Raw genomic sequence first — 57671 nt, forward strand, 5'->3', positions numbered from 1 at the left:
GGGACTTTTTCCCATGCCGTTTCAGATTTCATTTTATTCTCAGTTTTGTCTTTGAGCTAAACTTAATGACATTGCCCTAGTGGTTCCCGTCTTTTTTGTCGTAAGGAATTGTATGACTGTACCCGCTGAAATATCGGTGATGAAGCTTGCAAACAAAATATTTTTGGAATTGGAAAAGGGGTGCCCATCACCCCCATATGAACTCCGCTTCTTTTGGTCAATGGAAGTAGTCTTAATACGTAATCGAACTATTAACTTAACTGAATAATGTTTAGTGTAGACCCCGGAGGAGACAGAACGGCTGCGCCAACAAGCCCGAATAATTGTAACTGTATTGTAGAACCAGCGGTAACGGTAACCATAAAGTCAGACTGCAGCTGACTGAGAGAAAGTACTGGAGATACTACACTCGCTGGAATTGCTGCACCGTTAAGTAAAACCCTAGATTGGATAGCAAGTGCAGCTGTCAGATTTATTTTGTATGAGATATAGTAACGACCTGCATTGGTCAGTGTGAAGGTGTCATTTGTCCCATTGACGGTTATACCTGTGCCAATATTTTGGTTATTCGGTAATGGAACGAGCGTACCACCCAATATTACAACAATCGTACCATTAGTGTTCTCAGCAAAAGCCGAGTTAGATGTTACAGATGTTCCGGTTGCACCTGTTGCTCCAGTAACTCCTGTACTTCCGGTACTTCCGGTTACGCCGACTCCCGTTGCTCCCGTTATACCTGTGGCTCCTGTTCCCCCAGTGGCGCCTGTTGCTCCGGTACTTCCCGTTATGCCGACTCCTGTTGCTCCCGTTATACCTGTGACTCCGGTTTCCCCCGTCGCACCAGTAACTCCAGTGACACCAGTAACTCCAGTACTTCCCGTTACGCCGACTCCCGTTGCTCCTGTTATACCTGTGGCTCCTGTTCCTCCAGTCGCACCAGTAACTCCAGTACTTCCTGTTATGCCAGTCGCACCAGTTCCCCCGGTACTTCCCGTTACGCCCACTCCCGTGACTCCGGTTATACCTGTCGCTCCTGTTCCCCCAGTGACACCAGTTACTCCAGTACTTCCTGTTATGCCGACTCCCGTGACTCCGGTTATACCTGTCGCTCCGGTACTTCCCGTTACGCCGACTCCCGTTACTCCTGTTATGCCTGTGGCTCCGGTGCTCCCCGTTACGCTGATTCCCGTTGCTCCGGTTTCCCCCGTAACACCAGTTGCTCCGGTACTTCCCGTTACGCCTACTCCCGTGGCGCCCGTTATACCTGTTGCTCCGGTTTCACCAGTCGCACCAGTAACTCCAGTACTTCCCGTTACACCTGCTCCCGTTGCTCCTGTTATACCTGTTGCTCCGGTAATTCCCGTTATGCCGACTCCCGTTGCTCCTGTCACACCTGTTACGCTTACTCCCGTTGCGCCAGTCAATCCCGTTACGCCTGTTGCTCCTGTTTCCCCTGTAGCACCAGTACTACCTGTTACACTTACTCCTGTGGCTCCTGTTATCCCCGTCGCCCCAGTCAACCCTGCAACACCAGTCGCTCCTGTTTCACCAGTTGCCCCGGTTCCTCCGGTTACTCCTGTTACTCCTGTTACTCCTGTTACTCCTGTTGATCCCGTTACGCTTAGTCCCGTGACTCCTGTAATTCCAGTCGCCCCAGTCAACCCTGTAACACCAGTCGCTCCTGTTTCACCAGTTGTCCCGGTTCCTCCGGTTACTCCTGTTGATCCCGTTACGCTTAGTCCCGTCGCTCCTGTAATTCCAGTCGTCCCGGTTAACCCTGTAACACCAGTCGCTCCTGTTTCACCAGTTGTCCCGGTTCCTCCAGTTACTCCTGTTGATCCCGTTACGCTTAGTCCCGTGGCTCCTGTAATTCCAGTCGTCCCGGTTAACCCTGTAACACCAGTCGCTCCTGTTTCACCAGTTGCCCCGGTTCCTCCAGTTACTCCTGTTGATCCCGTTACGCTTAGTCCCGTCGCTCCTGTAATACCCGTCGCCCCGGTTAACCCTGTAAGACCAGTCGTTCCTGTTTCACCAGTACTTCCCGTTACTCCAACTCCAGTTGCACCCGTCACACCTGTCGCTCCTGCTCCAGCGATCAACGTGTAATCTGGTGAAGTCCCCGGCGTTCCCGTTGGTGATGCTACATTTGCAATATACGTACTCCCATTGAACGTTACAACCTGACCCGCTGGATATGTCGGGGCTACAGCTGGATCGAATGGCACAATACCACTTAAACCTACACCTGTCGCTCCTGTTTCGCCGGATGCTCCGGTACTTCCTGTTACTCCAACACCAGTTGCACCAGTTGCACCCGTCACACCCGTTGCTCCTGCGCCCGCAAGCAATGTGTAATCCGGTGAAGTCCCCGGCGTTCCGGTTGGCGATGCCACATTTGCAATATACGTACTCCCATTGAACGTTACAACTTGACCCGCTGGATATGTCGGGGCTACAGCTGGATCGAATGGCACGATACCACTTAAACCTACGCCTGTCGCTCCTGTTACGCCGGATGCTCCGGTACTTCCTGTTACTCCAACACCAGTTGCACCGGTCACACCTGTCGCTCCTGCGCCCGCAAGCAATGTGTAATCCGGTGAAGTCCCCGGCGTTCCGGTTGGCGATGCCACATTTGCAATATACGTACTACCGTTAAACGTTACGACTTGACCTGTAGGATACGTCGGGGCTACGGCTGGATTGAATGGTACAATGCCACTTAAACCTACACCTGTCGCTCCCGTGACCCCTGATGCCCCTGTCACTCCGGTACTTCCCGTTACTCCAACTCCAGTTGCACCCGTCACACCAGTCGCTCCTGTTACGCCCGATGCTCCTGTTACTCCGGTACTTCCTGTTACTCCAACTCCAGTTGCTCCTGTCACACCCGTTGCTCCTGCGCCCGCAAGCAACGTGTAATCTGGTGAAGTCCCCGGCGTTCCCGTTGGTGATGCCACATTCGCAATATACGTACTACCGTTAAACGTTACAACCTGGCCGGCTGGATACGTCGGGGCTACGGCTGGATCAAATGGTACGATACCACTTAAACCTACGCCTGTCGCTCCCGTTACTCCTGATGCCCCTGTGACTCCGGTACTTCCTGTTACTCCAACTCCAGTTGCACCCGTCACACCAGTCGCTCCCGTTACTCCTGATGCCCCTGTGACTCCGGTACTTCCAGTTACTCCAACGCCAGTTGCACCGGTCACACCAGTCGCTCCTGTTACGCCCGATGCTCCTGTAGCTCCGGTACTTCCCGTTCCACCAATGCCGGTTGCTCCTGTCACTCCCGTTGCTCCTGCGCCCGCAAGCAATGTGTAATCCGGTGAAGTCCCCGGCGTTCCGGTCGGTGATGCCACATTTGCAATATACGTACTGCCGTTAAACGTTACGACTTGACCGGCTGGATACGTCGGGGCTACCGCTGGATCGAATGGCACGATACCACTTAAACCTACGCCTGTTGCTCCCGTTACACCTGATGCACCTGTGGCTCCTGTAGGTCCTGCACCTGAAAGCAATGTATAGTCTGGCGAAGTACCTGGCGTACCCATAGGAGAAGCCACAGTCGTTATATACGTGCTGCCATTAAAGGTAACGACCTGGCCGGCTGGGTATGTTGGAGCTACTGCAGGGTCAAACGGAACCGCACCATTGAGACCGATGCCCGTAGCTCCGGTCACACCTGTAACTCCTGATCCTGCTAACAGCGTATAATCTGGAGAACTTCCTGGCGTACCCGTTGGCGAAGCGACATTTGTAATATAAGTACTGCCACCAAACGTGACGATCTGTCCAGCTGGATATGTTGGTGCTAATGCGGGATCGAATGGCACGATGCCACTTAATCCTGCACCTGTGGCTCCAGTTGCACCAGTCGCCCCCGCAGCAGCGATTAATGTGTAATCCGATGAAGATCCTGGTGTTCCTAGAGGACCAGCTACACTCGTAATGTAAGTACTACCGTTATACGTAATGACTTGACCTGCTGGATAACCCGGGGCGAGCGCTGGATTAAATGCCACGGCTCCTGTCAAACCAGCTCCGGTTGCTCCCGTTACTCCAGTCGTTCCTCCCGACAGCAAAAGAGTGTAGTCTGGAGAACTTCCGGGTGTACCCAAAGGACCATTTACATTGGCAACATAAAGACTACCCTCGTAGCTTACTACTTGGCCTTGAGCATAAGTTGGTCCCAGTGCAGGATCAAATGCAGTAATATTGTTCAAACCCACACCTGGTGCTCCTGCCGGACCCTGTGCTCCCTGTGCTCCCTGTGGACCAACTGGGCCAACCGGTCCTACTGGTCCAAGTCCTCCCGGTGTGCCAGTAGCCCCTTTCACCCCAGGGACTCCTGGGACACCTGGTACCCCCGGGACTCCTGGCACTCCCTGTGGGCCGGCTGGTCCGGTAATCCCTCCAGTTCCAAGAGTTGTCGTCGCACGGCTTAGCGATATGGAGATCGATCGAATTAATCCCACAAGTTTATCTTTTTCTGCAGGAGGTACTTCCAGAAGCAGCGTCACACTTAACAAGTCATCCAGTAAGTTTTGCAAGTTACCTGCGAGATTAATAAGAGGAACAGGGACAACCTCTGAACCTGCAATAGTTAATTCCAATACGGCTTGTAATTCAGCCTTTACTCCGGCACGAAATCCGGATTGATTTACAAAAGTAAGTAACTGGCGTAATCCATTCTGTAATGACAGTATATTGGCTGAAGTCGGCTGACTAATTGCAGCAGGAATAGCCACAGCCAAAGAACGCAGTATGGATTCAAACTGCTCTAGTTCGCTTGTGGTTATTGGAATAAACGGAGAGCCTGCTCTAAAAGATCTGCCTTCCAGGAAAGCTTTAATATTGACCCTTTTTCGATCATCGGACATGCTTAACTCAATCCTCCTCTATCTTGCTTGCTTTTCAAGCTTATGTCACATAGGAAGGAAAATTATCTTGGACACTCTTTTTAGTCAAAAAAAGACCATTCTTGTTCCACGTTGAACAAGATTAAACGGTAGTCTTCAACAAAAAAACACCCTCCATAAGAGGGTGTTTCCGCACTTTTTGTATGAAATTCAGGCTATTTCGATGAATCCAAAGGAAATTGCAAAATAAACTCTGTTCCTTCGCCAAGCACACTATTGACGGTAATCATGCCTTGATGCGCATCAACAATATTTTTCACAATCGCTAAACCAAGCCCCGTACCTGCACTTTCTCCCCGAACACGAGCCTTGTCAGCTTTGTAGAATCGTTCGAAAATAAATGGCAAGTCAGATGAAGGGATACCTACACCCTGATCCTTCACAGAAACTCTGACAAATGGAGCACGAAGATAAGTGACCCGCTCTGCTGAGATCATTACATTTTTGCCAGTAGGTGTATGTCTGAACGCATTATCCAGCAAATTCGTAAATACTTGCTCAAGTCGATCCTCATCTGCCTGTTGAAGTTCAATTGTTGGCTGTTCGAACTCAAAGTGCAGTTGAATTCCCTGTTCTTTTGAACGCACCGAGAACTTCCGATATACACGTTCGAGTAGTTCTCCGAGGTCAACTTCCTTCATCACCATGTCCGTGTGTCCAGCTTCCATCCGCGCAAGATCAAGCAAGTCTTTAACCAGTCTGCCCATCCGTAGAGACTCATCATGAATGACTTGGATCAGTTCTTCGCTCTCTTCCGGTGAGGTTGCCATACCGTCCAAAAGGGCTTCACTGTAGCCTTGCATCATGGATAGCGGAGTTCGTATCTCATGAGATACGTTAGCCACGAAATCACGCCGCATTTTCTCCAGACGCACTTCTTCTGTTACATCTCTTAAAACAGCCACAGCCCCTCTGACAACACTGTCAGCGTACAACGGTGCCATCTGAACAGACCAGACACCTTGCTGTACGTGAACATTGGAGTTCTGGTCCCCGCCTTGCTCCATCACCATTCTGAACAAAGGAAGAAGGGGCTCAGGTACATCCCGCGAAGTCTTGTCAGACTGCTCGGATTCTTGTCCTTCGTCCATTTTCGCCCAATCGAGATCATACCATGCCTGCATGATCTTCTCTCCAGGCGGATTCGTCAGAATAACTTTGCCTTCACCATCGAATGTAACAACAGCATCAGTCATGCTGCGAAGCACACTCGCCAAATGTTCCTTCTCATGGTTAAGGTTTCGAATATTATCTTCCAGTTGGGCAGCCATATGATTAAATGTGTTGGCAAGTTCACCAATCTCATCACTCGTTACCAGGGAGAGACGTGTTCCGTAGTTCCCTTTGCGAATCGCATTGGCTGCCTGAATTAATTGCTGCATAGGCTGCGTTATTTTGGTGAATAGAAACAATGCAAAAAACGTGGTTAAACTGAATCCGATAATACAGATATAGGTGAACAACCGCTTAATATCTCTGGATTCGGATTCTGCAAAGTTCGTATCAATGTAGGGCAGCAAAAAGAGACCCAGCGCTATAAGTACACAACCCACAAGGCAGATAATAGTGATCCATAACTTCCCGACCAGTGATCTCCAGAAACTAAAACTACTTCGGTACTTCCAGTTTATAACCCACACCCCACACCGTCGTAATCATGGCCGCCGATTCAGGCGATACCTTGTTAAGTTTCTCGCGAAGACGCTTCACGTGCGTATCCACGGTACGAAGATCGCCAAAGAATTCGTAATTCCATACATCTTTGAGCAATTCTTCTCTGGAGAAAACTTTGTCGGGAGATGTTGCCAGGTAGTGCAGCAATTCATATTCTTTTGGTGTAAGACTAATCTCTTCGCCACCAGCGGTTACCCGGTGGGCATCATGCTCAATAACCAGATGCGGGAACACGATGTTGTTACTCGAATTGCTCTCCTTGGAGAGATAAGCTGTCGCGGAAGCTCGACGCAAAATCGCTTTGACACGATAAATCACTTCACGCGGGCTGAATGGTTTTACAACATAATCATCAGCGCCAACTTCGAAGCCTTGAACCCGGTTAATCTCTTCACCTTTTGCAGTGAGCATCAAAACCGGCGTTGATTTCACCTGACGAAGACGGGTACACACTTCAACTCCATCCATACCCGGCAACATCACATCAAGCAAAATCAGACCGTAGTCCCCTGCTGTTGCTTTACGCAGCGCAGTTTCCCCATCCTCAGCTTCATCGATTTCATAACCTTCTTTTTCAAGATACATTTTCAAAAGCCTGCGGATTCTCTCTTCGTCATCCACGACCAGTATTCGATTCTCATGTTCAGCCATGCCTCTCCAGCCCCTTTGCAATAACTCCTCATCACTTCTATTATGTTCGATCTGGCGAACAATATTTGAATACCCTTCAATAAAAAGGTACATTTGTGTTTCCCGCTTCTAAACTCAACCTTTGCAATACGAGTCTGTCCTAGTCAGCTCCAGCATAAGAATGTAATCCGGCAATGATCAGATTCACTCCAACCAGCGTAAACATAACCACCAGGAAGCCAAGAACTGCAAGCCATGCAGACTTCTGACCTTGCCAACCTCTGGATAAACGCAAATGCAGATACACACTATAATATAGCCATGTAATCAATGCCCACACCTCTTTGGGGTCCCAACCCCAAAAGCGACTCCAGGCAATCTGAGCCCAGATCATGGCAAAAATTAATGCTCCCAGCGTAAATATCGGAAAACCAATGGCAATCGCGCGATAACTTATCTCATCCAGATCATCAGCATCGATTCCATCCATCATTGGCTGTAACGCTTGTCCAAGTGGTCTGCGCACAAGAAGTCGTACAATTCCATACAGGATCAGACCTACAATAAGTGACCAAACCACCGTATTCAGCTTGCGCCCGGCATTTACCCCGTTCATCCAGGAAGGCGTCTCAAGTAAAGGTTTTTTCATGCCAAGAAACGGTGTCATGCTCTCCACTTCGCTATTATATGGTGCAAAAATCGGAGGCATGCGATAAATCACTTTCTCTATTGTACTATTTTCCTGTACCTCTGTGTCAATGCTGACCGTTTTCTGTACAAAAACCGCCTCGTAACCAGCTGTACGAAAGGCAAATACCGTTCCTATGAATCCGATGACTACAACGATCGTAACTAGGGTGAATTCAACCCATCCTCGTTGACGTCTTGAAGACTTGTCTTTACCACTGAAATCAACAGTACGGAGCAAATACATGAACCCTGCGGCAAAACCCACGGCGAAGAATGCTTCACCAAGCGCGGCCAACGTCACGTGAATTTTCAGCCAGATGGACTGAAGCGCCGGGATTAATGGCTGTACCTCCTGAGGAAATACAGCGGCATACGCCATAATAATAATGGTAAGTGGTAACGCAAACAAACCCAGTAATGACTTGCGGTATATGGCATATACAACAATAAATGCAACCATAATCATCATGGACAGAAAAGACATGAACTCATACATGTTACTAACCGGGATATGTCCTGCCCCAGCCCATCGGGTTACAAAAAATACGAAATGCGCCGCCAAGGCGACAGTCGAAGCGATGAAAGCTCTTTTACCCCAGCGATTCATATGGTCCAGAGGATCACGATTACTCCATTTTTTGCCCATGACCGCGACAGCATATAACAAGAATGCAGCACAATAGAGAAAGAAAGATACGATAAATGCGTCGCTGCTGAAATCCAATAATCTCATGCCTGATTCCCCCCGTTATCCAACGACTTCTCTTCCACTTCCAAATTCATCTGTTTCAAGACGGCCGCAACTTCACGCCTGAAGCCAAACCAGTTTTTGTTGGTATGTCCACCCAAGGTGAGCTGTTTATCATCAAAACGAATCCAGATGCGGCGATGATGCCAATAAAAACCCATGACCAGACCCAACATAACAATACCGGCTCCTACCCACACAAAAGGCATTGCCTTATCCACTCTTATATTGAGATAACTTACGGACTGAATAATATCGACCTTGTCCATGCTGTCTACTTCCAGCTGTAAAGGAATCTCAGCTCCAATCAACTGTTGGTTAATCGCATCTTGTTGAAACCGTTGTTTATCAATCTGCTTCGCAAAGTACAGATATTGTATCCCCTCTTCGGGCAGATCCGGTCCCTTGATGAGAAAGAGAAAAGCAGGTGCATTAGGTGAAGGCGATTTTGATTTGGGCTGACCATTCTCATCCAATCCAAAGTCCATAAACTTTTCTTTTACCGTGAGCTTATAAGGACCAGCTTCAAATGTTCTTTGGGTATCTACCATATCGATCTTAATTGGCCCATATACTTCACCCGTCTTTGTATTGACCAGATCAGGCGTTACGGACCGAATGGTGGGTGTTAGATCATAATCAAACTGATATGCTTTCAGACCGTTATAATTCAATGGATGATTCACGCGTACATCATGTCTGGCTACCTCAGCTAACTGAGGTTTCTTCGAGAGATCCGAACAATCTGCTGTACATTCATACAAAACAACTTTTGTTTCAAACAGTTTTGGAACGGTCTTATTCAGGTTACGGAATTGCTCGGGTACTTCGTCCTCACTGTAGAATTCAACATTAAACTGTTCATTTTGCAGATACATCGATGTATTCGGGATCTTTTTGATCTCCCCTTCAGGAAAAGCAACGTGCTCGTCCAGATTCAGACCAGGAAGTCCTCGTGCAAGTACCGCCAGCAAAAATATAATGAGTCCAATATGGATGACATATGGGCCCCAGCGACTGAATCGCTGTTTCTCTGCCAGTAATGCATCCCCCTGGGTGTGCACGCGGTATCCTTTCTTTTTCAACGGCGTAACCGCTTTCTTAATCCAGTCTTCTGGTACCTCTTCGATGGTACCTTGGTACACCAGACGCTGTCTTGTCAAAAATTGCGTATGCTTACGTATTCTCTGTTTATTCAGTGCTTTGTAGAGCGGTAGGACGCGATCCAGACTGCATATCACCAATGATGCCCCAATCAGCACCAGCAGTAGAATAAACCACCAGGATTCGTATGTATGGGATAAACCCAACAGATAATAGATATGACCCAATTGACCGTATGTTTCTTTGTAATACACGGAAGGATCAATATTCAAGAATGTACTTTCTTGCGGATAGATTGTACCAAGCATAGAACCTACAAGCGTAAAAACAATCATATAGACGGCAATTTTAACGGAAGAAAAAAAGTTCCATATGCGGTCAATGATATTAGGATTACTGCGCTGTGAACGGCGCGCCATGCCATCATAACGCATTTCCAGCACTTCATCCGATTTAGCTTCAGACTCCAGCAGCGGTTTCCCACATGCTTCACATAGCACTGTGCCTACCAGATTCTGGTGTCCGCACTCACATTTGGTATTTTGGAACACGAATAGACCTCCTGTCAGGGCTGCTTCGCCAGTTGCGAAATTTGAGCGTCAAGTGTGTCCAAATCAAGTTGCCCGATATGAATGGTAGAGATTTTACCCGTGTCGGATACAAAAAATGTCGTTGGCATCGGAGATATCCCAAAATCACGAACCGAGTTTTTGTCCCGGTCAAGCATGATTGGAAATGTAACCCCAACCTGCCGTACAAAATTATCAACGGTCATCTGGTCTTCTCCAACATTAATTCCGACAAATTGTACTCCCTGGTCCTTCCATTTGTCAGCTTGCGCCTGAAGTGCAGGCATTTCTTTAACACAAGGTTCACACCATGTGCCCCAGAAATTGATCACCATCGCTTTTCCTTTGTACTCATCAGACGTATGAACTTGACCATCCAGGCCCAGCAGTTCAAAAGAAGGAGACTTGTCCCCTTCCTTTGGCTTGCCATTCGAGCCGGATACCGATGTGGTAATCGCATATCCGCCCAACACCAGGATCAATAACAAAATGACGATTTGCACCGTTCTTCTTGATTTCCCCATGTGCTGCTCCCCTTTTAAGTGACTGTAGCATTCGCATCTTATTGGTCTAAGACAACTGTGAACATCCTATGAACAATTATAGCGAATTTCGTCACAAAACTGCGGCGGTTTTATGAAAATTATGTGTCCTCACATTACCTTTTTTTCATTTTTTTGGCTGGTTCTGATTGTGCGAGGGTAATCAGGTTGTTGACTTCCTCTTTGGTCAGATGACGTGTCAGACCACGTTTCAGGTTTTGTAGCAAAATACCACCAAACGAAATCCGTTTCAGACGGGTTACCGGATGGTTGATTGCCTCGAACATACGTCTAACCTGACGGTTACGTCCTTCATAGATCGTAATGGAAATGACCGACTCATTGGCCGCTGTATCCACATCTTTGTACTCTACCTCTGCAGGAGCAGTCATGCCGTCATCCAGCATAATGCCTGTCTTTAATTTCTCCAGAGCTGTACCATGCGGCACACCCTTAACCGTTGCATGATACGTTTTGGGTACGTGATGCTTCGGATGCGTCAGCAAATGTGCAAACTCACCATCATTGGTAAGGATCAATAAGCCCTCTGTGTCATAATCCAGACGACCCACAGGATATACGCGTTCCTTGACACCTTTCAGGTAGTCGGATACAATTTTCCGACCTTCCGGGTCAGATGCACTTGTGATTACGCCTTTTGGCTTGTTCAACATCAAGTACACTTTTTTCTCACTGCGGATTGGTTTTCCATTAACCGTAATCATATCCTCTTCGGGGTTCGCTTTTGTACCCAGTTCGGTTACGACCTCCCCGTTAACTTCTACTTTGCCGGACAGGATCAGTTCCTCGCTCTTGCGGCGGGATGCAATGCCTGCCTGTGCGATAATTTTTTGTAATCTTTCCATGTTTGTCATGTCACCTCACACTAATGATACCCATCAAACAGGGAAATCACAAGGATAATCCAAGGATTTTGTAAACTGGCGACACGAATATGCATTTTAGGCTACCTTCCCCTTTGAGATTGACGCAAAAAAAGCCTACCTTTACACGACCTGTTGAACACAGATGGCGTAAAGATAAGCCTTTTTCTCAAATCATTTAATTGGAAACTTTGCCGGCAACTGCAACCTGTTTTTTGGCAGGTGTGGTACTCTCTTTAATGAAAGTCTGCAATGTCTTGGAAGTAATATAATAGGTACGTCCACCGTACACAAATGTCATCATACCAATGACCCGGTTGTTCTGATCCAGAACAGGGCCACCTGAATTACCTTGAGCCATGGATTTCACAATACTGCCGATTCCCTTTTTACCTGGAACGTCCGAAGCTTGGGAACTAAACACTCTGCTTTTGGCTATCGTATTGAAGGTTGAAGGAAAATCTTCATCCAGGATGACAAGATCACCAGCAGGATTTTTGGGGAATCCAATGGTATAGACGACTTGGTTATCCCTTGCGTTTGTAAATGTGACCGGTTGGGCGTCTATCTCCTTGTCCAGCTTCAGTAGTGCCATGTCTGTCACCGGATCTGTCTTAATAATCTTTGCCTTTACAGGCTTACCCAAGGAACCAGGACTCGCAACAGTCAGTGTACCTTCATCACCATCAGACAGTTCAGCAAAACTCTGAACGACATGATAATTCGTGAGCACTTCATCCTTTGAGATCAATATTGAGGTACCAACATCATAATATACCATATCGGGTTCATCCTGCTTGACCAAACGTACATTCACGACTGGAAAAGAATCCGCTGTGACTGCCATTTGTGCACGCAGCTGTTTATCGAAGTAACCTGTAAAATGTATCGTCTGAACGGCTTGAGCTGCCGCCAGCCCCGTTGACCCTGCGAGCATTGCAATAGCAAGCACGCCTGACATTCCGACACGGAGCATTCGTTTCCAACTCTTCTGCATGTCTCACTCTCCTCCGCTATTATTCTAGCATATCTAATATATCGGAAGGAAAGGAGATATCTTTTAACCAAAAACGAGCAAACAAATGGCGAGCGCAGCAATAAAACCAACGACATCGGAAAACAACCCTACTTTGAGTGCATATCGACCGTTTCGTATACCTACAGCCCCAAAATAAACAGTCAGCACATATAACGTGGTGTCTGTACTCCCCTGAATCGTAGATGCCATACGTCCAATCATGGAATCAGGGCCATGGGTTTTGATCAGATCGGTTGTAAACGCCAGAGAGCCTGTCCCCGTTAAAGGACGCAGTATTCCGAGTGGCAACACTTCGCCTGGAACACCCATCCAGGACACCAGCGGAGCGAACAGGCTAATCACAAAATCCAGTGCACCCGAGGCACGAAATACGCTGATTGCGACCATCATGCCCACGAGATGCGGAATAATACTGATTGCAGTAGAGAAACCATCCTTGGCCCCATCAACAAAGGATTCGTAAACCGGGACCTTTTTGGTAAACGCATATAATGGAACAAACGCGATAATAACCGGGATGGCCCAGACGGAGATCCAGTTGATGAAGGTTAACAAAGGTGCTCATCCTTTCATACCGGGATTGCCACTTTTCTGTATGCGCGGCGGTTTGTGTAAAGCCCTGTTCCGATACCAGCGATCGGCGATTATAGCAGCAAGTGTAGCGATAATGGTAGCCATCAATGTTGTTCCCACAATCTCTGTAGCATTGGCAGAATGATAGTTTAAGCGGATGGCGATCAGCGTTGTCGGAATAATGGTAATACTGGCCGTATTCAGAGCCAGTAAGGTGCACATCGCAGGAGAAGCAGTTTGTTTGTCCGGATTAAGCTCCTGCAGCTGTTGCATCGCTTTGATTCCCATGGGAGTAGCTGCATTTCCTAGCCCCAGCAGATTGGCACTCATATTGGAGAGAATATAACCCATCGCCGGATGATTTTTGGGCACATCTGGGAACAGGAAGCCCACAACCGGGCCGAGCAGCTTGGCAATCCGGGCCAGGAGACCCGCATCTTCAGCCATTTTCATCATGCCCATCCAGAACACAAGCACACTAATCAGTCCAAAACAGACCGTGACTCCCGTTGCCGCCCCATCAAAAGCAGCTTGCGTGACCACTTCGATATTACCGTTGACGGCTGCAAAAGCAAATCCGATTAAAATCATGAGCAGCCAAATTAGATTAATCATGGATTATATCCTCCCTCCAATGGCGATTTAGCTAAGGAGATAACAGGTGGCTTAACACGGCACGCCATGCAGCTGCCCAGGAAGAGACATCACCGATTCCACCCAGCGTTGCATCTTCTGTCTTGGGTTCAGGAGGAATATAACTGCCTTTGCGATACACGGGAATTGAGCCCACAAGTTTGCCGTCAAGCTGCATATCAATGCGACCTGCCAATCCGAACGAAGGATCTGTCGATTGTTCCTTGCCTTCCGTTTCCGACTGTCCTCGATTTTCGTGTAGGATCAATTTCTTAGTCAATGAGCCTTGTTCACTTTTAGCCAGTGGGTACCAGAATCCCCGACCCGTAACGACATCTGTATTTTGCACAGGCTGTTCTTGCTTCGCGACCTCTACCAACGGGAAGTATTCAAAACCGAAATCTAGCATCCGAGCATGATCGTTCCAATCGTTTCCGTCGTTCAGCGTTACTGCGGCGAGCTGCTGTCCGTTACGTGTAGCGGAACTGACCAAACATCTGAAAGCTTTTTTTGTGTAGCCGGTTTTCACTCCATCCGCACCTTCATACATCCGCAACATTTTATTTTTATTGTGCCAAGAGTATTCCCAGCTTTCATTGGGGTTCGGTGCGGATTTGTCCTCCGTGGCTACGATGCGTTTGAACACCGGATTGTGCAATGCATATGCCGTTAATCGTGCCAAGTCGTTAGCTGTTGAATAGTGACCTTCTGCATCCAGTCCATGAGGGTTCATAAAATGAGAATGCGTCAGACCGATTTGCTCCGCCTTTTTGTTCATTAACAGGACAAAGCCTTCTTCCGATCCACCGACATGTTCTGCGATCGCAGAGGCTGCGTCATTGCCTGAACGGAGCATGAGCCCGTATAACATGTTTTCAAGCGTCATCTCTTCACCTAACTTGAGATAGAGAGAAGATCCTTCTTTGGCAAAAGCCGTGGGAGACACTTTCACTTTATCATCCAGCCTGCTGTGTTCGATCGCTACGATCGCTGTCATGATTTTGGTCAAGCTGGCAATTCGCAGTTCTTTATCCCCATCCTTGCTGTATAAGATCCTGCCTGATGTGACATCAATGAGAGCAGCGCTTTGCGCATGTGTAGACGGACCTTGAATCGTTGCCTGGGCTTGAGTTGCCCCTAATGAAGACAGCAAGAAGACAGGGATAAGCATGCATGCAATGACTTTCGTTATTTTTCGCATCAATTCATTCCTCCGGGTCACTTGGAATCTTGTACTATCTTATGTTCGGACAACTTGGAGTATGTCCCATAGGGCAAAAACAGCAAAAATCCCTCACGCTTGGATGCGGGAGGGACGTTATGTATGAGACATTATATAAGATATGAAGGGCTTAGACGACAATCAAGCCTGATCCTTTTTATCCAGCATTTTAGCTACTTTTCGCATAATTCTAGAGACTCTCATTTGGCTAATGTCTTCCATATCTGCGGTCTGGGTTTGATTAAACCCTTCAACACGATGCTTCAGTACAGTCACTTCTTTCTCACTAAGCTTGCGCTTGACCGAATCAATAACCGCATCAACGTATAACTTGTCCAGAATATCTTCTTCAATATTCTCCCCGCTATAGATGGTATCCATCAACGTCACGGATTGAGTTTGTTGATCATCAGCACCTACAGGCTCATCCAGGTATTTCACACCTTTACCCACTTGAAGTGCTTTATTGATCTTCTCTTCTTCCTCATCAAGCAACAATGCGATTTCATGTGCTGGTGGGAGGTAGCCCATATCGTGCTCAAGTCGATTGATTCGGTTAATTAATTCCGTAGCTGTGCGAGTTGGACGAATAATGCTTGCACTATCTCTCAGAAAACATCTGATTTCTCTGACAATCGCAGTAACACTAAACGAACTGAATTTTACGCCACGCCCCGTATCAAATGCTTTAACCGCTTTGATGAATCCCAGACGACCCAGTTGAAGAATATCATCCTTCTCCACACAATGATTCTTAATAATCATTTCAGGTTTTCCAATATACTTATGAACAGAATGCCAAATCAAGTTCTCATTGACCAAAATACAATCCCCGAGGAAATGCTCATCGAGCTTACAACGTTCAATATTTTCTACTTCATCCATTGTGTAGTGCTTCTTATTTACCTGCAAATTCGTGCTAATATGTTCTGGAAATTTTCCCATTTGGATCTCCCTATGTAAAATTGATAAACGATCTTATAGTATTCAAATTCTATTGTTAAATGATGTTTATTGACCTTTTTTGATTATTCCAAGCATCTTGTTATGATGTTCCTTCACTTGATTGTAGTACCAGGGGCGAGCCTTTCTCTTATCTACATTGCCCTCCCCCTGATTGTACGCAATGGTTGCTGTACGAAGATTTCCATCGTACTTATCCATAAGATATTCCAAGTATATAATGCTTGTCCTGATATTCGTTTCAGGCTGATGTAGCTCCTGTTTGCTCACTCCAAACGATTTCGCTGTGCTAGGAAGAATCTGAAGTAAACCAATCGCTCCATGGGATGATACACTTACCTCTAACATCCGGCTCTCTTGCCACATCATAGCCAGAATCCAGACGGAATCGATATCCGTATCCTTCGAATATTGAACTACCCACCTCGCATACTTCAGCAGCTTTGCCCGGCTCACTGTTTTCTCATGGTGGAGTTCTATATACTGCTCAAGCATATCCGTCATTTGTATGTGCGCAGGAGCAACCGATTTAACTTGTTTCTGCTGTTTCTGTTGTTTTCCCTGCTTTTCTTGCTTCTCTTGTTTTTCTTGCTTCATTGGTTTTACTGGCTGTACCTGCTCTGCTTCCGTTGCTTGTTTTAATCTCTTGGAGATAACTACTTTTTCGTCGACGCGTTTGTAATTTTCTAATGCCGCTAGACTCCCGTATTGTGAAGCTAATACCACCGCAACAACAATACCTATTACTCTTGCTAAAGTGAGCAACAGATTCGCCCACCTCCTTACTGAAAGCCTCTATATTATAGAAGGAATAATCTCATACATAAGTTAGAATTGGTCTTGTTCACTTGGCTGATATACAATGATTGCTGCAAATTCCAACGTGTTACTGGATGGATCAACAGTGGAGATAAACTCCAGTCCGGTAACGAACGTGTGTGGTTTGGATAACATCCATGCGTTGATTAATTCTTCCACACCTTTAGCGCTAGCGGACACAAACGTTTTTACAGCTAAATCCGAGGCGTAGTTTAACACCTTCATTGCTCTTCACCCGATGAGTCTTGTTCCTCTTCCTTTTTCTCTTCAATGAGTTGATTAAACTCCTCTTCGGTCAGTTCATGAATCTCCAATTCGTAAGCACTTGTCAGAATGTACCCCATACCATCCGTTAAATGAACGTTATAAAATGTTTGTAGTTCTTCATGGAAGGTACCCTCTTCGTAGTTGAATCCAATAACAGCTTTTTCGTAACCAGCTACACGACCAGCAAACCATACGTTCGCTTTTGTTGTTGCGCCAGTTGGCGTCTGGATTTCATGCATATTGGTCGGCGCGTGGATATACTTTCCAATCATACTGGCTACGATTTCTTCCGTTAATTTATCATCTTTTGCTTTGATCATATGTGTCATTGAATTATTCCTCCATTAGTTAAAGTCTCGCGAATATGCTTGCCCTTACATTCTCTATACGTGTTATCGGAGCGGCAGTTAAATTGGAGCAGCAGATGAAGGATTGGTTCCGCTGCTTAGGACCATATAGTTCGTCCGCATATGGTGTACAGCCACGTCCAGATCAGCCACTCGTTTGGAGACAAAATCTTCGATGACAGGCTCCAATGGCCTGAACCCTACAGCCAAGATCGGTTTTTTATGTATATACGCATGATGCATGATCACAATATCAGTAGAGGTCAAATGATCCATTTCCAGATTAACCAAGACAGCATCAGCCTGTACCACTACTTTCTCAATGATCAAGGCATACTCCCTGTTGCTTAAATCAGAAGCTGTCGAAGAATCATGACTTGCCCAAGCGATATCCGAATACCCCTCTAGACGTTCCACAGAAAATCCTAAAACCACCACACTAAGCATCCTTGTTCCGCCTTTCTTTCTGTACTAATCTCTCTATACGACATAAAAAAGCACCCAGTTAAGGGTGCTCTCTCTGTTCTATGTAGGTTACTGAATCTATCTTCATCAAACTTAGGCTATTAATTGCCACTTATGACTACAATACTTCGTATTTCTCACGAATCGCTTTCCATAACTGGGATATACGTGCCTTGGACACACCTAGCATTCCTGCAATCTCTACAAATTCATACCCCGAAGTCCGAAGCTTAAAGATTTGTTTCTCACGTTCGTTCAGCCTCATATTTTCCATAATGTCTGTTACAAACTCAAAATTCTCATAAGCAAACCCAGCATGACCAAGCGCTAGTGCGATATCTGAGCCTTCCGATTCATCGCCACCCCCCTGATCTGTACACATGATCTGTACAGCGTTAACCACACTCAGATTTTTCTCAGACATGCACTTGCGGTACATGTCCTTAATTTTATTTTCGATAAGATGATCAACAAACGTCGACATTTTGGCCTTTTCTGCATCATACTTGTCCAGGGAATTAACTAATTTGATCATAATCTCCTGGGTCACATCTTCTTTCTCCATCCCGGCAAACGTTTTACCTCTAAGCTTGTGACGACACTTCTCCTGAGCTTTGTTCAGGAACATGTCTATATCCCCAATCTCAAATAAATCATCAAAACCCATAGCAGTTGTAGCAGACATTATTCATTTCCCCCATTAACTATTTAATTATCAGTAATCGTATTCTTTTTTCACAATCTATTCGCTATCCAGCATGATCTTACTCTGCATTCCCGCTTTTGCTCCCGAAATCTCATATACCATATGTAGTCTTGTTACACACAATTGAAGCTAATAAGCCTAATTACATACAAACGATCAAGAAATCTCCCTTTGATCCGCCTCCCCATTCCCATCCTATTACATTCAGAATAACAAATACGAACTAGTGTTCGCAACATTTATTTATTTCGTTCGCTTATCTGCCTTTTACTGACTATATACGAAGTATACGGTGAAAGGTAAAGCAGCATTTTTTACAAACAAAAAGACCAACACAGAGCGCACCACTGGAAAATACCAAAATGGTGGAATGTGTCGGTCTTGGTCTGACATCTATTTCGTCCCAATTACCGAAGATATGGCCTTCAAGTTCTTTAACAAGGTTATAGGCTTCGTCAAGATTATTAATCTATTCGATCGCCATAAGGGTAGTATAAGGAAATATGTAGGATATTGTCAACAACAAAATTAGTTCCTAAGAACCTGTCCAGTATTCAAACGTTAGTTAATAGATCTTAAGGCATGTTAATCTCATCATTTTTCAGCAGCACTTCAACATCCTTGTTCATCTTGAAGACTGTAATCTGCTCTGCAAAATCATGACCAAAAAATGTTGTTTCGATGTCTTCGATCTTCAGACCCATGTTGATATAGGAGAAAACGGGGTTGAAATCTTCTCTCATCATATGTGCTAGCTTCATCTTGTATTCGGCGAAAATTTGACTTGAGTGTGATTGCATATGTTCCAGCATGAATGCTTCAGGCTTGGTGAATTTTGCTGTAAACTTTAAGATGATAAAATGATTCATGATAGAGACTCTGGTATCTACCGGCCCGCGCTCAGTAAAATCTTTTCTTATTCTGGATGCCAACTTTGCGAGCTCTCTTTCCAAGTCTTTTATCTCAATGTCCCATCCCTCCTTGCCAATCATCCTGACCCCTTCTACTGCCCCTGAACATATGAATTCAACCTAGTTTAATCAAAACTGCTTGTACAAGACAAGTTTCAATGGATGCATTAAATCAAGTCACTATCAACTTTTCATGAAAAAGGAATAGACCCCAGAACTAGGCTTGGGGTATATCACTTTATTAACTATATTTTATAATTATTCAAATAAACTAACACTTGGTGCTGAAAAGCTAACATTAGTTAGCTTTTACGCTTAATTTATCATTTCATTGGTAAGCTCTATTTTGAGCAGGCTAAACGCAACCAGATTCAAAACGACATTGGCACCATAGTCTTTTTCGATCAAATCAAATGCTTCTTCCGTAGCTCCAACCAGATCCTCCTTATCCGATGTCATCTCCGTAGTGACAATTTCCTCATCATTCAGTGCAAAGGTCAGCCTGTACAGCATCTGTATTCCCCTCCTTAGAGGTCAATTCAATATTTCGCACATCGGTAAGATCAATGATATGAACCACATCGTCTGTATCTTCCAACGTGATCGATTTCCCCTCGTTCTTGTGTTTGGTGAATAGTCGGCGATATTCTTGCTTAACCTCATCCCCAGTTAACGGGATTTCGCGTACGACCTTATCCGAATCTTTCTCTTTCTGTTGTAATCTAGGATTATCTTCTATCCAGTTCACCGTTTTTTTCTTCCCACTTCCCTTGAAATAGAAATGAGCAGTAAGTTCAATATTCATCGTATACTACCTCCCGGAATAATTACGTTCTCATACTACTTTCTCTATACGTCTTGACCAGTTAAATGTTAATGCTAATCTTCAATGCAGATATGGGATACACAAACTATTTCGTTGTTAAAAGAAAAAAAGGACAGCATATGCTATCCTTCCGTATTAGTATTTCTTAACCGCTATACGATTGCCGTATGAGTCATATATATATTGGAAGTTAGTTTGAACAGGTGTTGTTCCCAACCTGGTGATGGACTTGGCCACCAATCTTCCCTCATCATCATACTGATAGATGACATCAACCAAAGTAGGAAGCTGCACGAAGTCTAGACCATCATATCGATATATCTCACCAATCGAAATGACCAAGAAGGAATCATCCTGTGCATAACCTTCTGGAGAAGCCGGCATGGTAAGTACAGGTTCTCTAACAAGCTGCTCGGTGTAGTTGTCTGTAACGACTTGTCGAATAACTCTTCCCTGATTGTCAAAAGCAAAATATGTAACCACATCCGTATAATCTACCAAATCGCTGATCGATTCCCACGGATCAATGACATTCAGGCGTTTTCGTTCACCCCAAGTCATGCTCACATGGGTTTCTCCATCGCTGATCATATCGGCACTGTGTGTGTCAGGATGTGTGTAATGATTGGCCTCAAGCTCGATGTTGGACAACTTTTCACGTTCGTTCAGAGTCATGATAACGTTATGACTTCCATCTGTTAACATATCAGCACTGTGTGTATCAGGATGGCTATAGATCACCGTTTTGGCACCATTAAGATTAATCACTCCATTCTCAGGATGGTTCGAAACTCGATCACCACCCACCTTTACATATTTCCCACCGATGTATGTATAGGTCGTTGATTCATTTTGATTGCTTGAGTCTTGGCGTACCAAATACAATCTTCCTGCTTCACCTACGGTTGGAAGTTCTGTTTTGAGTCTGACCGAGACCACGTTCCCTACTGACACTGCGTCCAATCTGCTATCAAGTGAGGCATAAGAATCCCTGGCTTGTTTAACTTCACGTTCTACTTTGGCAGCTTTGCTGTATGAAACAATATCCATGTGGTGGTCCTCCTCTCACCTTGTAGTCAAACCAACGACCTCAATATCGAAGTTGGCCACATCTGTACCCAGATTTTTTAACGACAAGTGAAGTGTTGAAGTCCCATCTACGTCCTCATATGGCAAATCGATCATATCGTAAATCCCTTCCATAAAATTTCCCGTCGAGTATTGGGCATTGTTGAAATAGAGAACCTCTGGATGTGGACCCGCACTGTTCAAAACATGAACTTCCACATTCGTCTCTCTGGACGGAATGACCCTAATCGTTTTGATCATGAATCGAGGATGTTCCATGGGAATATCAATCATTGCCTTCGCCCCACCGCCAACATACTCTACTCTTTGGGCAAACGATACCGGCAATAGCACTTTTCTCATCTCCTCCATCAGTTTCCATGTCCTGTTCAAGAGCCTTCCCTCCTTCTAGGAATATGTGTATCCGGATACCGTCGTGGACGAAGATGACTATCAGATGTGTTGCCACTTCCGCTGTAGGACCAATCCCCCCACGTTTTCCCCACTAACCCAGCCTGCTGGACAGGAATCTTGACCTTAATACACCAATCGAGCCCCGCATAATTTTGTTTCACTTTGAGGCCTCTTATGGTATCACGAATTAAACCTACTCCACTGGACTGGGTCAAAAATTTATGCTTGAGTATCATATTTTTTTCATCAGGAACTCCCACTCTGGTTCGTGGCCCATAAATATATTTATCCGTAACGTATCCAATCAATTGATCATTATGGTTGTCCAGCATCCTCCATGTACCCCAACGGTAGATGTCAATTAATTCAGCCGTAGTGGATAACGTTCCTAATAAATAGACTATTTCCTTACCTTCAATGGTTAACGGAACAGCATCAAGATCGTATCCAATGCCATGGAGAACTGCCGCCTTACTCTGGGTATAGAGAGAACCGCTCTCGGCGGTCCCTACAACTTTCCCTTGAAGTATAGTCATGTCCATCACCACCTTAATTCATCAGGACAGCAACCGTAGCGCCTGATAAGAAGCTCTGTCCACCAATCGACAGCGAGTATACCTTATATGTTTTAGTGCCCACTTTGATCTCATCTCCATGGGAAACTCCGGCAGAAGGTACCGCATAAATATCAATAAGTTCGCCTCTAGGGCCTTCCACACCATTACACATAATAACTGGAGCAAGATGATAAAGAGACCCCCACCCTGGATTAACAGGAAGCATGGCAGAGTAAGCATCATAAATGTTATTCACCATCTGTTTATCTTTATCACGCAACGTCCGGATACCGTTATCCCCGTTGTAGCTGAGGCCAACACTCAAACTCGAGGAATCCGTCTCTGTGGCATACCTGTTCAGAATTCCGAAGTAACCCAGATTGGATATACCGGTAACCGAGTTCACATCCCCCTGCAAATAAATAATAATACGGTTTGGTTGTACTGAAACTTGGTAATCGATTAATAGATTCGTATCAACGGCACTTGTATGACATAGGAAGTCCTTATTCACTTCGGCTCTGCCCAAAGGAATACTACCATCTGTTGCCATCACATCTTCAGCCACACTCACGGTCAATTTGTTTCCCGTAGTTCCCTTCGTGTTTCCAACCTCAAGTCTAAAAAACAGTTTATCTGAACCTGTTGTGCCCACCGATTTCAGCACGATTACACTCGCTGTCTCGTAAAAAATGGACCAGGGAGATCCCGCAATCGTTTTAAAGCCTTGAACAATATTTGCGAATAATTCATTCATCTTAACTTTGCCTGTGAAATTAGCCATTCCTCATAAACACCTCCTATATTTGGAAAAGTAACGCTCTTTGTCCACCACCAAGCAGTCTGGCACCATGGAAGAACTTCGGCCTTGAATACACAGGAGCTAGGTTCGAATTGTAGTAATAACGTCCATAGTCTGTATTCGGATAATCCTGATCTACGACATGAAAGACGTAATACTTGCCATCATTGCCAAGATCGAGGATCGATCCGTCCGGGTGCTGCGCACTGTTTTTAAATACAATGGAACGCATACCCTTGAATTCACCCCTAGCTCCTTCAGATGGATGATAGACCATGAAAGGCGTAACATAGTATCTTGAACCTACACCTGGAGAAGGGATGGACTCTGTCCCAAAATTGTACAGTGCGTACTCCGTTCCATTCCGTGAAGTCATAACGACACCTCTCGGCGTATCATATTGATCTGATGTGTTGTTATCCGAAGCAGATAAAGGCATATGTGGGAAAACGCCATAAAATTTATTGGCAATCGCCGGGTCTTCTTGCTCTAATGGCTCGCATTTACCTAGGAATATTCGTACTGGGTAAGCTCGTTCCGGGTAGTTCAGACTCTCTCCATGGATAAACAGAATATCCTCATTCGTTATTACAGACCACTTATAGTTCACATTGTACTGCACGTTATGACACAAGAATGGCGTTTCCGTCATGAATTTATCCGTGTCCACTGGCGAATTTACGAATAGATCTGGTGATGCCAAATTGCTTCCCAGGTTCTTCAGTCCCCAGCGAATGTTGACTCCCCTGGCGTGTGCAATCACACACATGGTAAATCGCATGGATGTATTTTTTTTATTGGTAAGCAGCGCATTTCCCCAGTTGGCATAAGTCGTTTCGGCCGTATGTATGGTATCCCAGTAAGGATCGAGTGCATCTTTCAATGTGTTAACAAGCGTTGAAGTAAATAAGCTTAGCGTACTGGTAAACTCGTGTCTGCGAATCATGGTCATGCACTACACCTCCTTCTCGATCTCGAATAGCAACACCCGTTGTCCGCCACCGAGAAGTAACGCTGAATCGAAGAAGTAGGGTTGACCATTGTAGTAAGCTCCATTAGTTGCAAAAAATCCCTGATGAGTTGCCGGATGCTGCTGAACATTCACATGGAATACATAATAGCGCTCATCCCCCAGGTCAAGAATTGAACCATCCGGGTACATACTCGAATTTCTTAGTACGGCAGTACGTATACCGAAGAACTCTCCCCTTACTCCTTCCGTTCCATGCCAGACATAAAAAGGAGAGATAAAGTACCTTCCACCTAAACCCGGAGAAGGAACTTGAGAACTCGTTGAGAAATGATATAACGCATTACTTGTACCATTTCTTGATGTCCTCACGTAGCCTCTGCCTGTATTATGCTTCAATTCAACACCAGCAATATTCATCCCAACTGGATAATGACCAAAAATTCCCACAAAGTCATTTGCCACAAGTGGATCTTCTTCCTCAAAAGGCTTCATTCTGCCAAGATATAATCTAACAGGATAGGCTGCATCGCCAATGTAATTTTGTGCCTCACCAAATAAATAGATGTAATTAAAATTAGTGAATAGAGTCCACTTCCAGTAAACATTAGGAGCATTAGATAAATTTGAATACGCTTCGTTAATACAAGTATTCAGAGGAATTTCGGTTACAGCTCCTACATTGGTATAAAGATCAGGTTTCACAATCGAACCATTATTTCTCAAACCTGTTCTAAGCATATAACTCCTAGTGCAATCTCTGCTGTAATTGGGTGTATAAAACCTAGAAACATTCATACTAATTGTGAAGAACATACTTGGATCTTTTATATTTTGAGCCGTAAGAGTGCCCAGATTTGCATCACTCCTACTAGGATGAGTCCAACTCCTTGGAATTGAATATTCATTAGATGGTTCATAAGTCCAGTTCCAATGTATATCCCCATATAAATCTTGACTAACTGTTTTGTAAAGCTCTGCAATCAAATTAGAAGAATAAGAATAAAACTCATAGCGACGCAGGGCACCTAACAAAATATTTTCAGCCAACTATCCCACCTCCTTAAGCACCAAATCGGATTTTCATTTCGTGAAAGATGTTCTCTTTAAGTACGGTTAACAAGACTGTTTTCACCATGTCACTTCTCTCTGTTATGAAATTCTCTTGATAAGACTGCTCTTTGTCCCCAGCTCCATCCTCTGTCTCCACACCACTAGCAGCCTCATGAATTTCAGGTAGCCCTTTAAGTGAAGGCAGAAACTTATGAGCCACATTATCAAACAGAATATTGCTTTCAAAAGCAAAGATTAGAATTTCAATTTCCTCTGTACTGAATGGCTCTAAGTGATTGCCCACTAATTTATCCATGATGGTATGTAGTGCAAACTTCACATCCTGCACGGTCCTCGTCACGTCAAATCACAACCTTTCTAATTTTTACTTGTTTGATGTTACCGCTAGCATCATATTCAAATCCCTTCTGAACTCCTTGGCCATCATAGATCAAGGTCTCAGTCTTAACGGTACCGTCTGCATTGTAAGTAAACGATGTTTTCTTCAATAGCTGTGGAGTCAATTCTAATGAGAACACTTCTTCTGACTCAATGTCACCATTAGAGAAGTAGTTATATATGACATCCAGCTCAAGTGTACTTCCTTCAAGAAAGACAAGTCTCCTCCGGATGTCCGTGTCATCGAAGGTAGCACCTCCTTGAAGCACATAATACTCTGCACCATTGTTGATTTCGCGCAGTACTCTACCCGTAATGTCACGCTGATACTCAATGGACTTGATCTGTCCGTTACTCTCAGTAACCTCCTGTCGTTCCAGATTTCCATCCGGGCTATAGAAGTGCTCAATGGTGCGGTTGATCCCTCCATCAATCTTCTCCGTATGCACTTTTCCATCTGGATAATAGGTATATTCGGTTACCGAAGTGGTGTTAATAATTGACCCACGACCAATGACAGTTACTCGGGCTTCTTTGGGCACATCAAAAGTAAACCGTATAAGCGTATCATTATATTCAATGTAATCGTCTCCTGCATCCATGCGTATTCCATCCAGAAATACCTCTGCAGAATTTGAACCAATCACATATCTGGGCACTTGAAAATCTCTAGTCGTCGACAACCTGCTGTTAGGAGCAGAAGTGAAATGGAATACGGATTGATGCTCCATAGTGCCTCGACTCTCAGCGAGTTCAAGACGACTCTGCATGTTGTCGAGTCTGTCCTTGAGAGCATCATAGACGACTCCATTTTTGTCTTCTCTTGAAACCACAACTTCTTTAGCAGTTGCTTCTAATTGGGCTTCCATCGCTTTGATCGCCGTATGATGTGTAACAATTGTTGTGGTTTGCTCACCAACGGTTTTTTCCAGATCATCTACACGAATTCCCAATGCTGACATGTCATTTTCAACAGATCCCTTTGTTAAGAAATACCTGAAATCCAAAGCCGTGAGTGAAGTTGTTGGAGAAACTCCAACATCGAGTCCACCAATGATCATGGCATCCTTGGGCTCTTCTTGATCTGAACTGTAAGAGTACTGCCCATTTTCATGAAGAAAAATATAATATGTCGTATTTGCCACAATGTCTGGAATGCTGAATGTCTGGGTAAATTGATCTACAATAACCTTGTTGATACTGGCTCGTCCTGCATTAATCGTAACTTGGACACTGTTATTTGCATCTAGGTACGTGGGGTTGGTAACACTGAGATCCTGAATGGGTTGCTTCGCTACAACTTCAATCGCTTTCTCCAACGTGTCAAATCGATGATCTATGGATGCCTCTGCTCCACGTGCTTCTTTTATCTCCGTCTCCGCAAGACTCAATCTCTTCTCATGGTCATCCTGACTCTTGGAAATGGTATTGACATCTGCTCTTGCCGTCAGAATATCCTGCTGAACATCATCCAATCGTGAGCTGTTTGAAGTAACCTTAGTCTCGACATCGCCTAATCTCTGCTCATGATCTTTTACTGCATCTCGGCTATCGTGTGCAGATTCTTCTACGAGTGTGATTCGGTCACCTAGACTGAGCGCAGACCCTCTGGCTTCTTCCAACTCTGCAAGATAGGAATCAATCTCATCATGCGTACGGACCCCAATATCACTTAATTCCTTATGACTCTTGGCGGATGATCGATGAGACTGGTTAATTCTTACTGACATTTGACCACCTCCATTCATGCCTTACATGATCTATACGTAATTACTCCAATACGATTAAGTCATATGTATGTCGAATACATCTGTAGCGAAAATTTGACCTGGGAAGCATACCTGTCTTGAGATTCTTCCCTTTCCATTCGCAGCCAGAATGGATAGGACGCTCCTGGTAGAATGGTAAACGCGGTGATCGAGTAGCTGAAAGACCCAGGAATGCCTTCAACATCAGGCGCAATCTGCACTTTATCCGTCCCGTTTGTGAGCGCAAAGGTTACATTTTTAAAGTCTCCTGAAATCATGGGGTTCTTGGCAAACATTCGAACTTCTTGTGTAGCAGAACCACCTGCCGTTAAATAGCCTAGAAACCGATCCGTGTTGGGATAGAGAAGCACATCGAAATCTTCTCCTGTTTCAGGATTTGATTCTTTGTAATATAAATCTGGTGTAACCTCAAAATACATTAGGTCTCCCCTGTATAACTTTATAGAATCCATGGCCTGAAACCGATTTCCATCCGGAAGCCTAATCCCAAAATTGCCCTCAAACGGATATGAATATGGATCCATGTTAAAATGTACAACCGTTTCTTCAGATCGGCATACCCTGGACTCAAGCACAACACCATTCTGATCGATTAGATCAACCACAGTTCCTTTGGTTAGATTGTCTACGGTAATAGATGTTCCTTTGTTGATTCGAATATACTGAATATGCATGGGGTGATCCCCTTCACCCTTCAGATAAAGACCAATTTTAGGGACTCCCACCAGTTCTACAGAACCAATGATGTTCCAAATCACCCCATCATCCGACCAATACGCCGTATAATAGTTATAATCTCGAATCAAACGTATCCACGGGTAAGTCTTAAGCAAAGGCTTTGGCAAGGACATATCCAAAAACTCTTCAATCTCCATGTAGTTATGTTCATCTACAAACACGATAACTCCACCGTAACATCCCTCTGTATCGGGATTGTAACTGTTCTTCACATCCATGACGAATTGCTTCATATCTGTCAAAGGTTTATAGAACATATACAGCGGATCTTGACCATGTTTGAGCACCAGGCTGCCACTACCCGCTTCATAGCGAGTAGCATCGTTAGGGAGTACTTCCCATTTGGAATCCAGGTTGGAGCTTACGAACGCATCCTCATAAATCCTGCCTGACTCTTTCAACCTCACAACACCCATACAGAACCTCCTTTCTTTACGTGAATAGCCAGATACGTTTACCGATCACACACATCTTGGGCCTTGCTTTCCAAACTTCCAGCAAACATTTAATAAGCGCTTCAACACACTTATCTCCACCACCACCTTCGCAGTAAGGAATGACATAGACGTCATCACATATCCAGTTGGTCAGCTCCATCCAGTCCAGATTAGCATATTCGTAACTACGCGTACCCACTTCCTGAAGTGACGTGAACACCCATTTGAATTCATGTTTGCCTTTGGGCACTGGATGTGAAAATGTATAGTATCCACCCTCTTGGGTGAATGTTTTGATCAGCTCATCGTCAATGAAGAAATCGAGCTGACAATCAAATGGCTCAGGTACCCACACCCATCTTTCGTAGGCTTTGAAGTCATGCACCCGGAAGGTGGTTAGATATCGTTTTCCTGTCCAATCGCTGATTTGCCCCTTCTGATCTATTGTAATCTCCACCTTATACTTGCTATAAGGCTTGGGAGCCAGATCATTCAGTTCGAAGCCACGATACCCATCCCCGTAATACTTTTCATCCCATAACACTTTTCCATCCTCGCGGGTAATTTTTACGCGCATATTACTGTTATCGCAGCCGCCCATCCAGATTGGTTTGTTATTCCAAACTTCAAAGTGAGTCACCTCAGCCCAGGATGGATCTAATTTGCTAATATCGTCAAGTTGCATCGATCCGCCCCAGATCATCGCTCCATCTCCCGGGCAGCCCTGTTCAAATCGAATGCGAACCTCATAACTTTTCTTCTGATCTGATGTATTTTCTACCTCAATAGAAATGATTTGGTCATCTTCATTTGTGAATGGTCGAGTATCAATTACTTGGCCTTCTTCAAGAGTTTCGATGACAATTTTCGTTCCGGAACAAGCTCTACTTGTATTTTTATATAAACGAATTACATCGAGCCAGGCATGACTTCCACCATCTGGCGCAGTCGTAACTGGTCCGGGCGGATTCCATGAGTCTTCACTTGGATGTGGAGACTCTCCTTCTCCATACAGTAATCCCTGAGCGTCTCCGCAGAAAGCATCCCATGTCTCTAAAAAGCTACCTCCGCTGAGAGTGAATCCACCAGCATCCAATCCAGAAGCCGTAGTTTCACCCCTTTTTTTATGAAGGGTGTACTCAATTCGATAGGTATGACCAGGTGTTAAAGTTTTAAAGCTGTCTGTAAATTTTCTAGGCTCTCCGTTTAATAAATTATAAGTGGCACTTCCCGCTTGCATATCTAGTGTTAAATCCCATATTACTGCTTGTACTTTCGTTTCATAATCATAATCGGGATACCCAATCAAACTATTTTCATTTTTACTGTAAGGGTCTTCAGTATGTATCTGCAAATTACCAATAGTCGCATGATAGCGGACATTTTGCTTGTTTTGATCATTATCTGGATAGGTATCCGTAACTCCAATACTTACTGTATACCTACCTGGTCGGGGTACATTAATTACATCAGATTGATAGGATGCTGCCGATTTTTCCCAAAATTCATTGGTGAAACTGTCATAATCAACAGTGGTACTATTGTATCCTCTGTTGTTATTCTCTTCATGGATTAGCTTTTTTTGTTTTGACTGACCTTCAGGATAGAAATATACTCTAAGTTTAGCTCTTGGGTTCTTGTCTACAAGGTAACTAATAAATTTATAGTTAAGTCTGAATTTTCCTTCACAATGAAAAGAAATTTCTATTTTTTTCGTGTATTTACTATCAAAATCAGAATTATTATCTCCTGGCTCTGTACCTTTAACGTTTATAGAACAATAAGATGTTCCCAAAAATTTAGGATATCTTACTCCTGAACTTGGAATGATAGTTGGAATAATTTTTCTTAGACCTTGAACTTTTTTATTTTTCACCGGATAAACGGTAATTTGCTCATTGTATAAGATACTTCCAGTAGGTGGAGCTTTAAAATACCGTGTGACTGTCTTACCTTCATCCAGCACTTTAATACCCTGCATACCATTATCACTATAAATTAATCCATCGTTCTTCCATCCCCACTGGCTAGACTGTGCTGAGTTTCCGTCATATGGGACTTGCCCATATTGAATTTTGTGAGTTTGAGTACCTGCTGGAAAACAGCTTTGTCCAAAAGGATCGGTGACTACATCTCTTATTTGCTCATTTGCTGTACCATCTCCACCGGTATTTCCAGAGCCTCCGGAGCCTCCTGAACTTCTCGCACTAGGAGTATATGCCTTCCCATCCTGGTATATCCAGCGGAATATATGATTACCAGCAGGGAGGGGATACATACAATCTGTACCTTTATCACCGTTGGATTGACTTCCTGTCCATACGCTGATGCCATCTATTTGTAGTTCCAACTTCTCCCCCGTATCAAAGTCGCCACCATACTGCCAGCATATATATCCAGAGTTATTCATTGAAGCTGTAAATTCACAAATAAAATTTTGGTTATGTCCCTGCGCCCACATTACACCATCTCCAACCGGGATTGGATCAGGGGGATTGTCAGGGTTATATTGCGGAGGTTTGATATCTTTCCATTTCCAACCACCAATAAATTTCAAAGACGGTTTATACACATCCTTTTTATTAAATAATTCTCCAAATATTTCGATGTCTCTTGAAGTCCCTTTATCTGGGTCATAATTGGAATCCATTGCAGGATAGATTCGCATGTGCTCTTTAATTTTTAATTTGGCACCAGGATTGAGCTCTGCGCTGTATGTAATTGTATCTCCATTTGTTTGTGTAGATGCTCCAGCATCGGTTACATCCCATCCACGTGTCACATCAACATATGAACCTAGCGGTGACGTTGTACGGTATGTATTACCCGTGTTATTACCATAGGTGAACAAATGATTCTTCTGATACTTAAATGGCTCCTCTGTCAATCTATCTTGAATATGAAACTCTATGATGTTGTGTCCAGCCTCTAATGGAATACGCACTAGTTCCCTGGCACTTTGCATGGACGTATAATGTACTAACATTCCGTTAACTTTTACTTCAAAAGCTTCAGTAGGTCTAAGCAAATGCGCGTAACTGAATACAAACCACCCCTCATGATCTAATATCACCTCTGTCTGTGCTATCATATTCCCTTCCGTTGGTTCATCCAAACGTAAAATATCTTCTTTACGGATCCATCTCGGATTTCCCGACATTAACCATTGATATTTTCCAATTCCTTGTCCATAGTGAAACGGTTCCCAATGATCAATCTCTCGCGGAGGACAAGTTACTTCGAGCGAACCTCTCAAGTCCACGGTCGTATCCGGCCCTGCAACAATTTCATATTCGATTTTAGCCTGGTTAGTCTCCGTTTCTGAATATTCCCCATTCAGTCTCCACTCCACACCATGCACTGATGTAGCATAACTGCCATGATCTCCATCCCCGCGCTGAGTGCGTTCAAGCATTTTATCATCAAAAAACAACTGATAATCATGATCGGGATACGGCTCTTCATCCACCCCCATCTTGTAAGCAAATGAAACCGTTCCATCACATTCGTTATCCAGATCCATCGTCATGGTTTTCTTACGCAAATCATCCGTAATGAACTGTCCTTTAAAATGGGCCTGTGCCACACTTTGCGGTGATCTTACAACCCAGTTTCCATACTCATATACGTCTTCACCATCCAGATCGTAATCTTTCGGAGCAGGCGGCTTACGTGTATCCACAATCTCAACGACTTCAACATCCTTAATATAGATGCCATTGTTCTGCCATACTTCAGGTCTCATTTTGCGAATTAACCAGTCGAACTTGTACATCTGTCCTGGCTGCAACGTAAAAGCCGCTTCCTGCCATCCGCTATTCTCGCTCCATTCGCCCCCAACTTGCTGCCCATTAATATAGAACAGCATGCCATTACCGCGCTTGGCACTAGCCAGGTACTTGAACCTGATCTGTCCATAACGCTTCACACGCCAGTTAAATGTGATTTTGGATGAGTTGCCAATCTCCAGAAGCCCTAAATCCAGTTTTAAGATCATCTCTGATCCAGATTGTTCATTTCGGCCTACGGAGTGGACAGCTACCCATTCCTGATCCTCCGTCGATGATACATATCTGAAGAAATCAGGGAATTTATTCGAGAACGGGACGTCCTTTTTCATTGAAAAGAGTGGAATCTCATATACGGTTGCATCAAAATGATTAAAGTAATTCCCACTAAAATGATGGTAGTAGGGTGCCGGACAAACGGGCAATGATACACCATGATGACTACCGCCAGGCTTCTGAGCATTTTCAAGAATCTTGTGAATACAATCTTTAATCATCTGCAGTACTCGCTGATATTGTGTTTTATCTGGAGGCTGCTGCTGTTCTACCCACCATTCAATCCTGCGATACATATTCCACAGTGCTTCACGGCATCGTACACTCGCATACCACGACTTATCTTTCAGATATTGCTCAATGATTTGATCAATACTATTTTCCAGTGCATCCAATTGAACCGTCTGCCATCGTCCTATCTGACCGTAACCTGGATCACCCAGAATAGGATTATTTTCTTCACCATGCCGGTCCGTTTCACTCCTCGGTGCATTGGGACTCTGCGGTAAATACGCAGGGTTATTGGGGTTGCCGTAACTTTCGTCCGCAATCTTCGCTCTCATATTGGCGAACAATACACCTTTCTGTGACTTGGAGAACAAACCAAATGTATGACCCATACCAATCACCTCCCAATCTCTCTATACGACAAAAAGAGCACCGAGTTAATCGGTGCCCGTCAGATCATATTGCAATTTCGAATCTGTGTAGATCTGGAGTTTATTTTTCATGACCGACACGGACAATGTATACCATTTTTCCTTCTCCCACTTAAAGGGTTGCATCGGAGAACCCACTGCAGTTGGATTGCCAGCAACGATTTTATATAGCTGCATCGGCGTTCTCATATCCAGACTGTTATCGCTATCTCCTCCGTGAACCATAAACATCCAATAATTATTTTCATCGAAGTATTTGAAAATAATTCCTGCGCCATTCCCATCCGTACTTGCATCCACCTTGAAATCAATGGAGAACTTATACGTCTCAGCCAGGAAATTATTGCGGTACCATCCACTGATGTCCTTCGTATCTGCCTTAGAATAAAACTTTCCAAGCAATTGATCCCGATCCCAATCGCCTTGACCGAATTTAGTCCAATCGTCAGACTGGGATAATTCCAGCGCATCCATATCCTTGGAATACGGATAGTACACATTAAATGGATCATTCGGATCATAGTCCTCCGGCACACCCAAACCACCTTCCCAATCTTCAGGATCCATCCCTCGATCGAGCAGATCTTCCGAGTAATCGAATATGAGACCCTGTGCCATGGTGTCCATCATCGGAATGTAAGCATCAGCGGATTCCCGTTCAGCCACCGGATGATCATTCAGTGTGAAGCTCTCACGTGGTTCCATCTTGGCTTCGTGATACATTTCCATAAGATGAGCTGTTCTCTCGGGAAGAAACACGTGCAACTGTTCCAGATACTCTGCTCGTTTCTCAGGTCTTTCAGCGAAAATAAAACCTGTGATGACTTGAGAACAGCGTTCTTCAAATGAAGCCATGAGAGAATCAGGATCTTCAATTTCAGACAATCTGGCGTTTGCTGTTCCAGTCGGCCACTCTCTTTCTATGCTGGATTCACGTTCCTCAGTTATCCCTTTAAAAACATCTTCACTAAGATAACCCGGGTCTATTAACTTACTGCCAAAGCTCTGGTCGTCATTAACAACGTAACTTGTGTATGGCAGACTATTTCCGTAACTTAACTCGTCTCCTGAGAATGCAAACCTCTGAAGCGTGGTCCCGTATATCCCATCGAAATGCTCACCAGCTCGCTCACCCCCAACGCCACTTTCCATTTCATGTGAATGACCATATCGATCTATTTTCTCCGCTGCGAACTGCTCCCAATCCAGAGTCGTGCTTCTTAACAAGTTCATTCCAGAATCCAATTGATGGTTATACGCGTCATAAGAACTTCTGGAGCTCATGAACGAATTATCTTCAATATGAACGTCTCTCGTTTTAAGGTAAGCATATTCGCTTCGGATCAGGTCTAGCTGTTTATATTGGAAGCCAACCAGTTCCATGTCCAAAATGGATTCATTAAATTCCTTGTTTCCGTAGAACATGTCCTGATCTAGCGATCCATTTCGCAGTTTCACTACATCATTGATCGTCTCATGGGTATGCGCCCATCTTTCAGCTTTTACCCCCAAAAGGTTGTCATGAAGGAATGCTGACCTATCCTCTTTATTTAACTCAAGCGTTTGGATCAAATCAGCTTCATTACCGTTTTTAAACGCATGAATTTGCTCATCAATAGTGGAATCTTTGGCATTTTTCAGACCGTACATGTTCTCTTCCAAATATCCATATTGCGGTTTGTCGGCGAGCAGATTCTCTTCCATATTGCCGTACTGGGGTTTGTCCGCTGAGAGTACAATCTCTGTTGTTCCATACTTCAAGTTTGTTCCACCAACAATCTCAACTGGAACATCACCGTACTTCAGATTTGTTCCGCCAACAATCTCTACAGGTATATCTCCATAAGTGAGCCCCGTCCCACCCACAGATTCCACTGGAACATCTGCATATTTCAGATTTGTACCGCCTAGTGGTAACGTGAGGTCAAGGTAACCATTTTGCGGTTTATCCGCTATAAGTTGTTCTTCAAGATTAGCAATCTTTTCAATCGTGCTATCAGTTGTCTCATGAAGGTAAGCGTCATGAGTATGCTTGTATGCAAGAATCACATCATGATCCAGTGCTGAATCCTTTTTACTCTTTATCGAATCATAGATCAGTTCGACCAAGTCAGTATCTCCGATACCTTTACCACCGTACCAACCCTCACCATGCAATTCACTCAAGTGTAACTTGACAACTTCACTCTCAATTTCATGAACTGATGCCTCTTTCACGATTCTTGTAAAATGGTTATCTTCAAGCATGAGGGATAATCTGTTCATGTTATCCGAAATGATTTCAACGTTTAATTGTCCTTTGCGCATGATTGAATGAGCCGTCAGCATATCGTCAAGATTCGCAGATTTCATTACAGTAGTGGCTAGAGATATCTCATCTTGCACCGATCCATATCGATCTACCCTAATCGCTTCAGGAGTAATATTTACCAACGTGGATTCCCAAGCTTGCCGCATACCTTCGTTAAACTCGATATCCATCGCACCTTCTCTTGCCCACGATGAACCAAGCGTATATCCAATCTCAGCTACTCCATCTCGATATTTCGAGCTGCTTATGGAATAATCCTCGCTGAGCAGCGCAGATCTCCATTTCAAAGTCGCCAGTGAGTAATCTATATCAATAGCTGCCTGACGTGGTTCAATCATGCCAATAGAGTAGCTCTCATTCAAATACAACTGTCTGATCTTGGCTGTGCCTATGGAGTACTCACCACTGATTAAACCTTCTCTTATTGGATTAGTAGCCATAAGTTGTTGATCATACGAGTATCCCTCACGAGTCTTTGACGTTCCAATAGCATATTCGCTGTTCAAAAGCATCTGGCGTAAGTTCGTGCCACCCATGGTGTATTCATCATCAATTATTCCATATCGATACCGGGAAACCCCGCCCATATTAAATTCGGTATGAATCACACTCTCACGGTTCATGTTGGAACTCACGATATGATGGTCGAGAGCCATTCCGTCCCGTTTATATTTTGCGCCTATCCCGTACTCATCAAAGGTTTGTCCTCTGCGTTCAACTTGACTTCCTTCATACGCTGGGTCATCCGGGAATAATCCCCCTCCAGGATTCAGGTAACCTAATGAATCTTCAAACTCAATAATAGCCGGTCTTGCATTAAAATCTGCGCCGTAAATGACTTCCGTAATTTCGCCATGCTGATCTTCCTTTACTTTCACTCCCTCGAAAACGTCTGTCTCTAGAGTAGAATTACGTCTGTTCAGTTCAGCCGATCGAGATTCATCCTCAAGTACTGTTATGCTCAAATCTTTGGATGCTTCTGAGAGTTCCGTCCCTATATCACCAAGCTGAGATTCCTTCGCACCTTCGAAATTAAAGGAAATGATGCCTGATCTGCTTCCTTCTTTATCAGCTGTTAAGATCCCACAATCGATTAACGCATCTACCCGCTCTCTAACCCCAGCCAAAAACGGTTCATCAAAATAAACCGAAGCGTCTGCATTATTCACAGCTTCCATCATCATTTCCAGGATGACTGCCGGACTGTTCTCCAAGATCTCCCCTACGATAAATTCCTCGTCCAGATATCCAGGGTATGCTTTATTCCCCAACCATCCTCCACCAACCAATTTGTCTAAAAGCTCGTCTCGAATCATGGTTGGTCGGCTATTATCTCGGATGGATTGCAGGATTGTTTCCAGGTGTAGCTTTTTAGACTCTCTATGTGATACAAGTGGTTTGTCAGTCAGATGTACATACTTCTGTTCATCGTTCTTTCCATACGAATTTAGCTTTTCGAGCATGGTAGAACGTAATAATTCTTTGTCAGCCAAATGGTCCTCAGACTCAGGTAACCACAAATCATGAGCCAACGCTCTTTCTGCCGTTGTTGAACCAGCCGTATAGCTTTCAAAGGATGCTTTTCTTTCTGCGCCTTCCTCGCTGTTCGGAATGAACAAATTCCTTTTTTCTGTTTTTGCAGTATGGAACTTGTCCTCAATATAGCTATCGAACTTGCTTTCCCTTTCACCAAGTGATTGCTTGTTGAGTATTTCAAGAGCCTCTGCAGTCACTCGTTTGCCTAACCTACTCTCCTTCTCTACATACCCAGGAACCTTACTGATCCTTCTGCTCTCCTGCAAATCTCTGAAAACAAAACCGTGCTCCTTACTTTCACGATAAGCCTGTTCTGCATGACGGTCCACCTCACTATGAACCACATAAATTCGTCGTGCCTTAGGACGCTTATGCTCAATATACATTTTCTCCACATAAACTCTTTGCCCCGTAGTCAAATCACCTATGACGTTCATATCTTCTACTTGATCTCGAACAGCCCAAGGAAACTGTCGTTCCACATCCGTAATAGTCCCTATATCTCTGGATGCCAAAATGATACCGGATGCTGTAGTTGCTGGATGTTTGTCTATAATTCTGTGAGCTTGGAGCGGATGCCAAAGGGTATCACTCGGACGAAAGACTAACGCATTTCGATGTTGGTCATGGCTGCTTTGACTGAGATCATCATGAAAGTAAAGTTGCTTGTTGACTTCTCGCGTACTTCTCATTTCGGTATGTAGAACAGTGGGGTACTGACGATCCTTCAGTTTGGCAAGAACATTCTCATGAGTTGTCATTTCATTCTCAATTACCCGCGTAGCCTGATTCAGTCGTGAAAGAAACATGTTCTCTTCGATGTCTCTGATTGCTTGAACAATTGTGCCTGTAGTCGTTCCACCAAAAGTTGTTTCTCGCACAGCTGTTCCCAGTGTATGCATGAGTGTCAATTGTGAAATGTTATCCACTCTTTGGGCTAACGGCAACGTCCGATCAAGGTGCATATACTTTATTTCCTGAAATCTACGAATATAAGCAGTCGACATATCAGAGAGAATGGATAATTGCTGATGATCATCTACCCTTTTCCCAATCATGGTAGCTTGATCAGCAAATGTTTCTTTATGATCATCACGTAAACCTAACAGGTCCTGATATAGAATTTCCACATCTTGTTTGCTTACTTTCCGGGACTGGAGACTTCTCTCAAGTTCTGTACTTCTGAAGTGGTCTTGAATGGCTTCTAACAAAAATTCATTTTGTGTGGATCGTCCAATGATCTTCTCCACTTTCTCGAAAACCTCTGCCACATCCATATCCGGTTTATCGTTTCGAACAGAGTGTATCAATTGTTTAATCACCAGTTCAGAGCTGTTATCTTGCTCTGCACTATCTGCATAGTCCGCAATCATCCCAAATTCACTAACCCTGAAACTGATTTTTCCAGGCTCCAGCTTATCCAGATTCTTAACAAAGTTACGAGTTAAACCCAAATTACGGACAATCTTCAGCTCTTTATCGTTATCTACGCGCCAGCCCTCTGACATATCTTCAGGAATGAATGAGTCCTTTAAACCTCCGGGTCTGTGGCCCTCATCTTGATGATCCATCTCCAAAGCTTCAATTAACGCAGACCGCTGCATTTCAAACGAAAATTCCATGACATCGCCTTGCTTGGTAGCTGAGCTCGATCCTTCCATGGAACTGTGCAGAAGTCCTTCTTTATCCTGTTTAGCTTCACTTAGGACAATAAATCGTTCTTCTCCTTCCAGATCCTTGCGAATCGCTTCCACAAGTTGATGATTAAATCCATGTGAGATCGATCTTGCCATGTAAAAATCAAGCATCAGGACACTTGGATACCGGCTGTAAGGCATGTATATAAATCGATAATCCTCAGGCCTGCTTCCTGTAGTTCCGACTGTAAACAGGTAACCGTACTGAGTTGTCGTGTAATCTATAACGGTGAAATCAAACTTATTGACTACTTGACTCACGTCACTGCCCCCTTCCAACTAAAAAAAAGGGAACCCCTGAGTGGAGTCTCAGAAAGTTCCCTCTCACTGAATCTATACGACTCAGCTTTGATTCAGTTTAACTTACGCCGTATAACGGACTTCCTTCAGAATAGCCACACCCATACGTTGGTTGGCAGACAGATTCATGAAATTCTGCGCTGTATCGGTATCGAAGTAACGATACACTTCTTGGTCCCAAGACTTGCCTTCCACATCAATAATTAACTCATCCAGGTGAAGGATATTATGCTTCGTAACCGCGATGCAGTTGTCGAATTGACCGCGGTAGCCCTCGTAAGGGTGAACCACGTAGATCGGAGACAAGTGATATTTGGATGTCCATTTGGACGCCTGGAAGCCTTGAGGCTCCAGTTCCAACCCCGTATCCCCCAATTCCGGATCTTGATAAGCTTTCCCCTTCGGTGGAGCTTGAGTAATAAAGGAAGGATAGTGCTGCTGGAATTCAATACCTGATTTGGTTTTCAACATCTGAAGTGTGTTGTTACCTGCAGAAGTATATTGACCGTAGTAATACGTTCCTGTTGTTGCAATCTGAGAGATATCTGGTTCTTCGATTACTGCTCCAGCTGTCAGCATTACATTTCCGTCTACGTCATTCAGGTTGTATTTGAACGGTTTCAATGCACCTGCATACAGGAAGGATTTTTTGTAATCAAGGAAGTTTACTGCTGGGTCCGCAACGAGAACCATCGCCAAACGATTGTTCATGACATTTACATACATGTATACAGGTTTTTCTTTATTCCGATCCGTTGGTGTATAGTTTTCCAGTGCCCATTGGTAGAGTACCGGATGTCCTGTTAGCTTGAATGTAGGGCGAGTGGTAACTGGTAGTGTAGTTGGTTCGCTGCCTTCCAATCCTTCAAGCAGCTGAACAGTCAACGTACTATGCTCCTCATAGGCTGGAACTGGTGCAACGACGCGTGGTACCAAAGCATGATTAATGAAACTTACATAGAAATGTTTAGTAATCGGTGTTGCTTGTGTTCCAATGGTCATGATCCCGCGAAGAATAAGTTCCTGAATACGGTCACTACTGTCCTTTTCTTCGTAAAATACTTCCCACAGATTTTGTTCCTGAGACTCACCTGCAGTGGATTCAAAGGGGAAACTCTTAAACCCTGTAACTTCCTCTTTCAGTTTTGTCAACACGTCCTGTGAAGTGGTGATTGTTTCTACATATTTAAAATTTGCCATTATGTAATCCTCCTTATTTTATCTCTTTCAAAAATGCAATCGTAATTACATCTGGTGATGGGGAATGCTTGAATAGATTCAACGGACTCTTGATACTGAAAAACTTGTAAACCTCTGTCCACGTACCCAACGCAGGTTTGGAAGGATCTTTCAAAATTTCTGTGTCTACGATTAATTCATCGCGATTGACCAAATTATGGTCGTATATTGCAACTACACCGTCCATATAACCCCGATATCCTTCTGCCTGATGCACGAGGTAGATTGGACTTGCATGATACTTTCCTGTCCAGAGGGATTTCTGGAACCCATCCGTATCTACAATCAATTTAGAAAGGCCTGGAGGAAGTTTACCCACAGAAGGATAGTTCGGAAGATGCGAAATAAATGCCGGGTAATACCGCTGGAACAAGACATTACTGCGTGTCTTCAACATGGACATGGAGTCCATACCATTTGAAGTGTACTCACCGTATTTGGCATAGATATCCGGATTAAGATCCGTGAGAATATCATTTTTCGTATAACCTGTCATATCTGTTCGCAGATCACCCATGCCAACGGTGACACCAAAGTTTCCTCCATGGTCGTAATCATTGAACGGAACGATCTTGCCTATGTATCCAAAACTGCGGTAATAGCTATGAATATTCGGTGAAGGGTCACCTTCCAGAACAAGAACTACTCGATCATTGTTTACCGATAAAGTGTAAGCTACCAGGTAATCCGGTCTGCGTTTTTTGTTAGGCAACCATGACGTGGTAGAATGTCGTCCGTGGAAAAATCGAGCTGCCGGGCTTACGATCTCTGTCTTGCCGTCATAATCCAGCTTCCACTTCGTGGATGGTGGGATGAAAGGTTTAATGGCTGATGAATCATTCCATGTTAAATACATATAATGTGCCTTCAATTGGTCAATGACTGTAGGTGCTTTCCCAATCGTTATGGTTGCAGGATCACAGATCCCATCATACGTTTCGCTCTGGCTTCCTTGAGCAACTTTCCCCTCGAAACCTTCTCCATAGTAGATGTTAATGTAATTCCAGTCATTGGGTGGCTGCTCAAACATGACATAATAATCTCGAACCTGAATCCCTGTGGGAACTGTAGGAGTTGCTTTCACTACGGTCTGAGCAGTTACATTGTTCAGTATATCAGCTGTATAGAATAGTTCATCAAATTTGTAAAGTTGCTTTACAGGTTCATAAAAACTATCAACAATTGCTCCCCACGCCCAATACGGACTCCTGTCATAATAATTATCTGGTCTTGAAAAGTTGTATTGAAACTTTCCTTTCGGTGCAAGCTTGATTGCGTATGCCCAATCAGTTGGCATTTCTGTAACAATCTCAAACTGGTTCCACTCTTTTGATGGCTTTGTTGTTCCATCGAGTTTTCCAATTACCTGACGCACCAGATACGCTCTGTACCCGTCTGGAACTGAATTATCTAAAACAACGGTTACCAAGCAGCCAGGAACATCAACATATTTTGTTTCATTTGTCTGAGTGTCTTGGTAATTAAATTGTAAAACCTGAATTTTACGTCCTGTCTTATAATTGCCGTAAGTTTTTCCGATGTTTGCTGTGCCTGGTTGAGTCATGCCTTCCACTGCTTCGTCAAAATAGGTTTGCCTTACTTCCCATAAACATCCATCCGCATCTAGAGCAGAGTCTCCTGTGTAACTTTTGGCTTCCGTCCAATCCGGAATTTTGTATACTTCATACTGATTTCCATCCGAATGGGTGTACATGCCAACAATTCCATTGTGATAACTTTTACTGTAGGTCACCCACTCAGCTCCGCTAGATTCGTAGACTTTCTCCCAGCGATTGGCGTCAAACCCGCCCTCTACTTTGGGAATATCAGCACCTACGATTTCATCGGCCAGCGTGTTAATTAGTTTTTGTGCTTCCGACTCTCCGTCAATATAAGCGGCAAAGTTCGTCTGCGGTTTTTGCAGTGCCATCGTCACCCTCCTTATCTCAAAAATTTGATGTTGTACCAGACCGACTTGGCTTCAGCCACCGCGTTAAAAAAGTCAAACGTGATGGTCGTTCCCGCCGGAATCGGGTAGACAATTCCGAAACTGTTACCCATAGAAACCGACTCGGGAAGTTCCTTCGCATAAATGGTGCGGCACACCTTTTCAGTCCCGATCATCAGCTCCCAGTAATCGCCGACACAGTAGTGGCTCGCAGCAAATGCAATGCTCAGAAACTCTGTGTCATACGCCAAGGTGAACGTATCAGACTTGGTGGTCTTGGCCGCCGGAATGTCCAACATCTGTCCCCGAATGAACGGGATCGTCTTTTTACTGAAGTGTGGGTACGGCAGCTCGCGCACTTTGTCGATGACGCCACCCGCGATGTAAGATACATTAAATGCCATGGAACCACCTCCTACATGTTATATACGACTTACGCTCGTTCCAGTTAAGCGTCCTTCGTCATCATAATTTAGACCAATATTGTAAGTGAACATGGACTCTCCACTCGGATCATATGTACGGGCCGTCACCTGCGTTAACCTGAAATACTTGTAATAATCATAATCCGGGTGGGAATAGCCCACTCCGGAAGGAAAGTCTTCCTCATCCTCTGAGCCAAACTTCATCCAGATCGAAACCTTCCATGCCGATTCATACAAGAGGTCTGCTCCAGTCACCCTGTCCGGGTCCTGTATGTGCTCCCGATATAATGTAACGGAAGGTTCACCTTCAAGGGGAGAAACATTCGAATTGGAGATACTGCTATATTTGCGAAGCTCCCGGTGGATTAGATCCAGCACGGGAAATACAATATTTTCATTCACAATGCCGGCCATTACACCATCACTCCCTTTCTTGCCCACATCATATCAATGACCTGTAACATGCCACGGTCAACCGAATAACTGGTTTTAATACTTTTAATCGTATATACAGCTCGTGTGGTGGTCGTTTTATCCGTCACAATAACGTTGTCGAGCAGATCAAGCGCAGGATTCGCAGGAATGGACACCTGTAGCGTACGGCACATCCGTTTCATATCAAAAAAAGCTCGTTCTGCCACCTGTCTCTTGGCTTCAACCGTCTTCGCCCAAGGAACGGCCAGCACCATGGTTCGGATTTCTCCTTTGAGTTCGAGTAAAATCTCCTTGTCTACGAAACTGCTCTGACTATCATTCGAGTCGATAACTACGATGTGACTTCTTCCTCTGGACCAGTCTGTAGATTTGGTTATGGAGATCAGATTGTCATTCTCGGAAAACTCTGCCACGACCGGTTTGTCATAATTCAAGCGCTCCAGTCGGTACGTACCATAACGGTCACAGTAGCTTCGATACGGAATCTCCGAGATCACCTCCTGAACAGCTTCCGTAACTTTGGCAGACCATTGCTCAAACGTCCTGCCATACTCCTCAATAAATGGATTAAGCCATCCATTCGGTGTCAGCACTGTACTTGCATCCTTGACTTCAAACTCACCTTCTTGACCCGGTACGGGGACAATGACCCTACCCGTCTTCTGATTTACCTCAATCAGATATGTCTCGTCAATCACGTAGTCAGGATAAGAGCGATCCTCACTGGTAGCCCGCCAACCCACCATACCTGCATGTTTAACGAGATCTAGTACTACCGTAGATTTGACCCAGGCCGGCTTTTCAAGCTCCACAGGCTGAGCTGGTGTTGGTGTAACTGCGGGAGTGGAGGTTGCTGTAATGGTCCAGCTTGCAGGGTCTGCAAGCATCTCCTGATAATAGGTCCATACCTTGTCCACCCAATTCTCCCGATCCTGACTCCAAGTCATGGGAGCGATGTCTCCACCATTATGGAAATAAAGTACATCCGCCTTGGAACTCACTTTTTTCCCTCTGGAAGCCAGCGCCTTGGACATCCGTTCTGCTCCGCGCTTCATTTGCTCCTGAATTCCCTTGTAAAGGGGATTGCAAGCACTTTTACTAGGACAGCCATATCCAAGAATAAAGCTTTTATTTTCTTCTGTGCCCTTCCCTTGTGTTCCCAAAACAGTCTCGTGCCTGCATATTGCAAGCAAAAACTTATGATCAGGTACACCATACGCCGCAGCTTGGGCCTGGGCAGCCTGAATAATGGATGATGTCCGGTCCGTGCCAACTGCTGCAGGCGGCACCGGATCTGGCACATTGTCAATCTCTTCTACCTCTGGATAGGCTTTTTTCTCGGAAATGACTTTCTCGATAATGCGCTTGTACATATCTCGGGCCGTAATCTCCAGCGTGGAGCCTTCACCATTGATGTCCACCTTGTCAATCAGTCCCGTAAATACCCGCATCATGTGCTGACCATATCCCATATATATGCGTATCGGTGTATTTTCACTCAGCACCCCGATATGGAATCCGTTTGCGAAATAAGACCATGGAGACGGCACACCCCCAAGCTCAGGAAAATGAGCAGGATTATAATCCGGGGAGAAGAATCCTCTCGGATTGGAGATGGTCAGCCGTGCTTCCCTGGCTTCAGAATCAAACTGATCATCGATTTCGGCACTAATGATATTGGGAAGAACCTGCGTGTCCATATAGACAAAAGACCCGACCTGAATAACATCCGTCTCTGTTCTTCTATTATTGATAAAATCTCCGTAGCTGTTCGTTTGATAATATCCTTTAGACGGATCGAGCCCTTCTTCACTCTTTTGATTCTTCAACGGAGCAGGTAACAACTCTTGTATGCGAATATAATCAATGGCGAATTTTTTATACTTCTTACTCGAAGCAGGAACAGACCCGGTTGGGACAGTGGGGTTTTGTTTGCCCCCATAGGTCACCTTAATCTTGATACTCTTGGCTTTTGCAGGGATCACAATATTATTCAATTCCGTGAGTTTGGTCAGATCATATGCCCCGTTAAACTTATTGACAAAGGCATACGTTTTATCATCAATCACCACAGCGAAAGAATCCCCTTCCACTTCACTAAAATTAGTCCCCATTCCAATACTAAGCAGCCCTTGCGTAGGCATACTCAGTTTCGTAACGTTAATCTCAAATTCAGCTACGGCAGCTTTGCCTTCAAAGGTGTATAGCAACTTGCCTCCTGAATCAAACATAGTCCAGCCCGATTCAATCTTGGCATAATCCAAAAATTTCAATCCGATTGTATAAACGTTTTTCTCATGCCAGTTTCGCTTGTCGAACTTCTCATTCAGTTTGATCTCTCCAGGATATCCTTCGACCTGAACCGGCTTTATATCAGTAAATGTTGTTTTCGCATTTCCGTGCAACTTGCGCTGTCCCTTGAAATACAATTCAGGATTAACTGCCTTACCACCTTCTCCAGTTCTCGTTGTTGGATTGACCCCTTCCCAAATTTCAAAATGTAGATGTCTTCCCTTGCCTGCCGCACGTTCAGCCGCGGACACCTTATGACCACCAGTATATACGCCACCCGTATTGCCTAGCGTTCCAATGACAGCCCCTTGAGCTACCTCATCATCCACCGAACAGAGAATTTCTTTCAGATGGAAATATTTGGTGATAACACCATTATCATGTCTTATATTTACGGCATTACCGGCACCTTCTGTTTTATTCAAGGATGTTCGGACTACTTTTCCAGCCCATGCAGCCAAAATCGGCGTTCCAATATCATCATACAAATCAATACCTTTATGAATTCTTGTACCTTTATCACGAGGAGCACCAAAATTATCTGTAACTTTAATCGTGAAAAATGTTTTACCCTTAACCGGAAAAAAAATCTCCTGAGCATTCGCTTGAGTCGAACCGTTATATATACCATTACTCGACTCATCCACCCAAACGGATTCTGTACTGATGATGGGTACCTGCTCGGTTACGATATGCCTGAACTCTTCTGTCCGTCCCGGGATAAATGCCAGCCGATCTACTTCGACCCGGATATTGGGAAGCGCTCCTTCCCCCAGCTTCAGACGTTGGGATAGCACATTCATAACCTCATCCGAAATTGGAATCATATTGTAATCTCCCCCTTACTTGAATCGCTCGATGGTCCATTTCATGAATCGGTCCAGGAAAGCAGCAGCTTCAGCCCGTGTCATAGCGGAATTGCCAAGGAACCATATCTCTTCCTCGTCTGTGCCATTTACAGGTCTCCCCATATCCGTGACTACTGCTGCACCATCCATCTTTTTCTTGATAGGAATGCCATTAATTAGTGGATCATTGTTCGCAAATGTTTCGTCTTCCATTTCCGAGACGGCTATTTTCCAGAAAGCATCCTTGGACTGTTCTACCCGCTCACCTTTGGTTTGATAATAAATGGCTGAAGCTTTGCCGACATCTGCGAACCTTTCGCTCACATCTTTGAGATAATAGAATGTCACTTCGTCGCCTTCTGAAAAAGGTTGATTAAATACAACCGTGTGGTTGTCAATTTCCGAATAAGCCGGTGTTTCTTGGTCTTTATCTTTTTTTTCGTCTTTAAATTTCACTGTAACTTTAAGTTTCTTTTTACCTGCTGGATAATTGCCGTTAAGTCTAAAAACCCGTTGACCTTGAAATGCCGTAATAGGCTGATTAATCTCCGTCGTTGGTGCTTCCATGTCCGTAAATCTGGCATAGAACACCTTGCGTAACTTATTAATCAGATGAAAGGCTTCTCCCCGCTGTATAATGGCATTAGGAAAGAAACAATTGTTGTATGCTGGTTTGAGGGTTGTCGCTTTGATATCTTCACTCTTGAATTTGTTATTCTTCGTCCAATAATTGAACTTGCAGGTGACACCGTTCAGATTAAAAGGAAGAAACACCGAGCCCCCTGGGCTGACACAATATACATCCGTTCGGTAACCAATAGCCTTTGTTGCAATTTTGGTTACCGCCTCTGCATCTCCCATGGTGTCTGCCCATACCTCGGAAGGAATACTGAGTCTGCGAAGCGGTTGGCCTGCTGCATACAAATATTCCTGATGATTACGACTGAATGGATCGTAGAAGTAGGTCGTCGCTGCACTAAGTACAGCTCTGGGCAAATCTCCAGTCCAGGACACGGGTGGCCTTTTCCAATCACTGTCCAGTAACGGTTCACCGTAACTACAGAAAGACACCACCTGTCCTGCTTTTACACCGGTATACAACTCCACATCGGTTAATCCCTTACTATTGGTTTCAGCCGTTTGGTAGATTGTTTGAACACCATCAATAAACACATACAGTGGATTGTCATCTGTTGGTTTAATCAGCACAGGCAGACTAAATGAGGTTTGCCCCGCTTTCCCTTTGATTTCTTCATATACAAAAGGCTTGCCTTCCTCAAACTTGTTGTAGTTAATCCCGGCCACAAAGACTTCACCATCTTCCAAAACCATATTCGTGGCTTCCATGACATCGTTATAGAACCAGTCCCCTTCGTTTACATCAACCCATTTTCGTATGATAAACACCTCCTATCTTTAGAATAGACAGAAAAGAGAGTAGGTCACCCTACTCTCGAATTGTTCGTTCCAGCAGACGCTTGGTTCGCATCAGGAAAGTAACAAACTCTGCTCTGGTTATAAAGTTTTCCGGTCTGAAATATAGAATTGGGGTGCCATCCAATTGTGTTACAACCGTCAGCCCCAAATCAGCCAAGCGTTCAATGGAATCTCTTGCCCAGTGGTCCTTTCCTTCTGTCGTCTGTAAATCCTGAAACTGTATTGCACTCTTACGGTCATAACCATCTTTTTTGATCAGGGTCATGGTCAATTCGACCTTGTACCCCTTTTGATCTTTATCCATCGTATCCTGATGGTAGAAAATAGGGTCAACTTTGATGGACTCTACAACACCAACATAAATATTGCCCTTCTCATCATAAAATTTGTGTGTCCAGCCTACGTACATGACGTAGTCGTGATAGGATTGTTTATCTTTAAACAAGATGTTAATGATGGCCTTGTATGAAGACACGCCCATCTGATGAAAATGCGAGGGAGCATTAATCATTTTAATTTCCCTCACTTGCGGATTGGGCGATGGTGAAGAGTACGGATCAATAATTCTTCCGTTCACTGGCTCAAACTTCATGCCTGTATCTATATACAGCTTTCTTTTATACCGGTCATTAACTAAGCCAAACGGGTCTTGCTGCGTCATATCAGATGCCCTCCTTACCTATTTTATCTGGGGATATGATTACTTCCCATTCCCGCACCAACATTGCTGGCCATTCGGTTTGCAATACCAGGACTGTTCTGCCGTAGTGTCTTGTCCAACGTAGATGTAAGTCTCTCCACATCTTTTGTGCTGCCTGTCATATTATCGATGTTCACATGAACCGTAACATCCCCCGAGCCAACCATCACACTTTTATGTGTATTGTTCGTCGTCATGTAGTCAAAGTAATCCATGACCTTAAGACCTGCTGGAATGTTGAAAGAAGATATCGGTTTATCCATTTTTTTGCTAATTTCATACAAATTTTTGGACTGTTCTACACCCAATGCCTGGATTTGTTTAAAAATCTCCATATATTCATTTGATCCTGGTTTAAACAAACCACTATTCAGCAGATTCTTCCAATCTTGCTTGATCGAACTTATTTGTGAGTTCATTTCAGATGCACGGGATTTGTTCAATGCAATTAATTCTGGTGCATCTTCCTTCCCCCCATTAGCCGTAAGAAGATCATACATTCGTTTATCATAATCCAACTGCGTCAACTCAAACTGATCATTCATCTTGCGTCTAAGCTCATCAATCTGGCTGTTTTTGACACCATTCAGTTCAAGCTCTGATTGTGCCTTCTGCTGTTTCTTCTCATTGATCTCCAGGCCCAGTTCATCTTTATCCTTACCTTCAGCCATCTTGTCGTACGTCTTCTGTAAACTTGCAATGGCCTTATCGAAGAACTTGATATTCTCTTGCAAATATTTCTCCATTAGCGCGCGCATCTGACCAGAATCTTCGCGAACACCACTAATCAACAGACGGGATCGAGTGACTTGGTAATTGGTTTCGTTATCACTTGTCGATTTGTTAAGCTGCCGATTAATCTTGGCGATCATTTCATCAATACCATTGCTTTGCGGCTGTGGCCTATAACCGTTAGCAATAGTTCCTATTCCACCCGCAGCAGGAATATACTGCATTTGAGGTTGAATGTATTGTATCTGCGGTTGTTGTTGTTTGTTGTCCCCAGGCGGTTTTCCAGACTCTTTATCCATTTGAATCTGGGCTTCTTTTTTCTCCTGCTTATAGTTGTATTCCTTGCCCAGTTTCTTCTCAACTGCATCTCCGCCGTCTTCGCTCCATACCGCCTTAAATCCCTTCCAGTAGTCCCCGAACTTGTTATTCGTTGCATTGTTACCAAATAGGCTGCTGATTCCTCCCTTAACAACTGCATCCATTCCAAGGTTAAGGCCTTTCCACACTTTACCTACAACTGAAGACTGCTCCATATCTTTAAAATCCTTGGCCAGTTCCTCTTTATTTGTTGCACGAATACTTTGCTTCTCCGCTTCTGACTTACCCATATTACTCAGCGGATCAACAAGACCGGACACTACATCCACAGCAGTCATGGCAGCCCCAAGATAAGGAACGGCTTTTAGGGGTTTCAGTATAGACTTACCGAACTTGCCGAGCTTTGCTAATTTCCCTGGAATGTCTCCTTTTTTCTTACGCTCGCTTGTAATATCACGTTGGGTAAGGATATCTCCAGGGGTTCCATCAGGTTTATCTGGACCTCTAAGTACTTTCCCATCCTTGTCACGAATAGGTGCATGACCGTTAAAAAATGCTTTTTTACTACCGACTTCTTTCATATCTTCGAATCTCTGTTTAATCCCTCGCCGCTTGGGCTTGTCCTTCTTCTTCTTGTCTGAACCAAAATCCATAACTTCCTCAATCTTTGATGAAGCCATATCCTTAATTGCGTCATTGATGAGTTCTTGATGTCTCTCTAAAAAAGGTTTGTTTGAGGAATCTTCCTTGTCATCCTTCACAGGGGATCCACCGCTGCCTGCACCTGGAACAACCAGTAATCCTCCTGGACCACTCATCATGCTCGCGAGTTGAACTTGTTCAAGTTCCTTCAGTTTGGATATGTATGCTGTAGCATCGATCATGCCCTGTCTAAATGAAGCATTTAACTCGTTGACTTCGGTTCTCAGTTTGGAGAGAACATCATTCAATAGCGTTGACTGCTTACGCAGCTTCTGAATCTCGGATTCGTAGCGCTGAACATCGGTTGAACCGTATGTAAATTCAGCATTAAGGAAGTACAATTTGTTGCGTAGTTCAACTGCATCCAGATCCATGTCATCCATCGCCATCATCAAAACTCTAGCTTGGTGTTCAAGTTGCATCATTGCTCTACTCGTGTCATCCAGTTCTCGGCCTAGAAACTCAAGACTTCGCTTCGTCTTTGCGATCTGAATATCGAGTGAATGCATTTCTTCTCGCAACAGAAGAAGTTCTCGGCTATACGTTTTGACTCGCTTCTCAGCTTCGTCACGTTTTTCTGCATGAATGGAAGAAGCCACTGTATCCCCATCTTGTATAGCCTGATTGTACATTTTATGTTGATGATCTCGGTTAGTCCGAGCCTGAAGTACATCATCTTGCTTGGAGGTGACCCTACTTTGAATTTCTGTTCTGCGATGATCCAGAGTCTGTAGACGACTCTGCTGTCTGCCCATTTCCTGCGCTACACCAGCACGTTGCACATCCGTGACTTGTAGTCGCTCGGGAAAATCGCTCCCCGTATTTCCAACTTTCCCTGGATCTGCATTCGTAGCACCATATCGTTTCTGATTACCTTCATTCATCACTTCACCGAACTTATCCCACGCAACCTGAACTCCGACTTCATCCATAATTCTGTTAAGCAGTTCCATATGATCAACAATGCCATCCGTACGATCTCCAATTAACCGCATGACTGCGATCAGATAATCGCCCAGCTCGGTAAATTCCTCTTTCAACCCTTGCATCGCCTCATGTGTTGCAATCTGAAATGCGATCTCGATCTCTCGTTGTCGGAATTGAAGGTTGTCTCTACTTCCGGTGCGCTGATGAATCGACGTGTTTGCATCCGTAGCCTTCAATTGTTCAGCAAGAAGATCGAATCTAACTCGATTCGATGCAAAGCCCTGCTGAGGATAATCTCCTTTGGACTGAACCAACAATCCAGCCTTGCTGATCCAGTTGGCTAATGCATCCTCTTGTGCAAACGTTCCATCAGGGTTACCGGCCATGGGAAGGGTCTGACGCATCATATCCATCAAGTCATGAATGCCAACATCCAACAGTGTTGAAGCTCTGATCATCATGTCTGTGACTTGGGACAGATCAAAGCCACTGCTTCCCCATGCCGAAGTAACAGCTTCCAGACCTGTTGCCGTCTGTTCTACATCCATATTGCCCACGGAATGCAGTTTGGCTACTTCTTCAGCAAACGTGACAGCTTCAGATGCATGATCATAATTACGAGAACCAATACGATAGGCAAGACCTACATCTTCCTGATCCATACCATGTTGCAGTGCAATTCGTTGCAGATTTTTGACCGTTCCGGTTTGTGTATATTGCCCACTATCATTTGTTGTCCCGGAAGATCTAAGTTCGAAATTCTGGTCGGCCCGGCCCATCTGTTGATCCATCTGTTGCGACGAGTCCAGGGATTTCTTGAGTAATGTTGATGAATACCCCTTGGCTTCACCTGCTGAAATATATTTCATCGTATTCATCACGGAGTCTAACAACCCCTGTGAGCCAGCTGCAGACACATCCTTCATTTCACTGAACGCTCCACGATAAAAGTGCTCCAAATCGGCAGTCAGTGTTTCAATCATTTGCGATTGCATATCACTTCTGACTGTCTCTACACGTCTAACCAATGTATTAACACCTGAAAGATAGCTTCCTTTCAGCGCTGTATTTTGTCCAGTTAATTGATCCATATTCGTTAATATTTCTTGTGTTAAGGAGTGTTTATCTCCTTGTCCTTCTGTTTCAGTCATAAGAATCACCGCCTTTATGCATAAATCCCGTTCTACCTTCATTTAGGCAAAACGGGATGTCTCTCTCTTATCCTCCGAGCGCTTGTGCAAGCATACCGATATCATCTTCTGATATCTCCGTGTAGTCCTCGTCATTGAAGGTTCTTTTACGTCTGACGGTCCCATCTTCTTCAACTTCCTCGCCCCCACCGCCACCGAACATGCGAAGAGGTGCTGTCATAAGCTCAACCTCAAATTGAATATATTTCTCGGCTGACTTGCACAGCTCCGCAACCTGAGGGAGTGTGTACTCCCAAATCTCCCACTTGTTCAGCCCACAGTGTTTATGGAGGGTGAAGAAGATTTCTCCCCAGTGAACGGGTTCCTGTGTTTCCGTATCACGGATTTCGGTTCCCTCCAAAGACTCCCCCTCGGTGCGTTCTACTTTTTTAAACCATTGAGTCCAATAAGCATATCAATGACTTTGCGAGCTGTGTTCAGATCAAGGTACTCATCCAGATATTCTCGATTGATGATATACTCACCATGCTCATCTTTGGTCACGATATGTGGATAGTTTTTGAATGCCATTGCCAATACATCAAATAAATCCTGCTGCCGCTTTTCATCCAGTTCATCATTCTCAGTCGGAATGAAGTTAAGAATAATGGCATCGATATTCACCGTTTTCAGCAACTTCATCAGACGGCGGGCATCCTTCAGGTTACATGGCGGAATACGATATTTCCGTCGATCCCGCAGCGTAATAATCTCATCATCTTCAAAGAATGCACGCTCAGCAGCTTCCACTTCCTCCGGAGTCACCCGTTTGTTTTCCGGATCATCTTTGATTCGTTTCGCCGCTTCCTCATTCAGCTTTTCCGCAAGCTCACGCTCGGATTTTTCTTGTTCTGTTTCCATGAATTTAAAGACCTCCCCAGGACATTCTCCCCCATATAATAAAAAACCTGGCAAGGCAAGGCTCTGTGAAGGGGAGGACACAGATGCCGTTTGATACCTTGCCAGGAGCAATCAACCTTATTTAGATATTAGATCTTGCTTGGTGCGCTGAAGCGTTTGATACTGCCGATTTTTCCATCAGCACGTTCAGGGTCAAGAATCTGCAAAGAGATTGCAGATGCAGAAGCGGCAGCGCGCTGGGCATTGATGCTGAATGTTCCTTTTGCACGGCACATGTACAACTCGGTTTCAACCCCTGCATACGAACCATCTTTTTGCTGGAACGTCCCGTGATGAATGACAGAGATCGGGAATGGTACTTCGTCAACCAACAGATCAACCATGTCTACAATTTGATCTCGCTTGTAGTTCAACACAATCTCTTTACCGATATGGAACGCATTCAGGATGACTACACCGTTCGCTTCGTCGTAGAAGAACGCATTGGGTTCCACGGCTGTTCCTTTAGTAGTGAGTTGTTTCAGCAACGTGTTGGAATCTTTGAGACGAACCGTAATGTCACCGTTACTTCCATAGATATCACTCGCATGCTTCGGTTTGGCTTCCGCAAATCCAGAATTGGAAACGCCTGCAGCCACTGTAGACTGCTCATTCAGCACCCATACATAAGACTTCACTTGCTCTTGTACCGTTGAACCCATCATCAGCTGGATTGCATCCAGATCGAATTTGGCGTCTGTTGCCGACACTTCAATCGATTTGGACTTCACCAGTACATCAATGGCGAACAGACCGTCACCACCAAAGATATCCTCAAGCTCCACGTTAAGGTCAATTTTCAGATCTTGCAGGGTACCCAGGGTAACTACCTCAATTTCGCCCATCGGATCTTTTGGAAGGCGTTTAGCCATAAACGTACCTACACCTTTGATAATCATTTTTTTAGCCATTGAACAGTCCACTCCTTAGGATAGTATGTATTTTTAGCTACGGAGACTTGCTTAAGCCGGGATCAGGTTAAATGACTTAATGATCGGGAGATCCATTTCGTTTAACCCGTCTGGCTGTTTGCCGTCTCTGCTTTTTATAGTGTAGAACGCTATCTTCAATCCCTAACGATAATGTAAACGAAATATATTGAAGCACGATTAGCCCCGTCATCTTTGCAAAAGGAAAGGCCTATATACGATCAAAGAAAAGACCCCTACATTAGAGGGGCCATTCTGTTTGGCAAAGCATCTATAATTTGCGCTACCTGTTCTGCACGTTCCTTGATCTCAAATTCATCGGCAGTAACCAGATGAACATGCGAGCAATATTTGCCATGCTCATAGATTCTCTCGGGTGTAATGAAGACAACGTCAGCAACAGCTTCCATCTTGTGTTTGTGCTTCTCGTACTGATCCGGATCAGTCAACGAATCAAATACGACTAGATCAGGATATGCTGTCTCGACAGAACTTGCCAGCCGGCTATCGTTCACCCAGTAGATCACGCGATCACCCTGAAACAGCGTACGGACATTCTGGCCCACACGGGCTACAACAAAGTTTGGAATCTCCGGATATGGATACTCCAAGGCATCAACCTGATAGAACTCATCACTGGAGTTGATATATATTACATTGTAGCCTACTTCCGCGAGTGCTTTTAACAGCCGTTGTGGTCGACGCCCGAATCGTTCACTATGGAAATCGATCGCAGGCAGATATACAATCGTTGTATCCGTGTTTGGGGTATATGTCGTAACATTGAACTCCGTCGCGTCAATCTCTATTTCTTCAAGCTCAATTGTCGGTGTAGTCGGTTGGCTACCAAACATTCGTTTAAATATCTTTCTCATTTCTCATACCTCCTATGACCTGATTAATCATCTTCACGGCATCCATTGCCCTGCCATCCCAGCTATTAGACTTAGCCACCCTTACTCTTGCCGCAATTTTGGAAGCACTATTCTCACGAATCGCTTTCTCCAACATCAATCCACAATTATGCTGATTCATAAAGTAAGTTACATCGCTGTACTTATGAACAATTTCCTCCATACGCGTTGTCAACACAGGTTTGCCCGCTGACAAATATTCGTAATACTTGATTGGATCGCAGCCACGGATCATCTCTGTCAGCTTGAATGGCACGATACAGACATCGAATTGAGCAATGTAGGCGGGAAGCACCTTATAATCTTTGTGCGGAAGACAAGTCACATTGGGATGCACAATATTTTTTTGATAGAGGGCATTGTTTCCAATCAAAACAACATGATAACCTTTATCTGCAATAGCGGTAATCAGCGAATAATCCACCCACGATGCCATTGCACCGTGGAAACCCACAATCTTTTGCCCATCATGAACATCGGGGAAGTCCGCCGGTTTGGGCAGAATAACCCGCGCTTTCTCAAAATGTTGGTAATCTGCCCCGTTAGGGCACATAAAGATTGGTTTTCCGTCATGTTTATGTGCCTCATACATCACCTTGGCAGTCGTGGCAATAAGATCTGCACGGTCAAAACATTTCGGGATGTAGGATTTCCACACAGCAAACTCATCAGCCGAATTATCCAGGTAATCAAATACGGTAAAATCAAACTTCCGTCCATCCGAATAATTGTACTGACCTGGATTCGAGAACCAGAGTACCTTCTTTCCTTTCACCAGGTGATCGTAGTTCACACCTTTCTGCACAAGGAACAGATTCTCATTTAACTTTTCAATCGGGCGGGTCTGCTTTCTGTACGTTTCTTCATTGATAAATATAGCCCGTATACCTGGAATATTAGAGAAGGCGGTCATCAATTGCTGCGGACGTTGGAACAAGAGGTTCCAGTCAAGTGCAGGCGGGTAAACAATGGTCATTTCTATACTTTCAAAAACCGGATTTTCTCGTTGTTTTCTACGAAGCAGCCAATTGAGCAATCAACTCCACCCCTTCCGCATAGGCATGAACGGGACGCAACCGAGTATCTACAAACAATTGAAATCCCAATCTTCTAGCTTGCTCACAAAATGGTGCATCTTCACCTGTTGGATGGGAACCATAACGAACCCCAGCTTCGATCACTTCACGCTTAATCAAATATACGGCACCTGTCAGTTCTACCGGGAACAAACCCGCTTTGAATTCAGGTATATGTTTTCCGCCGCTCATTGCATTATGAGCCTTCAATTTTGGGTGATTCCGTATAAGCATTGCGCATATATCTTTGTCATTATCCATTAACTGCCGTAGGCTACCCTCAGGAATGATGATATCCGTATCAATTGAGAACAGATAATCACAGTCCGATTTCAGAAACTCATCTAGAAGCATATTCCTCAACAACGCCAGGTTGTGATAGGAATATTGTCCACGTATATGACCATATGTTCTCCCCAGATTATGAGTCAGATAAGGAATCTGATGACAATCAAGGATATGCTCAGTCTGATCTTCACTATCATTCAGGATGTACATATAATGCTTCTGCACTGCTTGTTGCTCAAGTGATTGCAAGTGCCGTTCCATAATCCAAGCCCGATTACGTACAGGACTACCTATAAATACGTTTTTCACAGTCCATCCCCTCTCCCTTTTTACATAGTCTAGACTGTTGCTCAATAACCTTCGCACATTGAACAAAAAAGGAGTGATTCCTCAAAAGAAGAGAGAGAACGAAGCATTTTTCCTATTCTAGTACAGAAGGAGTTGATGAATATGTATACCAAAGAAACCATTATTCACACATGGGAAGAAGGTGACAGGCATGCTGGGGAGTGTAGAACTAATCCACAACTGGTTCCAAATGGCCTCTGATGGAGAAGCCCATGCTTCTGTTCGATTTGGGGATGCTTCCAACACCATTCTGGCCCACGATACCGTTCTGACTATGGATTTCATCAAGTCTCATTACGGCTGGTTGAACGACCCTACCTATTGCGGGATAACCTTACCCAATGCAAGTGCGAGAGAAATTATCGTACACTGCCTGCGAAAAGCGGATTACGTCGGACATCTGATCCAGACAGATCACTGGTATTTCAAGCCGTTATTCGATATGTGCCTTGAATATTACAAAGTTGAGCCCAGAGAGACCTTCTATGCTTTTGAGAATAATTACATCGCCCGATTCAAGTTATTCTACGAAACATTCAAGACCATGCCTATTCTGATCTGCGGAGCCAAGGCCGAGCAATATCGAGAAGTTCTGGAGCGGAGATACGGGTGGACAAGCATCGTGGGAACGGTGGACTGCCCCTCGTGGTCTCATGTGAGCACAGCATCCAAACAAATGGAACATATCTACCAACAGACACCGTGGAAG

The 57671-nt window shown here is 44.4% G+C and carries 46 protein-coding genes (1 of these 46 running past the window's edge); 1 reads left to right on the plus strand and 45 read right to left on the minus strand.

Annotation, left to right across the window (positions count from 1 at the left end):
• Positions 1-251: 251 nt before the first annotated feature.
• The 45 genes from C161_RS33360 to C161_RS20070 form a co-directional block, all read right to left on the minus strand.
• A complete protein-coding gene (locus tag C161_RS33360) occupies positions 252-4889 on the minus strand; it encodes a BclA C-terminal domain-containing protein (protein WP_051449825.1) in 4638 nt (1545 codons plus the stop codon).
• A 194-nt stretch (positions 4890-5083) separates the two neighbouring features.
• The gene (locus tag C161_RS19850; protein ID WP_235193867.1) at positions 5084-6481 is read right to left on the minus strand and encodes an ATP-binding protein; all 1398 of its coding nucleotides are present in this window, start codon (positions 6479-6481) and stop codon (positions 5084-5086) included.
• Positions 6482-6536: 55 nt separating this feature from the next.
• Complete coding sequence (locus tag C161_RS19855; RefSeq protein ID WP_036607918.1) at positions 6537-7253, minus strand: response regulator transcription factor; 717 nt, start codon at positions 7251-7253, stop codon at positions 6537-6539.
• A gap of 139 nt (positions 7254-7392) precedes the next feature.
• Positions 7393-8655, minus strand: a complete 1263-nt coding sequence (ccsA, locus tag C161_RS19860) for a cytochrome c biogenesis protein CcsA (protein WP_036672251.1) — start codon at positions 8653-8655, stop codon at positions 7393-7395.
• Positions 8652-10325 carry a cytochrome c biogenesis protein ResB gene (gene resB, locus C161_RS19865; RefSeq protein WP_036672253.1) on the minus strand — a complete coding sequence of 558 codons (1674 nt, stop codon included), beginning with the start codon at positions 10323-10325 and terminating at the stop codon, positions 8652-8654. Before resB ends, ccsA begins: the two co-directional genes overlap by 4 nt.
• Positions 10326-10339: 14 nt before the next feature.
• Positions 10340-10867, minus strand: coding sequence for a redoxin family protein (locus tag C161_RS19870; protein WP_036607739.1), 528 nt, complete (start codon positions 10865-10867; stop codon positions 10340-10342).
• A gap of 134 nt (positions 10868-11001) precedes the next feature.
• A complete protein-coding gene (locus C161_RS19875) occupies positions 11002-11751 on the minus strand; it encodes a pseudouridine synthase (RefSeq protein WP_036607741.1) in 750 nt (249 codons plus the stop codon).
• A gap of 196 nt (positions 11752-11947) precedes the next feature.
• Positions 11948-12766 (minus strand): S1 family peptidase, encoded by an 819-nt coding sequence (locus C161_RS19880; protein ID WP_036672254.1) that lies wholly within the window; start codon positions 12764-12766, stop codon positions 11948-11950.
• 63 nt (positions 12767-12829) lie between these two features.
• The gene (locus tag C161_RS19885) at positions 12830-13363 is read right to left on the minus strand and encodes a spore maturation protein (protein ID WP_017687658.1); all 534 of its coding nucleotides are present in this window, start codon (positions 13361-13363) and stop codon (positions 12830-12832) included.
• A gap of 6 nt (positions 13364-13369) precedes the next feature.
• Complete coding sequence (locus tag C161_RS19890) at positions 13370-13996, minus strand: nucleoside recognition domain-containing protein (RefSeq protein ID WP_036672256.1); 627 nt, start codon at positions 13994-13996, stop codon at positions 13370-13372.
• Positions 13997-14027: 31 nt separating this feature from the next.
• Positions 14028-15215 carry a D-alanyl-D-alanine carboxypeptidase family protein gene (locus C161_RS19895; RefSeq protein ID WP_036672259.1) on the minus strand — a complete coding sequence of 396 codons (1188 nt, stop codon included), beginning with the start codon at positions 15213-15215 and terminating at the stop codon, positions 14028-14030.
• A gap of 162 nt (positions 15216-15377) precedes the next feature.
• On the minus strand, positions 15378-16181 hold the full coding sequence (locus tag C161_RS19900; RefSeq protein WP_036672262.1) for a sigma-70 family RNA polymerase sigma factor: 804 nt from the start codon (positions 16179-16181) through the stop codon (positions 15378-15380).
• Positions 16182-16247: 66 nt separating this feature from the next.
• On the minus strand, positions 16248-16964 hold the full coding sequence (locus C161_RS31635; RefSeq protein WP_051449826.1) for a lytic transglycosylase domain-containing protein: 717 nt from the start codon (positions 16962-16964) through the stop codon (positions 16248-16250).
• A 63-nt stretch (positions 16965-17027) separates the two neighbouring features.
• Positions 17028-17243, minus strand: a complete 216-nt coding sequence (locus C161_RS19910) for a hypothetical protein (RefSeq protein ID WP_036672265.1) — start codon at positions 17241-17243, stop codon at positions 17028-17030.
• Positions 17240-17614, minus strand: coding sequence for a hypothetical protein (locus C161_RS19915; protein ID WP_051449827.1), 375 nt, complete (start codon positions 17612-17614; stop codon positions 17240-17242). Before C161_RS19915 ends, C161_RS19910 begins: the two co-directional genes overlap by 4 nt.
• Before the next feature lie 78 nt (positions 17615-17692).
• On the minus strand, positions 17693-18049 hold the full coding sequence (locus tag C161_RS19920; RefSeq protein ID WP_235193868.1) for a hypothetical protein: 357 nt from the start codon (positions 18047-18049) through the stop codon (positions 17693-17695).
• 166 nt (positions 18050-18215) lie between these two features.
• The gene (locus C161_RS19925; RefSeq protein ID WP_051449828.1) at positions 18216-18782 is read right to left on the minus strand and encodes a sigma-70 family RNA polymerase sigma factor; all 567 of its coding nucleotides are present in this window, start codon (positions 18780-18782) and stop codon (positions 18216-18218) included.
• 596 nt (positions 18783-19378) lie between these two features.
• Positions 19379-19795, minus strand: coding sequence for a Na-translocating system protein MpsC family protein (locus C161_RS19935; protein WP_036607758.1), 417 nt, complete (start codon positions 19793-19795; stop codon positions 19379-19381).
• 234 nt (positions 19796-20029) lie between these two features.
• The gene (locus C161_RS19940) at positions 20030-20227 is read right to left on the minus strand and encodes a hypothetical protein (RefSeq protein ID WP_036607761.1); all 198 of its coding nucleotides are present in this window, start codon (positions 20225-20227) and stop codon (positions 20030-20032) included.
• Positions 20196-20519, minus strand: a complete 324-nt coding sequence (locus C161_RS19945; RefSeq protein ID WP_036672275.1) for a hypothetical protein — start codon at positions 20517-20519, stop codon at positions 20196-20198. Before C161_RS19945 ends, C161_RS19940 begins: the two co-directional genes overlap by 32 nt.
• A gap of 156 nt (positions 20520-20675) precedes the next feature.
• Positions 20676-21590 (minus strand): hypothetical protein, encoded by a 915-nt coding sequence (locus C161_RS19950; protein ID WP_036672277.1) that lies wholly within the window; start codon positions 21588-21590, stop codon positions 20676-20678.
• Positions 21591-21605: 15 nt separating this feature from the next.
• The gene (locus C161_RS19955) at positions 21606-22001 is read right to left on the minus strand and encodes a hypothetical protein (RefSeq protein ID WP_036672279.1); all 396 of its coding nucleotides are present in this window, start codon (positions 21999-22001) and stop codon (positions 21606-21608) included.
• Positions 21998-22558, minus strand: coding sequence for a hypothetical protein (locus C161_RS19960; RefSeq protein ID WP_036672281.1), 561 nt, complete (start codon positions 22556-22558; stop codon positions 21998-22000). Before C161_RS19960 ends, C161_RS19955 begins: the two co-directional genes overlap by 4 nt.
• A gap of 13 nt (positions 22559-22571) precedes the next feature.
• A complete protein-coding gene (locus C161_RS19965) occupies positions 22572-23363 on the minus strand; it encodes a hypothetical protein (RefSeq protein WP_036672283.1) in 792 nt (263 codons plus the stop codon).
• 16 nt (positions 23364-23379) lie between these two features.
• Complete coding sequence (locus C161_RS19970; RefSeq protein ID WP_036672284.1) at positions 23380-24333, minus strand: hypothetical protein; 954 nt, start codon at positions 24331-24333, stop codon at positions 23380-23382.
• Between the two features lie 3 nt (positions 24334-24336).
• The gene (locus tag C161_RS19975; RefSeq protein ID WP_143781244.1) at positions 24337-25401 is read right to left on the minus strand and encodes a hypothetical protein; all 1065 of its coding nucleotides are present in this window, start codon (positions 25399-25401) and stop codon (positions 24337-24339) included.
• 13 nt (positions 25402-25414) lie between these two features.
• Positions 25415-25720: a hypothetical protein gene (locus tag C161_RS19980; RefSeq protein WP_179087859.1), complete on the minus strand. Its 306-nt coding sequence runs from the start codon at positions 25718-25720 to the stop codon at positions 25415-25417.
• Positions 25721-25766: 46 nt separating this feature from the next.
• Positions 25767-27533 carry a hypothetical protein gene (locus C161_RS19985; protein WP_036672288.1) on the minus strand — a complete coding sequence of 589 codons (1767 nt, stop codon included), beginning with the start codon at positions 27531-27533 and terminating at the stop codon, positions 25767-25769.
• Between the two features lie 59 nt (positions 27534-27592).
• Positions 27593-28726, minus strand: a complete 1134-nt coding sequence (locus tag C161_RS19990; protein ID WP_051449829.1) for a hypothetical protein — start codon at positions 28724-28726, stop codon at positions 27593-27595.
• Positions 28727-28742: 16 nt separating this feature from the next.
• On the minus strand, positions 28743-33431 hold the full coding sequence (locus tag C161_RS19995; RefSeq protein WP_036672289.1) for a hypothetical protein: 4689 nt from the start codon (positions 33429-33431) through the stop codon (positions 28743-28745).
• Positions 33432-33476: 45 nt separating this feature from the next.
• Positions 33477-39275, minus strand: a complete 5799-nt coding sequence (locus C161_RS20000) for a hypothetical protein (RefSeq protein ID WP_036672290.1) — start codon at positions 39273-39275, stop codon at positions 33477-33479.
• Between the two features lie 102 nt (positions 39276-39377).
• Entirely contained in the window at positions 39378-40514 is a 1137-nt protein-coding gene (locus C161_RS20005; protein ID WP_036607790.1) for a hypothetical protein, read from the minus strand.
• A 13-nt stretch (positions 40515-40527) separates the two neighbouring features.
• Positions 40528-42483 carry a hypothetical protein gene (locus C161_RS20010; protein ID WP_036672291.1) on the minus strand — a complete coding sequence of 652 codons (1956 nt, stop codon included), beginning with the start codon at positions 42481-42483 and terminating at the stop codon, positions 40528-40530.
• Between the two features lie 11 nt (positions 42484-42494).
• Positions 42495-42905 (minus strand): hypothetical protein, encoded by a 411-nt coding sequence (locus C161_RS20015; RefSeq protein WP_036672292.1) that lies wholly within the window; start codon positions 42903-42905, stop codon positions 42495-42497.
• Positions 42906-42923: 18 nt separating this feature from the next.
• Positions 42924-43340, minus strand: coding sequence for a hypothetical protein (locus C161_RS20020; RefSeq protein ID WP_036672293.1), 417 nt, complete (start codon positions 43338-43340; stop codon positions 42924-42926).
• Positions 43340-46480 carry a M23 family metallopeptidase gene (locus C161_RS20025; RefSeq protein ID WP_036672294.1) on the minus strand — a complete coding sequence of 1047 codons (3141 nt, stop codon included), beginning with the start codon at positions 46478-46480 and terminating at the stop codon, positions 43340-43342. The genes C161_RS20020 and C161_RS20025 overlap by 1 nt, the downstream gene beginning before the upstream one ends.
• 15 nt (positions 46481-46495) lie before the next feature.
• On the minus strand, positions 46496-47908 hold the full coding sequence (locus C161_RS20030; protein ID WP_156946138.1) for a hypothetical protein: 1413 nt from the start codon (positions 47906-47908) through the stop codon (positions 46496-46498).
• Between the two features lie 40 nt (positions 47909-47948).
• Positions 47949-48599, minus strand: a complete 651-nt coding sequence (locus C161_RS20035; protein WP_036672295.1) for an S-layer homology domain-containing protein — start codon at positions 48597-48599, stop codon at positions 47949-47951.
• 23 nt (positions 48600-48622) lie between these two features.
• Positions 48623-52468 carry a hypothetical protein gene (locus C161_RS20040; protein ID WP_036672296.1) on the minus strand — a complete coding sequence of 1282 codons (3846 nt, stop codon included), beginning with the start codon at positions 52466-52468 and terminating at the stop codon, positions 48623-48625.
• Between the two features lie 67 nt (positions 52469-52535).
• A complete protein-coding gene (locus tag C161_RS20045; protein WP_223199730.1) occupies positions 52536-52868 on the minus strand; it encodes a hypothetical protein in 333 nt (110 codons plus the stop codon).
• Between the two features lie 20 nt (positions 52869-52888).
• Positions 52889-53368: a hypothetical protein gene (locus C161_RS20050; protein ID WP_036607808.1), complete on the minus strand. Its 480-nt coding sequence runs from the start codon at positions 53366-53368 to the stop codon at positions 52889-52891.
• 128 nt (positions 53369-53496) lie between these two features.
• Complete coding sequence (locus C161_RS20055) at positions 53497-54318, minus strand: hypothetical protein (RefSeq protein WP_036672297.1); 822 nt, start codon at positions 54316-54318, stop codon at positions 53497-53499.
• A gap of 254 nt (positions 54319-54572) precedes the next feature.
• On the minus strand, positions 54573-55211 hold the full coding sequence (locus C161_RS20060) for a hypothetical protein (RefSeq protein ID WP_036672299.1): 639 nt from the start codon (positions 55209-55211) through the stop codon (positions 54573-54575).
• Complete coding sequence (locus C161_RS20065; RefSeq protein WP_235193869.1) at positions 55195-56226, minus strand: glycosyltransferase; 1032 nt, start codon at positions 56224-56226, stop codon at positions 55195-55197. Before C161_RS20065 ends, C161_RS20060 begins: the two co-directional genes overlap by 17 nt.
• A gap of 37 nt (positions 56227-56263) precedes the next feature.
• The gene (locus C161_RS20070; protein ID WP_036607816.1) at positions 56264-56923 is read right to left on the minus strand and encodes a glycosyltransferase family 2 protein; all 660 of its coding nucleotides are present in this window, start codon (positions 56921-56923) and stop codon (positions 56264-56266) included.
• Between the two features lie 190 nt (positions 56924-57113).
• Here C161_RS20070 and C161_RS20075 point away from each other — a divergent pair, with 190 nt between their 5' ends.
• Positions 57114-57671, plus strand: the 5' portion of a protein-coding gene (locus C161_RS20075) for a GT-D fold domain-containing protein (RefSeq protein WP_036672303.1). It continues 183 nt past the right edge of the window; 558 of the gene's 741 nt are visible here — the first part of the coding sequence; it begins with the start codon at positions 57114-57116; its stop codon lies off the right edge, out of view.

The sequence above is a fragment of the Paenibacillus sp. FSL R5-192 genome (assembly GCF_000517845.1).
Lineage (GTDB): Bacteria > Bacillota > Bacilli > Paenibacillales > Paenibacillaceae > Paenibacillus > Paenibacillus amylolyticus.

Excerpts from the sequence above, each read along its gene's own strand:
- C161_RS19895 (WP_036672259.1), bottom strand. The coding sequence starts at position 15,215 with ATGCGAAAAATAACGAAAGTCATTGCATGCATGCTTATCCCTGTCTTC.
- C161_RS20035 (WP_036672295.1), bottom strand. The coding sequence starts at position 48,599 with ATGACGCAGCAAGACCCGTTTGGCTTAGTTAATGACCGGTATAAAAGA.
- ccsA (WP_036672251.1), bottom strand. The coding sequence starts at position 8,655 with ATGAGATTATTGGATTTCAGCAGCGACGCATTTATCGTATCTTTCTTT.
- C161_RS19990 (WP_051449829.1), bottom strand. The coding sequence starts at position 28,726 with ATGGGTGTTGTGAGGTTGAAAGAGTCAGGCAGGATTTATGAGGATGCG.
- C161_RS19980 (WP_179087859.1), bottom strand. The coding sequence starts at position 25,720 with ATGGATAAATTAGTGGGCAATCACTTAGAGCCATTCAGTACAGAGGAA.
- C161_RS20055 (WP_036672297.1), bottom strand. The coding sequence starts at position 54,318 with ATGGCTAAAAAAATGATTATCAAAGGTGTAGGTACGTTTATGGCTAAA.
- C161_RS19910 (WP_036672265.1), bottom strand. The coding sequence starts at position 17,243 with ATGAAGGTGTTAAACTACGCCTCGGATTTAGCTGTAAAAACGTTTGTG.
- C161_RS19950 (WP_036672277.1), bottom strand. The coding sequence starts at position 21,590 with ATGGATATTGTTTCATACAGCAAAGCTGCCAAAGTAGAACGTGAAGTT.
- C161_RS19880 (WP_036672254.1), bottom strand. The coding sequence starts at position 12,766 with ATGCAGAAGAGTTGGAAACGAATGCTCCGTGTCGGAATGTCAGGCGTG.
- C161_RS20040 (WP_036672296.1), bottom strand. The coding sequence starts at position 52,468 with ATGACTGAAACAGAAGGACAAGGAGATAAACACTCCTTAACACAAGAA.
- C161_RS19995 (WP_036672289.1), bottom strand. The coding sequence starts at position 33,431 with ATGGGTCATACATTTGGTTTGTTCTCCAAGTCACAGAAAGGTGTATTG.
- C161_RS20060 (WP_036672299.1), bottom strand. The coding sequence starts at position 55,211 with ATGAGAAAGATATTTAAACGAATGTTTGGTAGCCAACCGACTACACCG.
- C161_RS19940 (WP_036607761.1), bottom strand. The coding sequence starts at position 20,227 with ATGCTGTACAGGCTGACCTTTGCACTGAATGATGAGGAAATTGTCACT.
- C161_RS19925 (WP_051449828.1), bottom strand. The coding sequence starts at position 18,782 with ATGTCTGCTACAACTGCTATGGGTTTTGATGATTTATTTGAGATTGGG.
- C161_RS19960 (WP_036672281.1), bottom strand. The coding sequence starts at position 22,558 with ATGACTATACTTCAAGGGAAAGTTGTAGGGACCGCCGAGAGCGGTTCT.
- C161_RS33360 (WP_051449825.1), bottom strand. The coding sequence starts at position 4,889 with ATGTCCGATGATCGAAAAAGGGTCAATATTAAAGCTTTCCTGGAAGGC.
- C161_RS19970 (WP_036672284.1), bottom strand. The coding sequence starts at position 24,333 with ATGACCATGATTCGCAGACACGAGTTTACCAGTACGCTAAGCTTATTT.
- C161_RS19965 (WP_036672283.1), bottom strand. The coding sequence starts at position 23,363 with ATGGCTAATTTCACAGGCAAAGTTAAGATGAATGAATTATTCGCAAAT.
- C161_RS20050 (WP_036607808.1), bottom strand. The coding sequence starts at position 53,368 with ATGGAAACAGAACAAGAAAAATCCGAGCGTGAGCTTGCGGAAAAGCTG.
- C161_RS19875 (WP_036607741.1), bottom strand. The coding sequence starts at position 11,751 with ATGGAAAGATTACAAAAAATTATCGCACAGGCAGGCATTGCATCCCGC.
- C161_RS20010 (WP_036672291.1), bottom strand. The coding sequence starts at position 42,483 with ATGGCACTGCAAAAACCGCAGACGAACTTTGCCGCTTATATTGACGGA.
- C161_RS19915 (WP_051449827.1), bottom strand. The coding sequence starts at position 17,614 with ATGACACATATGATCAAAGCAAAAGATGATAAATTAACGGAAGAAATC.
- C161_RS19900 (WP_036672262.1), bottom strand. The coding sequence starts at position 16,181 with ATGGGAAAATTTCCAGAACATATTAGCACGAATTTGCAGGTAAATAAG.
- C161_RS19890 (WP_036672256.1), bottom strand. The coding sequence starts at position 13,996 with ATGATTAATCTAATTTGGCTGCTCATGATTTTAATCGGATTTGCTTTT.
- C161_RS19870 (WP_036607739.1), bottom strand. The coding sequence starts at position 10,867 with ATGGGGAAATCAAGAAGAACGGTGCAAATCGTCATTTTGTTATTGATC.
- C161_RS20015 (WP_036672292.1), bottom strand. The coding sequence starts at position 42,905 with ATGGCATTTAATGTATCTTACATCGCGGGTGGCGTCATCGACAAAGTG.
- C161_RS20005 (WP_036607790.1), bottom strand. The coding sequence starts at position 40,514 with ATGGCAAATTTTAAATATGTAGAAACAATCACCACTTCACAGGACGTG.
- C161_RS19945 (WP_036672275.1), bottom strand. The coding sequence starts at position 20,519 with ATGAATATTGAACTTACTGCTCATTTCTATTTCAAGGGAAGTGGGAAG.
- C161_RS19855 (WP_036607918.1), bottom strand. The coding sequence starts at position 7,253 with ATGGCTGAACATGAGAATCGAATACTGGTCGTGGATGACGAAGAGAGA.
- C161_RS19985 (WP_036672288.1), bottom strand. The coding sequence starts at position 27,533 with ATGTCAGTAAGAATTAACCAGTCTCATCGATCATCCGCCAAGAGTCAT.
- C161_RS20065 (WP_235193869.1), bottom strand. The coding sequence starts at position 56,226 with ATGACCATTGTTTACCCGCCTGCACTTGACTGGAACCTCTTGTTCCAA.
- C161_RS20020 (WP_036672293.1), bottom strand. The coding sequence starts at position 43,340 with ATGGCCGGCATTGTGAATGAAAATATTGTATTTCCCGTGCTGGATCTA.
- C161_RS19935 (WP_036607758.1), bottom strand. The coding sequence starts at position 19,795 with ATGATTGGCAAGGAGGGATGGGACATTGAGATAAAAGACTTGGAAAGA.
- C161_RS20025 (WP_036672294.1), bottom strand. The coding sequence starts at position 46,480 with ATGATTCCAATTTCGGATGAGGTTATGAATGTGCTATCCCAACGTCTG.